The sequence below is a fragment of the Halobacillus litoralis genome (genome assembly GCF_009856355.1).
Classification (GTDB): Bacteria; Bacillota; Bacilli; order Bacillales; family Halobacillaceae; genus Halobacillus; species Halobacillus litoralis_B.
Genome location: NZ_WMEW01000001.1, coordinates 749,731 through 807,401 on the forward strand (window position 1 = coordinate 749,731; position 57,671 = coordinate 807,401).

Annotated in this window: 52 protein-coding genes and 1 riboswitch (2 of these 53 only partly in view); of the genes, 19 read left to right on the forward strand and 33 right to left on the reverse strand. The window is 48.1% G+C overall.

Going from position 1 to position 57,671, the window contains the following annotated elements; translation table 11 throughout:
- From GLV97_RS03435 to GLV97_RS03465, 7 genes are all read right to left on the reverse strand, one after another.
- On the reverse strand, window positions 1–307 hold the start of the coding sequence (locus tag GLV97_RS03435; RefSeq protein ID WP_160889001.1) for an SGNH hydrolase domain-containing protein. Its footprint begins 1,679 nt before the window's first position; 307 of the gene's 1,986 nt are visible here — the first part of the coding sequence; the start codon lies at window positions 305–307; its stop codon lies beyond the left edge, outside the window.
- 472 nt (window positions 308–779) lie between these two features.
- Window positions 780–2,108, reverse strand: coding sequence for a glycoside hydrolase family 68 protein (locus tag GLV97_RS03440; protein ID WP_160837358.1), 1,329 nt, complete (start codon window positions 2,106–2,108; stop codon window positions 780–782).
- A gap of 62 nt (window positions 2,109–2,170) precedes the next feature.
- Window positions 2,171–3,448 (reverse strand): glycoside hydrolase family 68 protein, encoded by a 1,278-nt coding sequence (locus tag GLV97_RS03445; protein ID WP_160837360.1) that lies wholly within the window; start codon window positions 3,446–3,448, stop codon window positions 2,171–2,173.
- 486 nt (window positions 3,449–3,934) lie between these two features.
- Window positions 3,935–5,386: a glycoside hydrolase family 32 protein gene (locus GLV97_RS03450; RefSeq protein WP_423784954.1), complete on the reverse strand. Its 1,452-nt coding sequence runs from the start codon at window positions 5,384–5,386 to the stop codon at window positions 3,935–3,937.
- A gap of 3 nt (window positions 5,387–5,389) precedes the next feature.
- The gene (locus GLV97_RS03455; protein ID WP_160841032.1) at window positions 5,390–6,343 is read right to left on the reverse strand and encodes an aminoimidazole riboside kinase; all 954 of its coding nucleotides are present in this window, start codon (window positions 6,341–6,343) and stop codon (window positions 5,390–5,392) included.
- 84 nt (window positions 6,344–6,427) lie between these two features.
- Window positions 6,428–7,810 (reverse strand): sucrose-specific PTS transporter subunit IIBC, encoded by a 1,383-nt coding sequence (locus tag GLV97_RS03460; protein ID WP_160889003.1) that lies wholly within the window; start codon window positions 7,808–7,810, stop codon window positions 6,428–6,430.
- 208 nt (window positions 7,811–8,018) lie between these two features.
- The gene (locus tag GLV97_RS03465) at window positions 8,019–8,843 is read right to left on the reverse strand and encodes a PRD domain-containing protein (protein ID WP_160837368.1); all 825 of its coding nucleotides are present in this window, start codon (window positions 8,841–8,843) and stop codon (window positions 8,019–8,021) included.
- A 203-nt stretch (window positions 8,844–9,046) separates the two neighbouring features.
- On the opposite strand from GLV97_RS03465, the gene GLV97_RS03470 reads away from it, so the two are divergent.
- The 3 genes from GLV97_RS03470 to GLV97_RS03480 are packed head-to-tail and all read left to right on the forward strand — an operon-like array spanning window position 9,047 to window position 12,668.
- Window positions 9,047–9,775 carry a GntR family transcriptional regulator gene (locus GLV97_RS03470; protein WP_160837370.1) on the forward strand — a complete coding sequence of 243 codons (729 nt, stop codon included), beginning with the start codon at window positions 9,047–9,049 and terminating at the stop codon, window positions 9,773–9,775.
- A complete protein-coding gene (gntK, locus tag GLV97_RS03475; RefSeq protein ID WP_160889004.1) occupies window positions 9,768–11,303 on the forward strand; it encodes a gluconokinase in 1,536 nt (511 codons plus the stop codon). The genes GLV97_RS03470 and gntK overlap by 8 nt, the downstream gene beginning before the upstream one ends.
- Window positions 11,304–11,321: 18 nt before the next feature.
- Window positions 11,322–12,668: a GntP family permease gene (locus GLV97_RS03480; RefSeq protein ID WP_160837374.1), complete on the forward strand. Its 1,347-nt coding sequence runs from the start codon at window positions 11,322–11,324 to the stop codon at window positions 12,666–12,668.
- A 44-nt stretch (window positions 12,669–12,712) separates the two neighbouring features.
- Here GLV97_RS03480 and GLV97_RS03485 read toward each other — a convergent pair whose 3' ends face one another.
- Both GLV97_RS03485 and GLV97_RS03490 read right to left on the reverse strand, forming a co-directional pair.
- Entirely contained in the window at window positions 12,713–13,825 is a 1,113-nt protein-coding gene (locus tag GLV97_RS03485; protein WP_160889005.1) for a copper resistance D family protein, read from the reverse strand.
- Window positions 13,826–13,835: 10 nt separating this feature from the next.
- Window positions 13,836–14,414 (reverse strand): copper resistance CopC family protein, encoded by a 579-nt coding sequence (locus GLV97_RS03490; RefSeq protein ID WP_160837377.1) that lies wholly within the window; start codon window positions 14,412–14,414, stop codon window positions 13,836–13,838.
- A 424-nt stretch (window positions 14,415–14,838) separates the two neighbouring features.
- Here GLV97_RS03490 and ahpC point away from each other — a divergent pair, with 424 nt between their 5' ends.
- Entirely contained in the window at window positions 14,839–15,402 is a 564-nt protein-coding gene (ahpC, locus tag GLV97_RS03495) for an alkyl hydroperoxide reductase subunit C (RefSeq protein ID WP_160837379.1), read from the forward strand.
- A gap of 15 nt (window positions 15,403–15,417) precedes the next feature.
- The gene (gene ahpF, locus GLV97_RS03500; protein WP_160837381.1) at window positions 15,418–16,953 is read left to right on the forward strand and encodes an alkyl hydroperoxide reductase subunit F; all 1,536 of its coding nucleotides are present in this window, start codon (window positions 15,418–15,420) and stop codon (window positions 16,951–16,953) included.
- Window positions 16,954–16,999: 46 nt separating this feature from the next.
- Here ahpF and GLV97_RS03505 read toward each other — a convergent pair whose 3' ends face one another.
- The 3 genes from GLV97_RS03505 to GLV97_RS03515 all read right to left on the reverse strand — a co-directional run bounded on the left by GLV97_RS03505 (window position 17,000) and on the right by GLV97_RS03515 (window position 21,274).
- Window positions 17,000–19,207: an alpha/beta fold hydrolase gene (locus tag GLV97_RS03505; protein WP_160889006.1), complete on the reverse strand. Its 2,208-nt coding sequence runs from the start codon at window positions 19,205–19,207 to the stop codon at window positions 17,000–17,002.
- A 124-nt stretch (window positions 19,208–19,331) separates the two neighbouring features.
- Entirely contained in the window at window positions 19,332–20,468 is a 1,137-nt protein-coding gene (locus tag GLV97_RS03510; protein ID WP_237418550.1) for a 5-methyltetrahydropteroyltriglutamate--homocysteine S-methyltransferase, read from the reverse strand.
- A 54-nt stretch (window positions 20,469–20,522) separates the two neighbouring features.
- A riboswitch (SAM riboswitch) is annotated at window positions 20,523–20,627 on the reverse strand.
- Window positions 20,628–20,695: 68 nt separating this feature from the next.
- On the reverse strand, window positions 20,696–21,274 hold the full coding sequence (locus tag GLV97_RS03515; RefSeq protein WP_160837385.1) for a LysE family translocator: 579 nt from the start codon (window positions 21,272–21,274) through the stop codon (window positions 20,696–20,698).
- 117 nt (window positions 21,275–21,391) lie between these two features.
- On the opposite strand from GLV97_RS03515, the gene GLV97_RS03520 reads away from it, so the two are divergent.
- Window positions 21,392–22,273: a LysR family transcriptional regulator gene (locus GLV97_RS03520; protein WP_160889007.1), complete on the forward strand. Its 882-nt coding sequence runs from the start codon at window positions 21,392–21,394 to the stop codon at window positions 22,271–22,273.
- A gap of 60 nt (window positions 22,274–22,333) precedes the next feature.
- Entirely contained in the window at window positions 22,334–22,816 is a 483-nt protein-coding gene (locus GLV97_RS03525) for a hypothetical protein (protein WP_160889008.1), read from the forward strand.
- A gap of 128 nt (window positions 22,817–22,944) precedes the next feature.
- On the opposite strand, the gene GLV97_RS03530 is transcribed toward GLV97_RS03525, so the two are convergent.
- The 3 genes from GLV97_RS03530 to GLV97_RS03540 all read right to left on the reverse strand — a co-directional run bounded on the left by GLV97_RS03530 (window position 22,945) and on the right by GLV97_RS03540 (window position 27,152).
- A complete protein-coding gene (locus GLV97_RS03530) occupies window positions 22,945–23,931 on the reverse strand; it encodes an aldo/keto reductase (RefSeq protein ID WP_160837391.1) in 987 nt (328 codons plus the stop codon).
- A 257-nt stretch (window positions 23,932–24,188) separates the two neighbouring features.
- On the reverse strand, window positions 24,189–25,484 hold the full coding sequence (locus tag GLV97_RS03535; protein WP_160889009.1) for an acetamidase/formamidase family protein: 1,296 nt from the start codon (window positions 25,482–25,484) through the stop codon (window positions 24,189–24,191).
- Between the two features lie 144 nt (window positions 25,485–25,628).
- The gene (locus tag GLV97_RS03540; protein ID WP_337194075.1) at window positions 25,629–27,152 is read right to left on the reverse strand and encodes a malate:quinone oxidoreductase; all 1,524 of its coding nucleotides are present in this window, start codon (window positions 27,150–27,152) and stop codon (window positions 25,629–25,631) included.
- A gap of 463 nt (window positions 27,153–27,615) precedes the next feature.
- Here GLV97_RS03540 and GLV97_RS03545 point away from each other — a divergent pair, with 463 nt between their 5' ends.
- The 3 genes from GLV97_RS03545 to GLV97_RS03555 all read left to right on the forward strand — a co-directional run bounded on the left by GLV97_RS03545 (window position 27,616) and on the right by GLV97_RS03555 (window position 30,092).
- Entirely contained in the window at window positions 27,616–28,158 is a 543-nt protein-coding gene (locus GLV97_RS03545) for a hypothetical protein (RefSeq protein WP_160889010.1), read from the forward strand.
- A gap of 417 nt (window positions 28,159–28,575) precedes the next feature.
- Window positions 28,576–29,478 carry an NAD(P)/FAD-dependent oxidoreductase gene (locus GLV97_RS03550; RefSeq protein ID WP_160889011.1) on the forward strand — a complete coding sequence of 301 codons (903 nt, stop codon included), beginning with the start codon at window positions 28,576–28,578 and terminating at the stop codon, window positions 29,476–29,478.
- Between the two features lie 167 nt (window positions 29,479–29,645).
- Window positions 29,646–30,092 carry an Rrf2 family transcriptional regulator gene (locus GLV97_RS03555; RefSeq protein ID WP_160837399.1) on the forward strand — a complete coding sequence of 149 codons (447 nt, stop codon included), beginning with the start codon at window positions 29,646–29,648 and terminating at the stop codon, window positions 30,090–30,092.
- A gap of 185 nt (window positions 30,093–30,277) precedes the next feature.
- Here the strand turns inward: GLV97_RS03555 and GLV97_RS03560 are convergent, their stop codons facing one another.
- The 9 genes from GLV97_RS03560 to GLV97_RS03600 all read right to left on the reverse strand — a co-directional run bounded on the left by GLV97_RS03560 (window position 30,278) and on the right by GLV97_RS03600 (window position 37,942).
- Window positions 30,278–30,958: an LrgB family protein gene (locus GLV97_RS03560; protein ID WP_160837401.1), complete on the reverse strand. Its 681-nt coding sequence runs from the start codon at window positions 30,956–30,958 to the stop codon at window positions 30,278–30,280.
- Window positions 30,955–31,320, reverse strand: coding sequence for a CidA/LrgA family protein (locus GLV97_RS03565; RefSeq protein ID WP_237416868.1), 366 nt, complete (start codon window positions 31,318–31,320; stop codon window positions 30,955–30,957). The genes GLV97_RS03560 and GLV97_RS03565 overlap by 4 nt, the downstream gene beginning before the upstream one ends.
- Before the next feature lie 89 nt (window positions 31,321–31,409).
- Window positions 31,410–31,595: a hypothetical protein gene (locus GLV97_RS03570; RefSeq protein ID WP_160889012.1), complete on the reverse strand. Its 186-nt coding sequence runs from the start codon at window positions 31,593–31,595 to the stop codon at window positions 31,410–31,412.
- A gap of 376 nt (window positions 31,596–31,971) precedes the next feature.
- The gene (locus tag GLV97_RS03575) at window positions 31,972–32,841 is read right to left on the reverse strand and encodes an alpha/beta fold hydrolase (protein WP_160889013.1); all 870 of its coding nucleotides are present in this window, start codon (window positions 32,839–32,841) and stop codon (window positions 31,972–31,974) included.
- Window positions 32,842–32,978: 137 nt separating this feature from the next.
- A complete protein-coding gene (locus tag GLV97_RS03580; RefSeq protein WP_160889014.1) occupies window positions 32,979–33,980 on the reverse strand; it encodes a FecCD family ABC transporter permease in 1,002 nt (333 codons plus the stop codon).
- Window positions 33,981–33,995: 15 nt separating this feature from the next.
- Complete coding sequence (locus GLV97_RS03585) at window positions 33,996–34,985, reverse strand: FecCD family ABC transporter permease (RefSeq protein WP_160889015.1); 990 nt, start codon at window positions 34,983–34,985, stop codon at window positions 33,996–33,998.
- Window positions 34,986–35,018: 33 nt separating this feature from the next.
- Window positions 35,019–35,957: an ABC transporter substrate-binding protein gene (locus GLV97_RS03590; protein WP_160889016.1), complete on the reverse strand. Its 939-nt coding sequence runs from the start codon at window positions 35,955–35,957 to the stop codon at window positions 35,019–35,021.
- A 96-nt stretch (window positions 35,958–36,053) separates the two neighbouring features.
- Window positions 36,054–37,163, reverse strand: a complete 1,110-nt coding sequence (locus tag GLV97_RS03595; protein WP_160841049.1) for a GGDEF domain-containing protein — start codon at window positions 37,161–37,163, stop codon at window positions 36,054–36,056.
- 149 nt (window positions 37,164–37,312) lie between these two features.
- Window positions 37,313–37,942: a 2OG-Fe(II) oxygenase gene (locus tag GLV97_RS03600; protein WP_160889071.1), complete on the reverse strand. Its 630-nt coding sequence runs from the start codon at window positions 37,940–37,942 to the stop codon at window positions 37,313–37,315.
- A gap of 261 nt (window positions 37,943–38,203) precedes the next feature.
- Between GLV97_RS03600 and GLV97_RS03605 the strand changes: the two genes are divergently transcribed.
- Window positions 38,204–38,989 (forward strand): SDR family NAD(P)-dependent oxidoreductase, encoded by a 786-nt coding sequence (locus GLV97_RS03605; protein WP_202410553.1) that lies wholly within the window; start codon window positions 38,204–38,206, stop codon window positions 38,987–38,989.
- A gap of 90 nt (window positions 38,990–39,079) precedes the next feature.
- Here GLV97_RS03605 and GLV97_RS03610 read toward each other — a convergent pair whose 3' ends face one another.
- Both GLV97_RS03610 and GLV97_RS03615 read right to left on the reverse strand, forming a co-directional pair.
- A complete protein-coding gene (locus GLV97_RS03610) occupies window positions 39,080–40,228 on the reverse strand; it encodes a M20 metallopeptidase family protein (protein ID WP_160889017.1) in 1,149 nt (382 codons plus the stop codon).
- A 28-nt stretch (window positions 40,229–40,256) separates the two neighbouring features.
- Window positions 40,257–41,678 (reverse strand): YfcC family protein, encoded by a 1,422-nt coding sequence (locus GLV97_RS03615; protein WP_160841051.1) that lies wholly within the window; start codon window positions 41,676–41,678, stop codon window positions 40,257–40,259.
- Between the two features lie 315 nt (window positions 41,679–41,993).
- Here GLV97_RS03615 and GLV97_RS03620 point away from each other — a divergent pair, with 315 nt between their 5' ends.
- The 6 genes from GLV97_RS03620 (at window position 41,994) to adhP (ending at window position 49,603) form a co-directional block, all read left to right on the forward strand.
- Window positions 41,994–42,671, forward strand: coding sequence for a response regulator transcription factor (locus tag GLV97_RS03620; RefSeq protein WP_160837421.1), 678 nt, complete (start codon window positions 41,994–41,996; stop codon window positions 42,669–42,671).
- Window positions 42,668–44,011 (forward strand): sensor histidine kinase, encoded by a 1,344-nt coding sequence (locus GLV97_RS03625; RefSeq protein WP_160889018.1) that lies wholly within the window; start codon window positions 42,668–42,670, stop codon window positions 44,009–44,011. The genes GLV97_RS03620 and GLV97_RS03625 overlap by 4 nt, the downstream gene beginning before the upstream one ends.
- Window positions 44,012–44,090: 79 nt before the next feature.
- Window positions 44,091–47,195 carry an efflux RND transporter permease subunit gene (locus tag GLV97_RS03630; RefSeq protein WP_160889019.1) on the forward strand — a complete coding sequence of 1,035 codons (3,105 nt, stop codon included), beginning with the start codon at window positions 44,091–44,093 and terminating at the stop codon, window positions 47,193–47,195.
- 256 nt (window positions 47,196–47,451) lie between these two features.
- Entirely contained in the window at window positions 47,452–47,586 is a 135-nt protein-coding gene (locus tag GLV97_RS20115; protein WP_272917318.1) for a hypothetical protein, read from the forward strand.
- 522 nt (window positions 47,587–48,108) lie between these two features.
- Complete coding sequence (locus tag GLV97_RS03635; RefSeq protein WP_160889020.1) at window positions 48,109–48,396, forward strand: hypothetical protein; 288 nt, start codon at window positions 48,109–48,111, stop codon at window positions 48,394–48,396.
- 184 nt (window positions 48,397–48,580) lie between these two features.
- A complete protein-coding gene (adhP, locus tag GLV97_RS03640) occupies window positions 48,581–49,603 on the forward strand; it encodes an alcohol dehydrogenase AdhP (RefSeq protein WP_160837437.1) in 1,023 nt (340 codons plus the stop codon).
- A gap of 44 nt (window positions 49,604–49,647) precedes the next feature.
- Here the strand turns inward: adhP and GLV97_RS03645 are convergent, their stop codons facing one another.
- The 3 genes from GLV97_RS03645 to GLV97_RS03655 all read right to left on the reverse strand — a co-directional run bounded on the left by GLV97_RS03645 (window position 49,648) and on the right by GLV97_RS03655 (window position 52,374).
- A complete protein-coding gene (locus GLV97_RS03645; RefSeq protein WP_160889021.1) occupies window positions 49,648–50,406 on the reverse strand; it encodes an HAAS domain-containing protein in 759 nt (252 codons plus the stop codon).
- Window positions 50,403–50,735, reverse strand: a complete 333-nt coding sequence (locus tag GLV97_RS03650) for a PadR family transcriptional regulator (RefSeq protein ID WP_160889022.1) — start codon at window positions 50,733–50,735, stop codon at window positions 50,403–50,405. The genes GLV97_RS03645 and GLV97_RS03650 overlap by 4 nt, the downstream gene beginning before the upstream one ends.
- Window positions 50,736–51,345: 610 nt before the next feature.
- Window positions 51,346–52,374, reverse strand: coding sequence for a restriction endonuclease (locus GLV97_RS03655; protein ID WP_160889023.1), 1,029 nt, complete (start codon window positions 52,372–52,374; stop codon window positions 51,346–51,348).
- A 227-nt stretch (window positions 52,375–52,601) separates the two neighbouring features.
- Here GLV97_RS03655 and GLV97_RS03660 point away from each other — a divergent pair, with 227 nt between their 5' ends.
- Window positions 52,602–53,600 carry a tRNA dihydrouridine synthase gene (locus GLV97_RS03660; protein ID WP_160889024.1) on the forward strand — a complete coding sequence of 333 codons (999 nt, stop codon included), beginning with the start codon at window positions 52,602–52,604 and terminating at the stop codon, window positions 53,598–53,600.
- Between the two features lie 1,000 nt (window positions 53,601–54,600).
- On the opposite strand, the gene GLV97_RS03665 is transcribed toward GLV97_RS03660, so the two are convergent.
- A complete protein-coding gene (locus GLV97_RS03665; RefSeq protein ID WP_160889025.1) occupies window positions 54,601–54,789 on the reverse strand; it encodes a hypothetical protein in 189 nt (62 codons plus the stop codon).
- 557 nt (window positions 54,790–55,346) lie between these two features.
- Between GLV97_RS03665 and GLV97_RS03670 the strand changes: the two genes are divergently transcribed.
- Window positions 55,347–56,105 carry a hypothetical protein gene (locus GLV97_RS03670; RefSeq protein WP_160889026.1) on the forward strand — a complete coding sequence of 253 codons (759 nt, stop codon included), beginning with the start codon at window positions 55,347–55,349 and terminating at the stop codon, window positions 56,103–56,105.
- Window positions 56,106–56,844: 739 nt separating this feature from the next.
- On the opposite strand, the gene GLV97_RS03675 is transcribed toward GLV97_RS03670, so the two are convergent.
- The 3 genes from GLV97_RS03675 to GLV97_RS03685 form a co-directional block, all read right to left on the reverse strand.
- Window positions 56,845–57,066 (reverse strand): hypothetical protein, encoded by a 222-nt coding sequence (locus GLV97_RS03675; RefSeq protein ID WP_160889027.1) that lies wholly within the window; start codon window positions 57,064–57,066, stop codon window positions 56,845–56,847.
- 147 nt (window positions 57,067–57,213) lie between these two features.
- Entirely contained in the window at window positions 57,214–57,378 is a 165-nt protein-coding gene (locus GLV97_RS03680; protein ID WP_160841066.1) for a DUF4177 domain-containing protein, read from the reverse strand.
- 81 nt (window positions 57,379–57,459) lie between these two features.
- Window positions 57,460–57,671 carry the 3' portion of a hypothetical protein gene (locus tag GLV97_RS03685; RefSeq protein ID WP_160889028.1) on the reverse strand. Its footprint extends 145 nt past the window's final position, so 212 of the gene's 357 nt are visible here — the last part of the coding sequence; its start codon lies off the right edge, out of view; its stop codon occupies window positions 57,460–57,462.

The following is a 57,671-nucleotide window of genomic DNA, read 5'->3' on the forward strand; positions in this document are numbered from 1 at the left end:
TCCACTGGGCCTGCGGAAGAATCCAGATCGAACCGACAAGGGTGAAAAACACGGCAAGAAACGCAACCGGAAACAGCCGGCGGCCGAGGCCGAGCAGGTATTCTCCTAAATGGATATTTCCCTGCTTGAGCATTTTGGAAAGCAGGGATGTCGTTATCAAATAACCGGATACGATAAAGAAAACATCGACACCGCCGGAAACCGACCCAAGCCATATGTGATACACCGCCACAAGGAAGGCGGCGACCGCACGCACGCCTTCGATTTCCGGACGGAACCTTTTCTCAGGGGTCCTTAAATCATTCACTCATCACCATCTCCATTTCTCTCTACTTCCTATGTATCCCTTCAGCTTATCGGACCCCTCCAGGACTGTGAACCTATCAGGAGAGATTTTTACTGGATTTGCAGAGTTTTTACAAAAGGAATCAGAGGTTAATCGCCTGCCCTATTGGCAGTTTTTCGTTCAAGGTTCTTTGACATCCACGACAATCCCCCGCCAAGAAGGAAATAATCGCGGACCCTACGCTTTCGGACCGCCTCCTCAGGGAGCCTTGGGAATCTGATCTTTTCTTACGAGCAGAAGCGGGACAGCTTTCCCGTCGGCTCAGTCTTTTCCTACACCCCTCCGGTCTCCCTAATCATCTATAACTCTACCATTTATAATAATAATTGGAATACTTGTGAGAAAATCTTCCAAATGATCTTTCACAATTGTACTTTTACATCAAATCCAAAAAACCACCGGCTCTTCATAAGAGCCGGTGGTTCAATCGAAGTTATTTAATTTTCCCCGGATGGCCGTCCTTGATGACTTTGGTTTTGTCATTCTGGATCGCAAGCTTGATGGTCGGCGCCAGTGTACCACCGAAGTGGGACATCTGATACTCCGGAGTCGTTCCTCCAAGATCTGAGATGTTCTTTCCATCAAGATCATGGAAGTTATAGAAGCTGATCACTTTTCCGTTTGGAAGAACCATCCAGGAGTAGGATTGGTACGCGTGTTCTTCCGGATTGGCCAGAACTAACCCACTGTCGTTCAGCGGCTCATAGCCGGACGTCAGCTCATCGGATGAAAAGCCGTACAGGCCGTCCGGTGCATCGAGGTCCGGTCCGAATTTATGTTCATGCGTATTCGTGAACAGGTAGTATTGATTACCCTTGGTTACGATATGCGGACGCTCAAGCTCCTGGTTGACGTAATTTGCTTCCAGAATTGGTGGTAGAGCTTCATATTCGGTGTAGGAATCGTTCGTTGCTTCAGCAATTCCGATCGCCCCGTTGAATAACTTCGCAAATCCTTCATCTGTAAAGCTGAAATCCTTTTGGAAAGAGCGGCTTCCGATATAGTTCGTATCCAGCGTACGCTCCGCTGGTGTTCCGGCAGAGTTGCCTTCGAACAGGATATAGTCTTTCCCTGTTTTCGGATCTTCAAAGAACCATGGGTCACGGAAGGTGTAGCCGATGTCTCCCTGTGCCGCCTGCTCCTCGGTCTGGTAGTGCTCGCCTTCAGGCTCAAGAATGATCGAGTGATCGAAGTTTTCGAAGGAAATGCCTTCAGAAGATGCGTTCACTTCCCCTTTAGCAAGAGCAAGACGCTGTTCATAGGTGACGCCTTCTTCCCCTTTACGACCTGTAGCTGTATAGAACAGGTTCAATTCCCCGTCTTCAATCATCGCAGAGCCGGCCCACTGCCTTGAACCGTAGGCGCCCGTTGGATCAAAGGCCTCTCCGCCAAGCTTCCAGCTCTTGCCGTCTTTGGAATAGAAGTAGCGGATCGTCGCTACATCATGTCGTTTACCTGGAAGCAGGTCGGACGGAGCCGTCAGGGAGAAAATCACGTAGTAGCCGTTCACTTTGGCGACCGAGCCGTCTTTGTTACGAAGCGGCCATGTATCCCAAACATGAAGTTCTGGAGCCATTTTTTCAAAATCCGGCTCGATATAAGGGGCGGTTGTATCTTTCGTGCGCTCAATCTGTGAGGCATCTTCAATCGTCCAGTTGGAAGTCTGACTGGTTTCTGCAGAAACAGAACTGCCAAATGCCAACGTGGAAACAAGAGCGGTCGTCACTAAAAAGGAACGTTTCATCCATGTATTTGTTTTCATCGTTCTCCTCCTTGTTTATAAACAGGGAGCCGGCAGGTCGTGCCGGCTTTGTTCATTAAAACTTACCCGTGGATTTCACCTTCACCCATCTCACGCTTAATTTCAGAAGTATCACCTTTCAACTTCAGTTTAAGCGTTGGGGCAAAGGATCCACCCTGCTGGAAGTTTCCATTTTCATCATGGTATTCGTTCACAAAGCTGATCACCTGACCGTGCGGAAGTACGGCCCAGGAGTAAGCCTGGAATGGATCTTCAGCCGGGTTGGCTATAACAAGACCCGTATCGTTCATCGGCTCGTAATCACCGAAAAGGGAGTTGGCGTGGAAGCCGTAAAGACCATCCGGACCTTCAAGTCCTGGAGCGAACGTAAATTGGTGGGAGATGGTGAACAAGTAATAGTCATCACCCTTCTGGACAACGTGTGGACGTTCCAGCTGCTGGTTCACACCATTCGCTTCAAGAAGAGGCGGCATTAATTCAAATTCTGTCAGGTCTTCGTTTTCTGCTTTAGCAATCCCGACATTTCCGTTATAGTCTTCAGCGCCGGCAGGAACGTCTTCGTCTACATCACCAATGTGTTTCTCTTCGAGTGTCTTTTCATCGCCACCGGTATTTCCTTCGAAGATGATGTATTCTTCACCGGTTTCAGGGTGTTGGAAGAACCAAGGATCACGGAAAGAATAGATAATGCTTCCGGTCTTTTGTTCCTGTGTCTCATAGTACTCGCCATCTGCTTCAGCAAGAATCTGGTGGTCGCCATTGTTCGTTACCTGGAAACCTTCTTTGTTATCGTAATCCATTTCAAATGTGGTCTTAGCCAGACGCTGCTCGAATGTCGGACCTTCATCCTTACGTCCAGCAGCCGTGTAGAACAAGTGGATCGTGCCGTCTTTCTCCATCATTGCTGAGCCGGCCCACTGGCGGTAACCAAGCGCCTTGTCCGTGTCATAAGGGACCGTACCCATTTCCCAATCTTTACCGTTCTTAGAATAGAAGTAGCGGATTTCCGCATGATCGTGGCGGCCGCCCCATGTGTATTCTTTGCTCGCTGTCAGCGCGAATTGTACATAGTACCCGTTGATCTTGGCGATGGAACCATCACGGTTACGAAGCGGCCATGTGTCCCAGATCCAGTAGTCCGGGGCAACATCTGTAAAGGAATCAATGTTTGGGGCTGTGTTTTCATCTGTTAACGTGAAGTTCTGCGCGTCTTCACGGGACCACACAGGTGTGTCATCTGTGGATGCTGCGTGAGAAGTTGTTGGGAGCTGGGCAAACGTGCCGGTCAGGATAAAAGCAGAAAGCGCCAGTTTAGATAAGATCGAATGATTTCGTTTCATGTTTTCTTTCCCCTCCAGAATTGTTAAGTATATGAAGTGTGCTCCGGAACACGTCTTAACTTTACGTGGTAAAACAGGGGCGGTCAACGCCGGAAATCCTGCCATTCACGCTTATGCCAAAAGTCATGAAAAGGCATCTTTCACAAGGATGACAGCGATTTCCCCACTACTATGCAAAGGATTGCACAAAATGTAAAAATAGGGGAGAAGAGGGATATGGAGTGTAATAAATTTACATTTAAACCATTCTAAAATCCAGTTTCATACGTCCTTTATACTCCCTTTTGAATGGTCGTTAAATGAATAAAAAGAACTAATACTCCAACGAATGTTTGTTCTTTTCCGAGAATAGTAAAATTACGATTAAATCCTTTCACATCAGTATTTTTAAGTCGTTAATAACCATTACAATGTGAAGCGCTTGATAGGAAATAAGACATAAAAAAAGACAGACGGGTCCCGTCTGTCTTTTTCACATCTATATACCTAGAAAACTTTTGCAAGGTTCCATTTGCGAAGATAGAAGCTTACAGCTGCTGAACTGCTGAAACGAATGCTCGTGTCCTGAACAGATGGATAGAATCGGGCGGTCATCACGCAGGCACCATCATTAGCAAAAACTTCGATGGAGGACGTATCTACATATATCCTCAGACTATCAAGCTGCGGTACTTCCACCTGCCGCTTTTCGACGGTTCCATCCACATAGCTCTGACGTTCCAGAGTGAGCACCTGTTGACCCCTGGAATATAGAATCCTTGCATTTCCACCGATGGCCACACTCATCCAGCCCTCTGCAACGTCGATATCACTCAACATCAGTTCAACGGCCTTCCCATCAACACCGTCCAAGCTCCGGCTTTCTTTGCTGAGGGTGACTTGATGTTCAACCGCTTCTCCCTGACGGAGCGCTTCCAATTCCTGAACCGGCTGTTGGTACAGCTGACCGTCCTGCCATGTCAATACCCGTGGAAGCGTCATGTTGTGCAGCCACTTGTAAGCGATCGTCGGGTGATCCTGCTCATTCTGATCCGGTACACTCATCCAGCCGAACATCAGCCGGCGTCCCTTTTCATCCAGGGCCGTCTGAGGGGCATAAAAGTCAAAACCATGATCCAGTTCTGTAAATGCTCCATGTTCGTACGTCCCCTGCCTGGGATCGAAGGTACCTGTCACATAACCGGCCTGATAGACGTTTTGATAGCTCATTCCTTCTGCTTCCAGTCCCTGCGGTGAGAAGACAAGCACATCACGTCCATCCAGGTCAAATAAGTCCGGGCACTCAAACATATACCCGAACTCCCCAAGGGGTTCCTGACCGGCGCCGGCAAGAATACCGGCATGGGTCCAGTCCATCAGGTTGTCTGAGGTGAATAGAGCGACAGCCCCTTTCTCATCTTCCGTCTGAGCGCCGATGACCATAAACCAGCGGCCATCCTGCTTCCATACTTTCGGATCGCGGAAGTGGGCAGTATAGCCGTCAGGCAGATGGGCGACGGGCCCTTTTTTATCAAAATGAATGCCGTCTTCCGATACTGCAAGACACTGGTACGATTCCCGGTTTCCCTTTTCATCTTTGACGTTTCCTGTGTAAAAGGCGTAGAGCTTTCCGTCATGCTCGATGGCACTGCCGGAATAGCAGCCGTTTTTTTCAAACCACTCGGATGGTGTCAGAGCGATCTCTTCATGCGTCCAGTGGACAAGGTCCTCAGACGAATAATGCCCCCACAGTTTAGCACCGTGGTCGGTTTTATACGGCATCCACTGATAAAACAGATGGTACGTGCCCTGGAACTGAATGAAGCCGTTCGGATCATTCAACAAACCGACCGGAGGCATGATGTGGTAATGGAGACGATACGGATCGCTCTCTACTAGAGACTGATGCTTTTCGATTTCTTCATAAGCGCTCTTTCGCAGTTCTTGATCTTTAGACATCAATTACTCTCCTGACTGAAGGCGTGTTTGAACTTCTTCAATGGTCGGAAGGGCCGTCATCGCTCCCTTTGTCGATGCAGCCAGTGCTCCGGAAACGGCTGCGAATTCTGCCATTTTCACAGCTTCCGCAAGCGTCAGCTCCTCCATGTTCCCCTCATAGCGGTTCAGCTGATAAAGCATACCGGAGACAAACGCATCTCCAGCCCCTGTCGTATCGACCGCTTTTACTTTCATCGCCGGTACGTGCTCGACGCCTTCTTTCGTAGAAACATAGCTCCCATCCCCGCCCATGGTAATGAGAACGAGAGGGATCTCATACTTCTCGAGGGCTTTCAGGCCGGGCGTGATTTCTTTTTCTCCTGTGATGAATTCCAGCTCTTCTTCAGAAAGCTTAAGCATATCCGCTTCCCCAAGCATGGAAATGATCGTTTCCCGTGCCTGTTCCTCAGAAGGCCACAGCATCATGCGGAGGTTGGGGTCATAGGAAATCACCATTCCCTTTTCCCTGGCAAGCTCCACAGCCCGCTTCGTTGTATCTTTCACCGTATCTCCAATCATGGAGATGGAACCGAAGTGAAGCACTTTATGTGTGTCAAAATCGGATTCCTGAAGGTCCGAACGCTCTAAAAACTGATCGGCACTTGGATGGATATAAAAATCAAAGCTGCGCTCTCCGTCTTCCGCGTTCGTTACAAACACGACACCTGTACGTACATCAGCCGTCAAAGGCATCGCATGGGTCTGCACCCCGAAATCTTCAAGGGTTGTCTTCAGGAAACGTCCGAGAACATCATCGCCGACCTTCCCTAAGAACGTAGATGGAACCCCTAGTCTTGCGAGACCGACCGACACGTTGGCCGGAGCGCCTCCGGGACTTTTCTGGTAGTTCACATTGTTTTTATCCAAAGGGATAAAATCGATTAACGCTTCACCGAGCGAGATGACACCATTTTTCATCACTAATTCCTCCTTTGAACCTTTGTATGAATCATACGAAACAAATCCCTACCAGACAAGCTGGTAAGGACTTGAAAAAAGGATTTACTTCGCTTCTTCCTTCCATCCAAGAAGAAGAGTGGCAATGACCGCACCGCCGACCGCGATCAGACAGCCGATCCCGTAGTTGATCGGGTCCTGCGCGATCGCAAACATCGGAATACCAGTCAGGCCGATACCGTTCGCCATAACTTTCGTGAAGACGACGTAGGCTCCACCGAGGGCGCCACCAATGGCTGCCCCGATAAATGGACGGCGGTGCTTCAAGTTCACACCGAAGATCGCCGGCTCTGTAATTCCAAGGAATGCGGAAATAGCAGCTGGAAGAGCGATTTCTTTCGTTTTCTTGTTGCGTGTTTTGAAGAAGACGGCAAGTGTCGCTCCCCCTTGAGCAATGTTGGCCATCGCCCAGATTGGAAGCAGGTAGTTTCCGCCGACATTATTCAAGAGCTCCGCCTCTATGGCGTGGAAGCTGTGGTGCACCCCTGTTAATACGATGGTGGAGTACAAGCCCCCGAAGATCAGTCCGGCAATCGGACCGGCTGTTTCATAGACCACATCAAGAGCGGTAGTCAGTCCATTACCAAGCATACGGCCGAGCGGTCCTACAACAAGAAGCGCTACGAAACCGGTGAAAATAACAGTCAGGAACGGTGTAAGCAGAAGATCGACCGCGTTCGGAACGATCTTACGGAAATTCTTTTCAAGCCAGGACATGACGTAAACCGTCAATAGCACAGGGATAACGGTTCCCTGATAACCGAGCATTTCAACGCCGAAGCCGAAGAAATCAAGGGTTTCCGGCTGGGCATCAGCAAGTCCCCACGGGTTTAAGAGGGCCGGGTGGGTCATAATTCCCCCGATAACCGCACCGAGGTACATGTTTCCTCCGAATTCCCTTGCTGCACTGAAACCGATCAGGATCGGCAGAATGATAAAGGACGCTGAAGAGAACATATCCAGCATGACAAACAATCCACTTGCTGGATCCATCCATTCGTACGTACGCATTAAGCCGAGCAGCCCCATCAGCATACCGGCAGCTACGATCGCCGGGATGATCGGAACGAAGATGTTGGAAAGCGTCCGCGCGAAGCGGGCGAACGGGTTCATTTTACTTTTCGCTGCATCTTTATGGGAAACCGAGGCGTCTTTCTTTTCTTCCTCATCTCCCATGGACGCACCTACAAGCGGGCCGAAATGGGCGAACACTTTGTTGACGGTCCCTGTTCCGAAGATGATTTGATACTGTCCGGAGCTTGAAAACGCTCCTTTGACCCCATCAAGTTCTTCAACGGCAGATTTATCTATTTTGCTCTCATCATCCATTACAAGGCGGAGACGAGTGGCACAGTGAGTGGCGCTGACAATGTTTTCTTTTCCACCAAGCAGAGGGACAAGCTGTTCAGCAACTTCTTTGTGATTCATGAAGATTCCTCCTTTATTTTTCCAATAAAAAAGACCTAAAACGCATAAAGAATGGAGATAGGTCCCAAAAAAGGATACACCTATGCTTCTTTACACATTTTAGGTCTTGCCTGCTTCTGCAGTAACAATCCTGCGTTATTTAACTTTGAATCGCTTTTTATTCTATATGATGAAAACGCTGTCGTCAACCATTTTCAATTAAAAACAATCACTTCATTAAACGCTGAATATGGAGGGCGATATAGGCGATTTCCGACTCTGGAAAATCGATATTGTACTCCGCTTTCAAGAAGTCCGCCACTTCTTCAGACGTCCGGAATGCGTCGCTGTATTTCATTTTTATCAATTCGAGCATGTCTTCGTCAATCGGTTCGAACTGGCTGCCTTCCTCCACACGGCTGAGTGCAAAGCGCAGATGGGTGACCAGGCGCTGATAATTGATGCTGGTCTCTTCAATCGTAATCTCCGCACATTCTTCCACTTTCTCAACAATATCTCTGAGGACCGTCGCTGTCTGAAGCGATTCCCCCATCGACGGGGAGTCCATTTTTGCAGTATGGATATGCAGCGCGATATGCGCGACTTCATCAGGTGGAATCTCAACACCCATCACTTTCCTGATTTCTTCTTTTGCCCACATCCCCGCCTCAAATTCCTTCTTATAAAGAAACTTGATTTCGTGTGTAAGCTTATTGTGAATCGGAAACCCCTGCTCCAGACGTTCAAGTGCAAACGAAAGGTGATCGGTGAGTGCAATATGAATGTGGTCATTCAAAGGCGCTTCCAAATGGCCTTCTGCATAGCTGATGATCCGTTCAGCGAGATCTATGTGAGCTTCAGGGAGAGTCGAAAGCAGTTGCTGGAACTTCTCTGATGACTGATCCCGCAGCAGGAAGATCTTTTCGATTTTATTTTTCGGGACGATATCGTTGCGCCTCTTTTGAAAGGCAAGCCCCTTCCCCATCACAATCTTTTCCTGTCCTCCGTCGTACACGACAACAGCGTTGTTGTTCAAAATTTTAAAAATGCGCATAAAGCCCCTCCGGTCCATAATATCTTTCACCAGTTTACCACGAATCCACACCCATATGACACACTCAGGCCCCGTCATACAAGCACTGAAAGAAAGCGTTTCAAAAAAGTTTGTTAAAAGCGTTTTCAATATCCGCATTCTATGTCATAATACTTGTATACAAGTTAAACAAGTATACGAAATTGAACAAAGAAGGTGAATCGATGACAGATTCCATCCCTTATTTATATCCAGATAAATGGCTGAATAAAGCATCGGCCGGTGAACGCGTCGCATCTGAGCTTCGCATCCGGATGATTGCTGGATTGATTGAAAGCGGTTCAAAGCTGTCCGAAAACCAGCTGGCATCCGAATTCTCTGTCAGCCGCTCCCCGGTACGTGAGGCACTTAAGCTGCTTGCAGCTGAAAATCTGATTCGTCTTGAACGGATGGGTGCGGTTGTTCTTGGACTATCCGAAAAGGAAATCCAGGAAATCTATGATGTCCGTCTATTAATCGAAACATTCGTATTTGAACGGCTCGTCAAAATGGACACGACAGATCTTGTGAAAGAACTGAGCAAAACACTGGAAATGATGAAGATCGCCATCAAGTACAAAGATGCCGACGATTTCTCCTTTGAAGATGTCCTGTTTCACGAAACGATTATCCGTTCCATTGACCATTCCCACATTTTTATGATTTGGAAGAACCTGAAGCCGACCCTGGAAAGTCTGATTCTCATTTCCATGCGCATGCGCTTCAAGGAAAAGTACGATGATTTTGACCGGATCGTTCATAACCATGAATTGTACATTGAAGCGATCCGCCGGAAGGACCGTGACCTTATGATTGAATCCCTTCATAAAAATTTCGATGACGTCCAGGGCAGTGTGGAAGATTTATGGAGATCCCAGCAGATCTATTCAGAAGGAGTCGAGAGCGATGACTAACTATATGATGGGTGTCGATATCGGCACCACCAGCACGAAAGCTGTTCTGTTCACGGATAAAGGAGATGTCGTGGAAAAAGCCAATGTCGGTTACCCCCTTCATACACCTGACATCTCGACAGCTGAGCAGGACCCCGATGAAATTTTCCAGGCCGTTTTGGAAGCGGTCACACAAATAAAAAAGGCTCACGAAGATAAAGCCATTTCCTTCATATCCTTCAGCAGTGCGATGCACAGTCTGATTGCCGTCGATGAACATGGCTTACCAATCACACCGTGCATTACGTGGGCGGACAACCGAAGTGAGAAATGGTCGGAAAAAATCAAGACTGAGTGGAACGGCCACGGCATTTACCGGAGAACCGGGACACCGATTCATCCGATGAGTCCGCTCAGCAAAATTACATGGCTCGTTCAGGAACACCCTGAAATCGATTCCAGAACTTATAAATATATCGGTATCAAAGAATATATCTTCCATAAGCTGTTTGGCACGTATGTGGTCGATCATTCCATCGCTTCGGCGACCGGATTGATGAATCTGGAGGAACTTGACTGGGATGAAAAAGCCTTGGAAGTCGCCGGCATCGGTCGTGATAAGCTTTCCGAGCTCGTTTCTACGACCACCATATTCACCGGGTTGAAAGAAGAATACGCCAGGGCGGCCGGTCTTGAGGCTGACACTTCCTTTGTGATTGGCGCAAGTGACGGAGTGCTTTCCAACCTTGGTGTCAATGCCATTAAAAAAGGAGAAATTGCTGTCACCATCGGTACAAGCGGAGCGATCCGGACCGTGATCGACAAGCCGCAGACCGATGAAAAAGGCCGGATCTTCTGCTACGCGCTTACAGAAGATCAATGGGTCATCGGAGGACCGGTGAACAATGGCGGGATGATTCTCCGCTGGATCCGTGATGAATTTGCTTCATCGGAAGCAGAAACAGCGAAACGTCTCGGCATCGACCCATATGAAGTGCTGACGAAGATCGCAGAAGGCGTCCGCCCTGGATCTGACGGACTGCTTTTCCACCCTTACCTGGCCGGAGAGCGGGCCCCGCTTTGGAATCCGGATGTACGCGGCTCCTTCTTCGGACTGACACTATCCCATAAAAAAGAGCACATGATCCGAGCTGCATTGGAAGGCGTCATCTACAACCTGTACACGGTTTTCCTTGCCCTGACGGAATGTATGGACGGACCAGTGACAAGGATTCAGGCGACCGGCGGGTTTGCCCGTTCGGAAGTGTGGCGCCAGATGATGGCTGATATTTTCGAGTCCGAGGTCGTCGTGCCTGAAAGCTATGAAAGTTCCTGTCTCGGAGCCTGTATTCTAGGACTCTATGCTGCAGGAAAAACCGATTCACTGGATATTGTATCTGATATGATCGGCAGCACCTTCAAGCATACACCGGAGGAAGAAGCGGTCCATGAATACCGCCAGCTGCTTCCGATGTTCATCCAGCTGTCCAGGTCTCTGGAAGAAAACTACGCCAGTATTGCCAATTACCAACGAAACTTAACCAACTAAACAAACGGAGGGTTTACGATGCCATTATTAATGGTCGCAATTGGAATCGTCGCTTTACTTATCTTGATTATGGGACTCAAACTGAATACGTTTGTTTCCCTGATTATCGTCTCCTTCGGTGTTGCCGTCCTGCTCGGCATGCCGCTTACGGATATTGTTCCAACCATTGAGGCCGGTCTCGGCGGAACGCTCGGCCACCTCGCCTTGATCTTCGGTCTTGGAGCTATGCTCGGTAAACTGATCACTGACGCCGGTGGTGCCCAGCGCATCGCCATGACTTTCGTCAATAAGTTCGGAGAAAAGAACATTCAGTGGGCTGTTGTAGCTGCTTCCTTCATTATCGGAATTGCGCTGTTCTTTGAAGTCGGACTTGTCTTGTTAATCCCGATTGTTTTTGCGATTTCAAGAGAGCTGCGCGTATCCATTTTGTATCTGGGAATCCCGATGGCAGCCGCCCTGTCCGTCACTCACGGCTTCCTGCCGCCTCACCCGGGCCCGACAGTTATCGCTGGTGAGTACGGGGCCGACCTTGGTGAAGTGCTGCTGTATGGAATCATCATTGCTGTCCCGACGGTCATTCTTGCTGGTCCGATTTTCACAAAAATGGCGAAGAAAATTGTCCCGGACTCCTTCAAAAAGCAGGGGAACATCGCTTCTTTAGGCGAACAGAAATCCTTTAAGCTTGAAGAGACACCAGGCTTCGGTATCAGTGTTTTCACAGCTATGCTGCCAGTCATTCTCATTGCTATTTCTACAATTATTACACTAATTCAGGAAACCATGGGTGTAGAATCCGGCGGCTTTCTCTCTGTTATAAACTTAATTGGAAACGCATCCACAGCGATGATCATCTCCCTACTGGTGGCGGTTTACACCATGGGGATCGCCCGTAACATCCCGGTTAAGGACGTGATGGATTCCTGTTCGACCGCTATTGCCCAAATCGGTATGATGCTGTTGATCATCGGGGGCGGCGGTGCCTTCAAGCAGGTCTTGATTGACGGCGGTGTCGGTGATTATGTGGCACAGATGTTTGAAGGCTCTTCCATGTCTCCACTGCTGCTTGCGTGGATCATCGCTGCGATTCTAAGAATCTCTCTCGGTTCAGCTACCGTAGCTGCGTTGACGACGGTTGGCCTTGTCACACCGCTTCTCGGGCAGACAGATGTGAACCTGGCACTGATGGTGCTTTCCACAGGAGCCGGAAGCTTGATTGCCTCCCACGTCAACGACGCCGGGTTCTGGATGTTCAAGGAATACTTCGGTTTAACGATGAAGGAGACCTTTGCTACGTGGACGCTTCTGGAAACGATCATTTCCGTCGCCGGCCTTGGCTTTGTCCTTCTGTTCAGTCTCTTTGTCTAACAAAAAAACCCGTACGAGGGTTCATCCTCGTACGGGTTTTCCTTTTATACAGCCGTCATGACGGCCAAATAAAACGATACAATCATCAAACTCCCGGCAGCCGTCACTATCCCAAGTGAAGGCCTCTTCACTGCGGAAGCGATAGTGATCAGGAGGAACAGCGAGCCGATCAGACCGAGCATCCAGCTCACCGGTCCGAACGATATCGTCACTTCGATGAGTTCCGAGCCGCTTTCCCCTGTAAACGACCGGTACAAAAAGGAAGCTTCTTCTCCTTTTGTCCCCTCCTGATTTGGCGTACCAGCCCTGCCCATAGCAGCCGTCAAAGCAAAAGCGCCGAGGGCAAACCCACTTTCCGCCTTCGTCCACGGAAGCGGATTGAAACGCTGGTCTCCCGCCTTTTTACGGAATAACACACCGTTCATCAAGGCAAAGAGAAGGATGCCGATAACAAACAAGTGCTTAACGAGAAGGGCCTGTCCATAGTTGGAGGGCAGGGCCTGCGCATAGCCTTCCAATGCGTTCATGTCAGGGTTCCCAAAGCTGTACAGATCCACGGACATGGTGAAGTACCCGGCGGCAAAAACGACAATCAGACTGGTGGCAGCTGTCGGCGTATACCATCGCAGAAAAGAGCCCCAGTTTGTCTTGGACACCGCGTACCAGCTCACCATCAGGAGCAGGCCGATCCATACCGATGCCCCGAGAAAATGCAGCGTATGGAACACGTGACCGGCCGATCCCCCAATTGATGCCGCATGAGCAGCCATCGAATAGGAAGCCGTCATCGCAGCGACCAGTCCCAAGGATAAATAAAGCAGGCCCGCTTTTTCCTTCACACCTTTTGACGTCCAGATAAGGAGAAGGAGCATAGAAAACAGGGCGGTCAATAAAAAGGCACGGCCGACCGCAAACTCGAATATGACCTGAATCAAGGCGCTCCCCCATCCCCTTGAAGATGACAGCAGATCAACAATCGGCAGCACCGGAAGAAAAGATCCGAACGTCACCAAAAGAGCACAGGCCTGGATCAGTTTGGGGTTCACACGGACCGGGGGCTTTAGATGATCCGGTACAAGCAGCAGGATCAATGCCCCCATTAATAAGGAAAAAGAAAGGTACAGAAGCAGCTCAGTCAGTCCAATCAGAATCCCCATTGGACATGACTCACTTCCTGCTGCTGAACAGCTTGACGGCGAGCACGATCACAACGGCCAGAAGCAGGAGAGCAACGATGATCATGAAAACAGGCAGACTGTTTTCCTCTTCAGTCTCCTGTTCGCTGTCCACGTCTGTTTCCGGCTGTTCTGCATCGGTTTCACCCTCTGCTTCTGTTTCCTCTTCAGGAACAGCTTCTTCTGTCGTTTCCGTTTCTTCTTCAGCATCTTCCCCATCAACAGTGAAGCTGAATTGTTTTTCAATGACATGACCATCCGCACCGATGATTTCCCAATGGACCGTATACGCTCCATTTTCAAGGGCTTCATCAAACACGGCGGTCATCGTCTGATCAGAGATCGTCACATCGGCCGGTGCAGGAGCCTCCCCTTCCGTTTTCGATAATTCAAGCGTGCTTCCCTCTTCAATGACTGTATTGAAATTCAGTTCGATCGTATCCAGCGGTTCTTCCACCGTCTCCCCTTCAGAGGGCGTCGAATTTTCCAATGATGTATGAGCATGGACTGCCGGTGTGAACAACCCAAGCACGACGACCAGTGCTAATAAAGCAGCTGAAATTTTATGCATAATTTTTCCATCCTTTCTCCATATTAAGACTAAGTAAATGAAAGCCTTTTGATTGGCTATTAGAGCCTGAGTATTTTACTATAGAGATAACGGGGATCATCCCTTTATGGATCACCCGCCCGATCTGACACAGACTTCCGTAATCAAGCTAAGTTTATGTGATAGAATCACTCAAAGTCAAAGTTTCTCATCCTTTGTCACAAAATCTCCATGTTCACTTCCCTGTGGGATCCATTCCCCACATGCCCTACCCGTCTGTTAAGCCGCTCTAAAAAAGGTCCTCCGGCTGAATTCCGACAAAATCCTATAAATGTTGACAAATAAAACAATGTATATAATAATAGTTACTGGATAATAATTATTATAAATAACTGCGCCCTTTTTCTGCAGTTAAATCTCTACCTACTACAGGAGGAATTTTACTATGTCCCTAATCGGAAAAGAAGTACAATCATTCCAGGCGAAAGCATTCAAACAAGGTGAATTCATCGACGTTTCCAACGAAGACTTCAAAGGTCAGTGGAGCGTTGTTTGTTTCTACCCGGCAGACTTCTCTTTCGTATGTCCTACAGAGCTTGAAGACCTGCAGAACAACTATGCAGCTCTTAAAGAACTAGGTGCAGAAGTATACTCTGTTTCTACAGATACTCACTTCGTACACAAAGGCTGGCACGACAGCTCTGAAAAAATCGGTAAAATCGAATACGCTATGATCGGGGATCCTTCCCAGCAGCTTTCCCGTCAGTTCGACGTTCTTAACGAAGAAGACGGACTGGCTGACCGCGGAACGTTCATCATCGATCCAGACGGCGTTATCCAGACGGTAGAAGTTAACGCAGGTGGAATCGGCCGCGATGCAGATAACCTGATCGGCAAAATCAAAGCCGCTCAATATGTTCGCAACAACCCGGGTGAGGTATGCCCTGCCAAATGGGAAGAAGGCGAAGAAACCCTTACACCAAGCCTTGATCTAGTAGGTAAAATCTAAGGAGTGTCCTAATCCATGGTTCTCGATGCACAAATAAAAGCACAACTGGAACAGTACCTGCAGCTTTTAGAAGGTGACATCGAACTGAAAGTCAGCGCGGGAGACGACAATGTCTCCCGTGACATGCTGGCTCTCACCGATGAACTTGCATCCATGTCACCGAAAATTACTGTCCAGAACACAACACTTAAACGTACACCAAGCTTCAGCGTCAATCGTCCCCAGGAAGAAACAGGCATTACGTTTGCCGGTGTTCCTCTCGGTCATGAATTCACCTCTCTCGTCCTCGCCCTCCTTCAAGTGAGCGGCCGTGCTCCGAAAGTGGATGACACCATGATTGAGAAAATCCAGAATATCAAGGGCGAGTTTCATTTTGAGACATTTGTCAGCCTGAGCTGTCACAACTGTCCGGATGTCGTACAGGCCTTGAATATCATGAGCGTATTGAACCCGGGCATCACCCATACAATGGTCGATGGTTCTGCCTTTAAAGATGAAGCAGAAAGCCGCAACATCATGGCTGTTCCATCTGCCTTCCTGAACGGCGAATTCTTCAATGGCGGCCGCATCAGCCTTGAAGAGATCGTTGCTAAAATCAGTGAAGGGCCTTCCGCTGAAGAATTTACAGAGCGTGAACCTTATGACGTTCTTGTTGTCGGTGGGGGACCCGCTGGTGCAAGCTCAGCGATCTACTCCGCCCGTAAGGGAATCCGTACCGGTATCGTAGCGGAACGCTTCGGCGGCCAGGTGCTGGATACGATGACGATTGAAAACTTCATCAGTGTGAAAAGCACCGAAGGACCGAAATTTGCCGCAAGCCTTGAAGAACACGTCAAAGACTATGATATCGATATCATGAACCTACAGCGTGCCAAGGATCTGCGCAAAAATGATGAAGGCATGTTTGAACTTGAACTTGATAACGGCGGCGTGCTGAAAAGTAAGACCGTCATTCTTTCCACAGGTGCCCGCTGGCGTGAAACCGGCGTTCCGGGAGAAGAAGAGTTCAAGAACAAAGGTGTCGCTTTCTGTCCACACTGTGACGGTCCTCTATTCGAAGGCAAAGACGTAGCGGTCATCGGCGGAGGAAACTCCGGCGTGGAAGCAGCCATCGACCTTGCCGGTATCGTGCAGAACGTCACCGTCCTTGAATTTGCAGACACGCTGAAAGCCGATGATGTGCTTCAAGAGCGTCTGCACAGCCTTCCGAACGTCGAAGTGAAGACAGGCGCGCAGACAACGGAAATTACCGGCGATGAGAATGTGAACGGCATCACGTACATCGACCGTGCTTCCGGCGAAGAACAGCACGTGGACCTTGAGGGCGTATTCGTCCAGATCGGTCTCGTGCCGAACACGGAATGGCTCAGCACAGATGTTGAAACGAATAAGATTGGTGAAATCATTACAGATAAACACGGATCCACAAGCATTCCTGGTTTGTTTGCTGCCGGTGACGTCACCGACAGCCCGCACAACCAGATCATCATCTCCATGGGAGACGGTGCCAACGCAGCACTTGGCGCATTCGATTATCTGATCCGCAACTGATCTTTCTATAGCAAATCCCGCATCCAATAAAGGATGCGGGATTTTTTCATGCCTGCTTTCGTTGATTCGATTCTGACTTAGATGCAGAACGTTTCCTGAAGATAACCCAGCCGCCGATGAGTGCAAAAACGATGACTGCTGCACCTGATCCCCAGAAAGCACGATACTTCTGCCATACATTCTCCTCACGAATGGTTACATCCAAGCCTAATGCCGTCAGAACTTCTTCCGCTGGTACATAAAGCTCGCCATTTTTCTCATAAGGGGCTTCTGTGAACACCGGGGAAGCGTCCAGCTGATCTTCATCACTAGGGGCTCCGCTTCTGGTCACTTTAGCGTCTTCTTTATAACGCTCCATATTCAAACGGTATGCTTCCTCTCCGGGCGTAATGTTCATGGTCTGGTTGTTCACGACAAGCGTCCAGTAATCTGCCGGCTGCTCCGAATCACTGTCATACAAGTGAATCGGATATACATCCGCGCTCGCCTTATAAAGTTCCTTGACGCTGGATAGAGCAACCATCAGCGTTCCATTTACGACTTCTGTATTCTGATCCAGCTTTACCTGCTCTCCATTTGCTGCGGCACGGGCACTTTCTTTATAAAGGACGGCCGTGTCAGCAGCTTCTGCATTCTCCTCGGTCAGCTGGTCTTCAAAGAAATCAAAAATCGGTTCTAGAACAGCGGCATACGAGTAGGAATGATCTCCGTTTTCCACTGTCATGTAACGGGCATTCTCAAGCTTTGGCATGACGGAGGAAACGATGGATCCAGGCGATTCTCCACTTCCAATCTGCACCTTGAAAGAGGTGGTCGTATCTGCGGTCCCCTGGACAATGAGCGCGGGCAGGTCCTTCACAGCACTCAAGTCATAGTCCGTTCCCTCAATGTTCACCATCGTCCCTCCTTCGGGAGCACGATCCGTAATCTTCGGAGCTGTCGCCGCCATCGCCTGGAAACGATCAGGGAAGCGGGCCGCAATTTCCAGCGTGCCGCGTCCACCCAGGGAGTTCCCGGTTATGAATAGATGATCATCCGGGACAGGGAACTGCTGCAAGGCTTCCGCCAATGACCGCTCTACGGAATAAAGCGCCTGCTTCTCGCGCCAAACCGGGTTCTGCGTCCAACCATTCGGAGACAGAAGGATATAATTGTACTCTTCAGCATAGGTCTCTACAGGAATGCCCTCTTTCATCAGACGGTAGGTCGGGGTATGCTCATTCCCTGTTCCACCATGCAGCATAAACGTCAGCCGTGTCTTTTCCGGATCATACGTAGAGGGCACGTAGAGGGAAAAAGGCACGATACGGTCAGCTTTCACATGGACAGGATCTCCATCTTCATCCTTGAAGGAAGCATCGGAAGCAACATGAAACGACTGCCACAGCCAGCCGGTTTGACGCTCCCCATCTTCAACATCTTTCATATAATCCGCCCATGTGTATGTCTCATCCTCCCCGCCCTGCCATATGTTGGACGGCTTCGGAACGACAACATCACTTACCTCGACATCCGGGCGGTCTACAGAAGCGGTTACGTCTGCCACACCTTCAGATTGGACAGTTAGATAACCTTGTTCCTCAAAGGAGGTTTTGCCCATCCATTCCATTAAAGATGCAAGAGGAACATATACCCCCTCTTCCTTCTGTTCGATTGAACCGGATGAGAGTGTGAAGGATTTTCCAGTTAAGCCAGCCTCCTCATTCAGCTCATCCGGCTTAACTGCGCCTTTGTTCCTGCCACCTTCCACCGGCTGAAACTCACGGTAATCATAGGTGCCCTCTGCTTCAGACAGATCAATCGAAAGGTCCCACACCTTTTTCGTATACTGTATCGTCGTAGAACGTTCACCAATGCCGGAGGTTAACAGCTTGTCAAAAGCGGTGTGCCGGACTCGGAGCGTATCCTCCTCCATCGTGTAATCGAAATACGGGTCGTACATTTTCTTCATATCCTCGATGTGAACCATGAGAGCGTCATCTTCCCCGAAATAATAGCGATGTTCCAATTCGTACGAAGTTAAAGGATCATAGCCTTCCACTTTTACGGTCGGATCAAACGGTGAGAAAAAATCAAAAAAGGCCGTACTCCTATCTCCCCCATCCGTACGGAAAAACCATGTAGAACGGTCACTGGAAAAATCGACGTACGAGTGTTCCGGAAGTTCTTCCGCCTGTGTTTTCGTATGTACAGCCAGATCAGCCAGTCCAAAAAGGACCATCGTCACCAGCATATGCTTCATCAAATACTTCACTGTTATCCTCCTCATAATGATTATGATAATCATTATCATCTATAAATCAAAGACTTTCAATAGGTTTCAGTCTCTTTGTCACACAAAAAAGTTCCTCTTTATAAAGAGGAACTTTTGGATTCCGTTATTTCCAGACGTCTGAAGCAATCTCGAGGACATGGTGGATTTTCGCCCACTGCTCTTCTTCTGTCAGCAGATTCCCTTCCTCTGTGGAAGCGAACCCGCACTGCGGACTGAGACAGAGCTGATTCATCGGGACGTAATCCGACGCTTCCAAAATCCTCGATTTTATATGATCCGGATGCTCAAGCTCCGGAAATTTTGAAGTGACCAGACCAAGCACAATTGTTAAGTCCGGACGGTTGACGTGACGAAGCGGTTCAAATCCTCCGGAACGCTGATCATCAAATTCCAGAAACAGACCATCAACGTCAAGGCCTCCAAAAATGGTTTCCGACACCGATTCGTAGCTTCCGGTCGACATGAATGTCGAACGGAAATTACCTCGACAGATATGCATCGTAATCAAAAGGTCATCCGGGCGCCCGGCGATGGATTCATTGATAGCACGTGCGCATAGTTCCACTGCTTTTTGAGGGTCCCGCCCCTGCTTCTTAACAGCTGCTCTTCCTTCCTCTGAGAAAAAGGAAGCCCATGAAGTATCATCGAGCTGCAGATAACGGCATCCTTCCTTATAAATCCGGGTGATAAATGCTTGATAAGCCTGAACGAGATCCGTAAGCAGCTCCTCATCACTTTCATACAGCCCCTCTGCCACCTCGGAGCGGAACAGCAGCATATTCGGACTCGGAATCGTAAGCTTCGCTGCGGCTTCTCCTGCTGCTTTTTTCAAAAAGCGGAAGTGATCGATCATATCGTGCTCACTGAAACCGACGCGCCCTGTCACTTTGATCCCGCGGGGCTTCGTTTCTACTCCATTGAACGGCAGGCCCTGTTCCTTATCATATCCCTCTACCCCATCAAGCCCCTCGAGAAAGTCAAAGTGCCACCAGCTGCGCCGGAATTCCCCGTCTGTAACGGCCGGGAGTCCGGCCTCCTGCTGCTTTTTCACTAGCTTGAGAATCTCTTCATCTTCCACCTTCTTCAAGTCCTCTGCTGACATTTCCCCTTTCGCTTTCTGCAGACGTGCGTCCTTTAAACGCTCCGGTCTTAGAAAACTTCCAACGTGGTCGCCTCTAAATGGAGCTCTTGTTTGAGATGATACCGTCATACGAATCAACCTTTCCTTATGGATCTGCATAAAAAAGCCCTTCTTCCATGACGAAGAAGGGCTGATTCACACGTGTGCATACTCTTCTCATCTGCAAGCGTCCCGCTATCTGGAATTAGCACAGTACTTTCAGGGAAGTCTGCTGCTAAGGCTTCAAAGGGCCAGTCCCTCCACCTTTCTGGATAAGAAATATAGAGTTGTTACCTTGTACTATACAAGAAAATGGAAACATCAGACAACCCTTTCCCTCCTCTATCCTAGAAAAGAATAGCTGAAGCCGCGTAGATGAGTAAAGCGGCCATCACGACCCGGAAAATCCGGTCATAGCGGTGCCAGACATTTTTTAACAAAGAGCCAAACATCGACCAAAGCAGCAGTGCTGTCCACCCCAGGACAATCGTGACGGCAGTATAGAAGATCATTATGGATACAGACTGCGCAGCCGGCATAATGAAGACACTCATCACCGTCAGGAAGAACAGAATGCTTTTCACATTAATCAATTGAAAAAGAAGTCCTGTATAGAAGGAGGACTCCAGCTCTGACGCTTGACTGCTGCCGGCTTTAGGAAATCCGATCTTCCAGGCTAAATAGACAAGATAGAGGGCGCCGGCCGCCTTGAAGTACGGCTCAATGACTGGAATCCACTGATAGAGACCAGCGGTAAACAACCCGCTGACAATCCCAAGCAGCGCAAAACCTGTTAAGATCCCACTATTAAACTTCCAGGCTCCTTTAAACCCGTATCGACGTGCCTCATTCATCATCAATAAATTACTCGGTCCGGGCGTCACCGATGTAATGATGATATAAGATAAAAAGGCAGCTATATTCATAAACTCACTCCTTGATTTACGTGCAGATGATTCTATTGTAGAGTGAGAATAGTTATAAATAAAATTGAAATAAAAAAATCCACGATCATTTTTTTCGATAACAGGAAGGAGTCTGTCATGGAAATCAGGCATCTCGTCACTTTTCAAGCGATATTGGAAACAGGCAGTTATACCGGAGCCGCCGTGAACCTCGGCTATACACAATCCACTCTTACCGCACACATCCAGGCACTCGAAAGCGAAATCGGGGGTCCGTTGTTCACGTACGTTGAACGGAAGCTTCAGCTGACTCCGCTGGGCCGGGAGCTGATCCCACTTGCCGAAGACCTGCTCTCCACCCGTGATCAAATCCGGAATATGAAGCACAGCAAAAAGATGAGCGGCACCTTGACCATAGCGGCCCCGGAATCGCTGACCATCTCCATGCTCGGTCCCATCCTTCAGGACTACTCGCTCCAGTACCCGGAGGTGAATCTCGTCGTCACCAACGGTACATGCGGCGAAAACCAGAGTGATGTTCTCAGTGGCCGCGTAGATGTTGCTTTCATGATTTACCCGGATTTCCAGCAGGAGAAATGCCTCCATTATTCTTTAGGGCTGGAGGACATTGTGCTTGTCACCCATCCCGACGGCCCCGATCAATTTGGGGAGATCAAGCAGAGGAAGCCCGTTTACCTAACTAATGAGAAAGGGTGCAGCTACCGGATGATCTTTGAGAAACACCTGATGAAACAGGATCTGGAGTTTCCCACGATGGAATTATGGAGCATTGAAGCCATCAAACAGATGGTGATGAGCGGCCTCGGCTTTGCAGCTCTTCCCAGACGGACGGTACAACAGGAAATCGAAACCGGCCGGTTGAAAAAAGTTGCCCATGAGGAATCCTTTTCTCCTTTGTATTCCCATATGCTGATTCGAAACAAGAAATGGCTGTCTCCAGTCGTCGAAGCCTTTTTGAACACTGTTCAGTCGAAGGTTCCTGAGATTGAAGAAATGTGAGGATTTTTTCTCCATATAGAAAATAAGACTTGAAGGTGGTGGAAGCGAGGTGAATATAAAATGAAGTCAGCCAGAAGGTTGGTTATGTTTGTCGGTATGGTTTTTTTACTCATAGCAATCACGAGTTACAGCAGTAATGATTCGACAGATCAATATCGAAATTATTTTTCACTCAGGGGTGAAGGTAAGCAATGGGTAGTTAAACACTATCAATTAGAATTTTCACCAGAATCCATAAAAGCTGGAAATGGAAACATAGTTATGAAAGGCCGGTCAGAATACTCTACCGACTCTTATCATTTTCACGTATATGCATTATATGGTGATGAAAAGAAGGTCATCCAAAGTCATTCAGTAAACAGCCATGAAGATTTAGATATCACTCACATACCAACTGGAACTATTGAAAGCTCGGATGGTATATCGCTTCCACCTGATCAAATCAAAAAAATATATATGACCATCGAGTGGTATGATATGGAATCAGAGCAATGGTTGGATGAAAGAATAGACTTATTTAATAAAGATACGTCGTTCAACTAGGCAGTCACTCTGACAAAACTTCCGGACGTGTCATAACTTCCTCCGGTAACGATCAACCTAAAAAAAAGGAAACCGCAGGCGCGGTTTCCTTTTTTATTTCCGAAAAGAACATCACGATTCCTTTTCGTTTATTCAGGCAGTGGTGCCTGAGGGGAAATGAAGCCGCGCTCCACGAGTTCCTGCCAGAATGCCTCTGGAATGTCGCGCTGAATCATATCAAGATCCTCTTTAATACGTTCCGGACGTGTGGACCCGGGAATGACGGATTTCACAGCCGGATGGGCGGTAGAAAACTGCAGGGCTGCCGCTTTCAAATGAACGCCATGCTTATCACCGATTTCCTTCAACTGATTCACACGGCCGATGATGTCAGCGCCCGCTTTTTCATAGTTAAAGTGATCCCCACCGAACAAGGCACCGGAGTTGTAAGGGCCGCCGACGACAATATCAATGCCTTTTTCCTCTGCTGTCTTCATCATACGCTCAAGCGCACGATCGTGCTGAAGAAGGGTATACTGGATAGCTGACAGGTTGATATCCGGACGGTTTTCCTCAAGCTCCATCGCAATTTCAATCGGCTCGGTCGTATTCACGCCAAGGCCCCAGCCTTTAATGATGCCCTTTTCACGCATCTCGGACAACACACGGAAAGCTCCTGTGCGCGCTTCTTCGAACTTGGAAATCCATTCGTCCCCGTGAAAGTCCGGTGATAAATCGTGCACGTAGACGATATCGAGGCGGTCTGTTTTCAGACGTTCCAGACTCTGTTCAATCGATTTTCTCGTTGCCTCTGCAGAATAATCTGTAATGACCTTGTTGTTACGTCCATGCGCAAACAAGCCATCTTTGTCTTCCTCCTCCTGGCTCATGTAGCGGCCGACTTTCGTACTTATGACGTATTCATCCCGGTCATACTGGGACAAGACATCTCCAAGGCGGCTTTCCGCCAGACCCGCGCCGTAAAAAGGAGCCGTATCAAAATAACGGACGCCCTGATCCCAGGCAGTCTGAATCGTTTCCCGTGCTTCTTCCTCCGGGACATCGCGGAACATGTTGCCAAGAGGTGCTGTTCCAAGACCTACTCTATGTTTTAATGCGTTTTCCAACGTTTTCATAATGAAGATTCCTCCTTTAGAAGACTATATTTCTATATCCGTTCCTATCTTATTTCAAACGAACCTTCCCGAGCAAAGGTTTCCACTTGAGAAGGGGAAGTTATAGATAGAAAAAGGATGGTGGAATGGAGGAGAACAACGGGCCCCTCTCCATGGGAAGGGGTCCGAAGAAGGAAAGCGTAAAAAAGTAACGGACGTCAACCGGCCAGATGTCCCTGCACGAAAAAAGCTAAACGGAAGATTTTGTAACCAACGGCCTAACGCTTGTAATGATCCTTTACAAGTGTGTCTATTTTTATTTTTTCCAAGTAGTGCACCGGCGCCAGGAACGTCACGGTCACTACACCCGGATGGCGGCCGACATCAATCGATCCGGTGATCGTGGAGCGGTTCATCACTTCAGGCACATCGATCCCAAAGGCTCTGGCTGCCCGCTCCAAGCCATTCTCCGTAGCCGCATTCAAATCCGTTCCAGTTCCGATGAAAGAAACAGGGTAGGAATCCTCCAGCTGTTCCACCTGCCATTTTTCAGCGAGTTTCAAGGCCTGCTGTTTTTCTTTTTCTGAAAAAGGCTTGGCAAGGTAAGGCAGATCTTCCTCCACCGGAAGGAGCACCGGACCCTCCAGATTTACACCTTTCAACACATCGACCTTCAGGGTGACGATACCGGAAACATCTGTTGTGTGGCCTGCGATTTCGCCGTTCCCCTGCATCGCATGCATATCGCCCACATACACACCTCCACCTTCCACTTTGACGGGGCAGATGATGACAGCCCCTTCGCGGACACGGTTGATGTCCATATGGCCATCCGTTCTCTCCTCTAGTTCATCAGCCGTTAAGCCGAAATCGTGCGGGGCATCAATTAAAAATTGTCCGAAGTCACCAGCGTTATGGGAATCCGGAATCGGACGGGATGGTGTGGTACCGAGCTGGCCCAGAAATGGACGCAGACGAGCCACGGCTCCGACGAGATCATGGGGAGCGAATATTACAACCGGGTTTTGGATCGATTCCTCCGGCGTCTGCATGTAATGCTTGGCATCATGGGCGACTTTTTCAGCGGCTTCCCGGGGGAGGGTGAGCCCAAGTTCTTTCTGTTCATCAAAAGCCATCGTATACGCGTTCGTAAATACAAACGGTGTAACATCTTCACCACAGATCCGGCAGCGGATCGCCTGCTGGCCGATTCCTTCGATGTACGTGTCTGGATTTTTCGTGCCGCAGTTCGGGCATTTGCCATCGACGAAAGGGTCACCGGTAAACCTTCCTTTCACCGGTTGATCGTTACCAGAGGCAGTAGCGGTAGAGGTTACTTCGATCGTCTGGATATGAATGACGACGGCATCCCCCGCCTCCGCCCCTTCGACATACACAGGCTTTGTCACTTCATGGCCGCCCTTCAAGGCCGGCGTAATCATCGGCCCCCAGCACCCAGGGGTCGTATTGGCGATAATATGTCCCCCGTCCTTCACTTTATATTCCATAGCTTTACCTGGGTCCAGCACTCCGTCCGTAAAAGTATTCACATACACGGTCTGTTTCGCTTCCACATGATCTCCTCCTTTTTTAAAATTGTAAAAGTATTCTGATATTTTTACAATAAAAGTGACTTTTCTACATACAAAAAAGCCCTCCATCCGACAAAGATGAAAGGCTTTCGATTTTCATTCAACTGCTGAGGCGGTCACCTCTTCTCAATTCATTACGAGCTTTTTTTCCGTCAGTCCGAGCGCTTCGCCTGTCTCGGCATGGATTTTCTCAACGAGAGCCGGGTCGTTCTGAAGAGATGTGCCGTAGCTCGGAATCATTTCCTTCAGCTTCGGCTCCCACTGGGCGAACTGATCCGGGAAGCAGCGCTGCAGCACGTCGATCATGACATGGACGGCCGTGGAAGCCCCCGGGGATGCCCCAAGCAGGCAGGCGACCGTTCCATCAGCAGAACTGACCACTTCCGTACCGAACTGCAGCGTTCCTCTGCCGCCTTTTTCGGTATCCTTGATCACCTGCACACGCTGGCCGGCGACGACAAGCTCCCAGTCTTCACTTTTCGCGTCAGGAACAAACTCTCTCAGCGCTTCCATCCGCTGCTCCTTGGACTGGAGCACCTGTTGGATCAAATACTTCGTCAAGGCCATTTCCTTCATACCGGCCGCCAGCATCGTCATGACGTTGTTGGCATTGACTGATGTCAGCAGGTCCATGTTGGAGCCGGTCTTCAGGAATTTCGGTGAAAATCCGGCGAACGGTCCGAACAGGAGTGTCTTTTTATCACCGATATAACGGGTATCAAGGTGCGGCACACTCATCGGCGGTGCGCCGACGGGTGCTTTGCCGTACACTTTAGCGTGGTGCTTTTCTGCGACCTCCGGTTTATTGCAGACGAGGAACTGTCCGCTTACCGGGAAGCCTCCGATGCCCCGGCCCTCAGGGATACCGGATTTCTGAAGCAAGTGAAGACTGCCTCCGCCTCCTCCGATGAAGACGAATTTCGTTAAGTAACGGGTTGTCTCCCCGTTGGCATTTTTCACCTTAACACTCCACGTGCCGCCGCTCGTCTGTTCGAGGTTTTCGACGCTGTGGTTGTAGTTCATCGTTACGTTCTGATGCTCCAGGTGGTCGAACATTTTACGTGTGAGGGCACCGAAGTTCACATCCGTTCCTGCATCGACTTTCGTTGCGGCTGCAGGCTCCTCCGACGTACGCTCCTGCATAATCAACGGCATCCATTTTTTCAGGATTTCCGGATCATCAGAAAACTTCATATCTTTGAAAAGTGGATTCTGCGTCATCGTTTTATGGCGTTTTTTCAAAAACTTGATGTTCTCGATTCCGTGTACGAGACTCATGTGTGGAAGCGGCCGGATGAATTCCTCCGGCTTTTCTATACGGCGGTTGTTCACGAGATAGGACCAGAACTGCTTGGAAACTTGAAACTGTTCATTGATTTTCACGGCTTTCGTCATATCGATCGAGCCGTCCGGCTTTTCGCTTGTGTAATTCAATTCACAAAGGGCGGCGTGTCCAGTGCCTGCGTTATTCCATTCGTTTGAGCTTTCCTCACCTGTGCGGCCGAGCTTTTCAAACACGGTCACTTTCCAGTCTGGGGCAAGCTCGTGGAGCAGCGACCCAAGTGTCGCGCTCATGATTCCAGCGCCAATCAAGATCACGTCTGTTTCGATTGCTCTGTTGCTCATGTTTACCATCCTTATAACTATGATTTTGCAGAAAAACCACCGCCGGATGCAGCCGCTTTTCTGTTAAGATATACTCGTTATCTCTATGATAACGCTTTATAGATGGAAAAGTCACGATAATCTAAAAATTCCCCACACGAATAATGTAAGAAAATCACCCTCGATCCGTGACGATTCGGACGAGCATACCCGGAAAATTTTTCATCCTTTTCTTATTCTTCTTATAACCCTTCCCGTTTATTCTAAAACGAAGGGATGGCTTTTCCATTGATGACATCCCAGTGAAACGATACCTTAATTGATTCGTATAGAAACAAGAGCGACTTCCTGCAAAATATAAAGATTAGAAAGGGTTGGAGATGTTAACGACTTATAATTACCCACTGATCATCATGATGTTGATCATACCGGCCGCCCTTATATACCCCATCAGAAATACTTCAAGAAAGTATGACAAAAACTACTGCACAGGTACGGGTGAAATGAAATGAAGAAAGTGATCTATGCGATGGTTCTCCTTGCAATAAGTTTTATCAGTTATATAGGGTATATCCATACCGCATATACCATCGAGGCTGGTGAAAAAGATGTACAGCAGAATATAAAGGAATGGCTGAATAGAAAATCTGGGGATGTGGATCCGGAGATGATCACGATTGTTCAATTGGACGATACAACATCCTACGCAGCTTTATTTGAAACACAGCAGCATGATCTTGGACATGTCCATTTGATTAAGGGGTGGAATGGAAAATATAAAATTGACCATTCCGGATATGGTTCCAACACCGTTTCCTACGAAGAAGTAAAAACGAATCAAGGGACTTACGCTATCCTGACAGGAAAGAACTCCGACTTAAAAATAGAATATGTAAAAGCTGAATCCATGAATAAGGACTACATATTCTCAGCAGATGTCTCCAGTGATGAAAGATTTGTGAGATATGAGAAGCTCCCTGCTGATGTGGACCACACTTTTCCTGCAGAAGTAACGCTTTACGATAAAAACGATGAGGTCATTAGAGAATGAACCCTGGTTATTAAGCTTTTTTCAGTTAAGCTATGAAAAGTTCAGGCATCAAATACGCCTTGACTATGCACAAGAGGCGCTCTAATCAAACTTGGAGTGCCTCTTTTCATGAGTCTCCACACTGGATAAGTGAAGATACTCATGAAACGGACAGTCCCGCCATGGCCGGTGCTGATGACAAACAGACACAGCTTCTTTTAAAGAAAGGAGGAAGCTGATCCATTGACTCCATGATTATGTAAGAGCTACTATTACAGATATACATTGTCTATAATTAAATGAACTATAAAACAGACGCTTATGTTGAATAAAGAATTACCAAACCAGCGTGCTGTGGGAGGGTACCTTTAAATTTTTTTATTTTAATTATAGATATAATGTATCCTTAATATCTATTTATATAACGAGGTGACTAAAATGATATTGGATTGTGCCATTATCGGTGGAGGGCCGGCGGGTTTAAATGCTGCCCTTGTATTAGGAAGAGCAAGGAGAAAAGTAGTTTTAATAGACAGCAGCTCCCCGAGGAATGCTGTGACCCACGAATCCCATGGATTCATCACAAGAGATGGAGTGAAGCCCGGTGATTTTAGAGACTCAGCCCATGAGGACATAAGAAAATATCCCTCTGTATTATTCAATAACACAAAAGTGTCTCATGTAGAACAAGATCATAACCATCACTTTCGATTAACAACAGAGGATGGGAATTGTTACTACAGTCGTAAGATCATTCTTGCTACCGGATTAAAAGAAGAGCTTCCAGCTGTAAATCGAATCTCCGAGTTTTATGGGAAGAGTCTATTCAGCTGCCCCTATTGCGACGGATGGGAATTAAGGGACCTGCCACTGGTGTTGATTGCGGAAAGTAAAGCAGCCTACGATAAGGCGAAAATTGTCTCCAATTGGAGCGGTCAGCTGACGGTCTGCACAAACGGCCGGGACGTATTATCCGAAGAAGAGAAAAACACATTAAACAGGAAAGGAATACAAGTGAAGGAATCCCCCCTTACAGCTCTGGAGGGAGAAGCGGGACAATTACAGAAGGTGACATTCGAAGATGGTACGGAAGCCGCTTGTAAAGGAGGCTTCGTTATTCCAAAAGTAGAACAAGCTTCGAATTTCGGGGAGAAACTCGGATTGGAACGGACGGAAAATGGAGGAATAAAGACAGACCATATGGGGAGGACCAGTGTTAAGCATGTGTATGCGGCTGGGGATACCTCTCAGGCCATAGCCCAGCTCATTGTAGCTGCTGCAGAAGGCAGTAAAGCAGCCATCGGTGTGAATCATGATCTAACCTTAGAAGATTTTGATTAAAGCTTCAAAGGTGAAAATCTTCTCTGACAAAAGTTCCGGTCCCCTTCGTGTGGGGCTGGAACTTTTTCGGTTTACTACTCATAGCTGCCTTTCCGTTTGACCGCCTGATAGAGAAAACTTATTCTATATGATAGATGACGAATATCTATAAATAAGGATGATCACTTTTGAAATATACAAAAGCAACGAACTATGCGCTTCATACCATTTATTTCCTTTCCTTGGTTCCTAAGGAGAAAGCTGTAAGTGTTAAGCCGTTAGCGGAAATTTTCAATGTCTCCCCAACATACCTTTCAAAAATCATTACGAAGTTAGTGAAAGCGGGGTATTTAGATTCAACCCCAGGGGTAAAGGGTGGTTACAAATTAGCTCAACCTGCTTCCGATATTACTTTTTTGGATATTATTCATACCATCGAAGGAAAAGCCGCTCTCTTCAAGTGTAATATTGATGGGGATTATCACGCCCCTGGCGAAGACCACTGTCTTATTCAAGAAGTGATGGATGAGGCAGAATCGAAGATGGAAGAATTACTGAACAATCGAACCATCGCTGATCTACCACCTCTGACGAATCAAAAGATTTTAAGTTATATGGAGTCTCAGACGACTTAGACTTCTCATCGTAAAACGAATGAGCTGAAGACCGCTCGAAAGAACCCTTACCACTTTCAAGCGGTGAATCATTCTAAACGCCCCGGTTAATTGTTTGAAAACCGCCAATAAGAAGAGGCACTTCCATTCCATGTGAAGTGCCTCTTCTTTCTTATTCCATGCCCTCTTCATAAGGGAGGCCTTTTTCACATAAACAACAGGGTCAGGCCGGGAGCGATGATCGACACAATCACCGCACTCAGCACCATCGCCACCGTGCTGATCGATCCCTCCATCGTATCGCGCTCCATCGAAGCGGATGTTCCGATGGCGTGGGAGGCGCTGCCCATGCCGACACCACGGCCGATCCGGTGGGTCAGCCCGCTCACTTTCAACACGAACGGGTGGATCAAAAGGCCGCCTATGCCGGCAATCATGACGAATACAGCTGTGAGCGGCATGACCCCTCCCGTCGATTCTGAAATCGACATCGCGACAGGCGTTGTCACTGATTTTGGAACGATCGAGTGGATGATCAGGTCACTGAACCCGGCCCATTTGCTGAGCAGCAGTCCGGAAACGATTCCAACCACCGCACCTATCACCGTTCCTGTCATAATCGGAACAAACATCTTTTTCAGGATATCCCGGAATTGATAGAGCGGGTACGCAAGCGCAACGACTGCGGGTCCGAGCAGACGATCAATCCATTTTCCACCGGTCATATACGTTTCATACGGCAGATGAAAGACAAGTAGAATGATGACAATCAATGCAGTGGAAACGATGACGGGTGTGGTGTACAGCCGCCTGTGCCTGCGGTAGACGAACAGGGTCGCCAGGTAAATGGCAACCGTCATCACCATCATCAAAAGAGCGGTACTCATGCCTCCTCCCTCCTTTTGACGAGCGTCTGTGTGACGCGTCCGGAGACGGCCATAACCATTGCTGTGCTGAAGAGCCCAATGGCTATGAGCAGCAGGCCCTTCCCTTTAAACACGTGGGCATAGCTGATAATACCGACGGTCGCCGGTATGAAAAAGAACGGCAGGTGGCGGATCATAAAGGCCACCCCCTGCTGAAGCAGTCGTTCCGGAACAATTTTTAAAGATAAAAGTACAAACAACAGCAGCATGCCGATCACACTGCCCGGAATGAACAATCCAAGCACCTGCTGAATCCAGGATCCGGTAAGATACAGCCCGTAAAGACCGGCGATCTGCAAGACGACAATGACAAATCTATTCAACGTACATCCTTCTTTCCCATGGTTAGAATCTTTCATTATGATAACACTATTTCAGGAAATACAGGTTACAAACCAGAGAAGGAAGCACTTCAGGATTGATTTTTATTCATCTCCGCAAATGCACGCTGGACAACGAACCGTACGATAAAACCAGCGGCCAGCCCCGTACCCATTACGACAAAAATATTTTCCGAGAAAGACATCCCGGCGATCACCCCGATACACAGCGCTGCTCCTACCGCCAGTCCGAAAATGATCTGCTGTGCTTTATTCATCTCCACCCCTCCCTCATACGTTCTACTAACGGTTTCCCTTATTTGGAAAACATACACACATATGCTCTAATGAAAAAAAGATAGATGAGTGAGGGAGGTTGAAAATGGAATGAGAAAAATCGTTTCTATCATTGTTTTTCTTTTTTATCTTTCGGTTACTTGGAAAATCACCGGTGAGATTTGGGACAGATTCGTGCCTTTAAGCTGGAAAACGAACCTGATGGCTCTTCTGCTTGTGCCTTTCCTGATTGGTCTATCAATGGTATTGTCTTCGCTCACTTTGAAATGGAGCAGAACAAGCCGTAGTTGATGACATCCTATCAAGCATAAAACATAAATGGCAAAAGGCCGCTCCTTCTCAGGAACGGCCTTTCAATTATTTCTCCGCTAAAAATTCACGCATCAACCGGTTCACTTCCTCCGGTTTTTCAAGGTGCGGCGCATGTCCGACACCTGGGAAGCGGTGGATGGTCAGATCAGACAGGTAGTCTTCCATCCCGTCGAGGTTGCTGTTTTCAAAGGCGGCGTCCGCATCGCCCCAGAACTGCAGCACCGGTTGATCAAACTGCTCATAAGGCAGCTGGACCGGCTGCTTCACATGCTCTTCAAACGGATAGAACGAAATCGCACGGTAATAGTTCAGCATCGCTTTCATAGCACCGGGCTGTTTCCACGCCTCTATGTACTTCTCGACCTCGGCTTCCGTCATCGCTCCTTTTTCCACAACCGGATCAAACAGCATCTGACGCAGCTTCTCTCCATCGTTGGCTAAAAGGCGCTCGTGGGAATCCGGGCGCTGAAAATACCCCATATAGCTCGACGCCTCCCGCTGTGCCGGGTTTTCAGCAAGCTCACGGCGGAACGTGTAAGGGTGCGGCGCGTCAAACATGATCAGTCTGCTGATGTATTCCGGACTGGAGTAGGCAAGCGTCCATGCGACCGCTCCGCCCCAGTCATGTCCGACGAGGATGCATTCCTTTTCCCCGAAGGCTTCAATCAGCTTTTTCACATCATCCACGAGGATCGACATGTCATAGGAGGAAACGCCCTCCGGTTTGTCCGACAGGTTGTATCCTCTCATATCGACAGCCACCACTTGATAATCCTTGGAAAACTCTTCGATCTGATGGTGCCAGTTATACCAGAAGTAAGGAAAGCCGTGCAGGAACAGCATGAGCTCCCCTTCCCCGGCTGTAACATAGTGCAGGTCAACGTCATTAATGGTTACGTAATCTTCTTTCCACATCGTCATCCATCCTTTCTGAACCTTCCATCATCGAGACACATTACGCCTCTTGGATGAATTTCACAAACGAGAAGGCAGCAGATTTGGAAAATTAGGAATTAAAACCCAAGTAAAAAGGACTGTGTAGCAACAGTCCTTCAGGCTTCTCTTTTTCCTTGTTTGGATTCCTGATAAAGCAGAAACAAAAAGTACGGGGCTCCGATCAATGATATGACGATGCCGGCCGGAATCTCCAGCGGCTGCAGCACACTGCGCCCGATCGTATCCGCCAACAGGAGAAGAAAGCTTCCGACAAGAGCAGCTCCGGGCAGAACATAGCGGTGCTGGAGACCGACAAGCTGCCTCGTAATGTGCGGACTGATGACACCGACGAAGCCGATCATCCCGACAGCCGACACACTCACGCCTGTCAGCAGGGTGCTCAATCCGAGCAGAAGCATTTTCATTTTTTCAACGGACACGCCGAGCCCCATGGCAATCTGCCCTCCCAGCTTCAAGGAGTCCAGGGTTTTCGTAAACAACAAGAGGACAATGAGGATTCCGATGGTTATTGGGGCAAGTGTCAGCACCTGCTCCCATGTGCGGCCGAATAAACTTCCGTTCAGCCAGAGCAGGGACGTCTGGGCATTGGCATCGAGTTTCAAAAGACTGAGCTCGACACCGGAGCCGCAGAGGGCACTGACCGACACCCCGACAAGAGCGAGCCGAACCGGGTTGGCTCCATCTTTATAAGCGAGGGCATAAACGATAAACGCTGCGGCCGCTCCTCCGATAAAGGCGGCCAGACTTACAGATGTCATCGACGTAGAGGGCAGAACACTCGCCGTAACAAGCGCTGTGACTGCCGCTCCTCCGGAAACCCCGAGCGTATCGGGAGCAGCCAGCGAGTTGTTCAAAATCGTCTGCATGATCACACCAGCCACAGCCAGCGCCCCTCCCACCAGAATAGCCAGGACAATCCGCGGTGCCCGGTAGTTGAACACAATATATCTAAGGTCCGCATCCCCCTGACCGATCAGCATCTGCATGATTTCCAGAGGAGGGATGAAAAAATCACCAATGCCGACGTTGACGATGGCGAGGATGAATACAGCCGCAGCCGTAAAGGTAAGGATGAATGTTGGATGACGTCTCAGCATAAAAGGGCTTCCTTTCTAACGTTGAGTCTTTCGGGCGAGATAAATGAAGTAAGGGGCACCAATCAAGGCTGTGACGATTCCGACAGGGGTTTCAGACGGGAAAGAAATGAACCGTGAGCCCACATCTGCCAGGACAAGAAGGGCCGCTCCGAACAAAGCACCTGCCGGAAGGACGAGCGCGTGGCTGGGTCCGACAAGGTAACGGACGATATGCGGAACAATGAGTCCGACAAATCCGATCGGTCCGGTGAAAGCCACCGACGCTCCTGCCAGAACGACGACGAGGAGAATGACAGCGAATTTCTGAAGGCGCACCCGCTGCCCAAGACCACGGGCGACGTCCTCTCCAAGGGACATCACAGACAAGGCTTTTGACATGATGACAGCCGCAATGAGGCCGAGCGCCGTCAAAGGAAGAAGAATCTCCACATCCTCCCATGTAGAACCAGCCACAGTTCCTGTGAGCCAGACGAGAATCTGGTGAATCGATTCCTCATTAAAAAGCAGGAGCGACTGCGTCCCGGAGGCAAACAACGACTGTATGACGACACCGACGAGGGCGATTTTCACAAGCATCCGTCCGCCCTGGAGAACGGCACTCATCAGGAAGATGACTCCGGCAGCAAGGGCTCCACCTAAAAAGCCGGCACCGACAAGGGAAAGCCCTGTCAGCGACGGCACGAAAAGAATACCGGCAACAACGAAAAACGAAGCACCAGCATTAATCCCAAGGACACTCGGAGAGGCCAGCGGGTTCTGAGTGAGACTCTGGACAAGCGCCCCGGCTACTGCCATGTTAGCTCCTACGAGAACCGTGATGATCAGACGAGGCAGACGCACATCGTATAAGACGAGCGCTTCATTCGTTGAACCACCTTCCCGCAGGAAGTGGACAAGTTCTTCGGTTGTAAAGGAGAAGGCGCCGACTTTCAAAGAAAACCAGGCCCCCACCAGCAATAATAAAAACGATGTTCCATATACAAGCAGCATTTTCCTGACATGCATGTACTCACCTACGATATCAAAGTTTAAATAGGATCAATTCCCGGCGGCAAAGAGTTCTTTCATTTGGTCCATCCGCTCGTTGACTGCCGGAATACTGCGCCGGCGGGACCAATCATTGTGGTTCAGCTCAAACACACGGTCTTCCTTGACCGCTGTCAGCTGGTTCCAGAGCTTATCGTCCTGCAATTGATCCTTCACAGATGGATCATCCTCGTTCTTCGTCAGAAGCAGCGTATCCGGATCGATTTTCAGAAGCTGTTCAATGGTCAGATCTTCAGATGTCTCCTCTTCGTTCTGGAGCGCATATTCCAGCCCTGCTTCTTCCAAGAAACTCGGCATGAAGAAGGAGGACGTCGGAGCTTCGAAGATATTGCTTTCTGTATACTGCGCCTGCAGGACGTTTCCCTCCACGTCCTCAAGACTCTCCTTCAAATCCTTCCGCATCTCCTGGTGCTCATCGAGAAGCTCTTCTGTTTCATCTTCACGATCGAGCGCTCTTCCAATCGTTTCTGTAGCCGTTAACACATCCTGATAATCGGCTGTATCGTTCACGACGGCCACGGTTGGGGCTATCGCACTCAGCTCTTCATAAATTGCCTCATGACGGTCCACATCCGCAATGATCACATCCGGCTGAAGCGTACGGATCAACTCCAAACTCGGCTCAGAGCGCGCGCCTACGGATTTGTAGCCCTCGATAACATCCATCGTTGATTCGGCAATCCGTTCCGGGCGATCATCATCCGCAACTCCGACAGGCTTTATACCAAGAGCGGCCACCGTTTCTGTAACGCCAAGCTCCAGAGTGACGACATCTTCAGGGTTTTCCGGTACAGTTGTTGTCCCAAGCTCATGCTGGACCTCGATTCCCTGCGCTTCCCCGGATGGTGCAGATTCTTCTTCCTGCTGCGAACAGGCGGCTGTAACGATAAGGATGAGAACGATCCCAACCCACTTCAACGACGACTTCATATAACTTCCTCCTTATGTATACTGATAATGATTATCAATGTTACACCACATCTGCGCGATCCTGCAATCGATATCTAAGAAAAAAAGCAGGAGGGCTCACACCAGGCGCCCTTCCCGCTTATCCTTGTACATCTTCTGATCCGCTGACGTATACAATTCCTCCATCGCCATGCCCTCTTGATAACAGGACCATCCATAGCTGAACTGAAGGTTTTGGATGAACGGATCCTGATCCGTTTTCAGCCGGGCAGACATTTCCTCCATATAGTCACTGACCGGCTGCTCCTCATCATGAAGCACCACCACGAACTCATCCCCACCGAGCCGTGCCGGGAGCCCACGGGTTTTGAACGTTTTCTCCAATATCCCTGCAAATGCGATAAGCACCTGATCCCCCTGCTGGTGACCGAAATGGTCGTTAATCTCCTTGAAATGATCGAGATCGATGAGAACGACCTTGAAAGGCTGCTTGGTTTCGATCAAATGGCTGAGGTAGATTTCATAGCTCTGTCTGTTATAGAGCTTTGTAAGGAAATCCTGTTCGGAAGTGGTCGACTCAAGAAACGTGTAGGCAGCAAGAATCCCGAGCACGATCGAGGTCCACGAAAAGTACAGCTTGGAATCGAGCAGCTGGACCATCATGCCGCCAATCGGAAGCGCAAAGAAAATGGTGAAAATCCAGTACGTCGACCGGCTGACTCTTGATTTGTTTTTGATCAATAACCGGAACATCGTCACGTAGATGCCGGCAAGGATGAGGTAGTGAATTTCTTTGAGCGGACCGCTGCTGAAGCTGTTCGCCTCAGGGTCCACATCAAAATAAACAGGGTGGAAGACATTGATCAGAAGAACAACGAACGTGAAAATCGTCATGTGCTGATAAAACAGCTTCTTATACACACGAGAAGGAGATTTGAAGAGGTGATAATCGACATACGAAAGCATCAGGCCGCCGAGGAGAGGGCCGATGAGAAACAAACCGAAATTTGTCCAGTATTCCAGCAGATAGGCTCCGGAAAAAAGCTTCCGGTCGAAGATCCACGTGAGCGGTTCAAGGATGACAGCCGCTGAAGTGGCCGCCATAATCATCCGGAGCAGGCGCTTGCCGAAGCTTTCCACTTTCGATTTCGTTCTCATAATGACATACAGAACAGCCAGACAAAGCAGCGCAAATACGTTCAACTGGAACTGTACAAAATCGTCCATCCATCTGCTCCTCTTTTCCGGTGCCTTTCATGGTGCTTTCCGCTTATTTTTTTATATCATACTCTGAAATCCCCCCATCGTCAAAACATTATAATGAACAAAAGGATAGAAAAAGGCACCCTCCTGACCTGAAAGGTGCCTCACTCTTGTTATTTATACTGTTTACGCCTCACCCACATCGTTGCTGCCCACTTTTCCCCTTCAATGACCGGCCATCCGCCGTGGAGGGTCCGTTCATTGAGCTCCATATCATCGTAGAAGTATTCAAAGTAGACCGCCATCCCTTTCTGCGGGGATACCGATAGATTCATATGCGGAAAGTACGTCTCTCCGCCTTTCTCGACATCGTTCAAATAAATCACGAGCGTGGAAATGCGCGGGTTGGCCGCTGCTCTTGAGTTGGCACGGAAATAATCATAGTGGGCCTTATATTCCTGGCCCGGCTTATAGTTCAACATGTGAAGTCCTTCTCCATGTTCGACGGGGACATTCATGATCTGCGCAATCCGCTTCTCGACTCGTGCTTTCACATCGTCTTCCGGAATGAAGGTGCTGCTGCTCGTCCGGATCTCACTCACATCACGGCTGGAACCGATTTTGGAACGGTTCATCCGATCCTTCGACAACTGGATGAGGCTCTCGCATTCTTCATCGCTGACCACATTTCCCAGAATGACAATTTTCGGATCCTCCATCTTCGCAATCACAGAAACCTCACGGTCGTCGGTTACAATCCGGTTTCCCGTATGGTCGAAAATAGATACTTCTTTCACTTGCATGTTCACGTATACGTCACCTTTTCCTCATAATGATGAAACGCTTTCAAAAAAAGCGTTCGTTCCTGAATGGATTTTCAGGTTGTGAAAAATATTCTACCATTTTCTTACTTAAATTTCCTCATTTTTTCAAAAGAAATGAAAATTGATTACAAATACCCTCCCTCATGTTTGATAAGCACAGGCGGTGGGAATTCATCTCTCATGCACAGATACTGATAACAACAAACGATAATTCTCTCTATATAGTAAGGAGTAGTGACGATGACAGATAAAAAATTTGTAATGATTACAGGATCTACATCAGGACTCGGCTTTGAACTGGCTAAATTATTTGCGAATGATGGCTATGATGTGGCTATGTCCGGGTCCAGTGAAACCATCTATCAATCCGCAGAAGAGATTGAACAATTAGGAGTGGAAGCTTATCCATTCCAGGCGGATGCATCGACGTATGATGGGGTGGAAGCTTTCTGGCAGTTTGTGAAAAACAAGGGAAGAAAGCTGGATGCAGCTGTTCTCAATGTCGGTATCGGTATGGGAGGTTCCTTCTTGGAAAACGATCTCCAAGAAGAGTTGAAGCTCATCGACATTAATGTTTCCGGAACCGTCCATATGGCTAAGCGCGTCGTTCAGCATATGGTTCCGAATCAGGCAGGCGACATCATGATTGTTTCTTCGGTATCGGCGACACTGCCTACGCCTTACGAAACGGTCTACGGTCCATCCAAGGCCTTCGGATTCATGTTTGCCGAAGCGTTAAGAGAAGAGCTGAAAGAAACCGGCGTCAATGTGACCGCCATGCTTCCTGGTGCCACAAACACAAGCTTCCACCACAATGCCGGTATGGATGATACTTACTTTGGAGACGAGAACAACAAAAACGATAAAGAATTAGTCGCAAGACAAGGGTATGAAGCTCTCAAAAACAAAGTGGATCAAGTCGTTGGCGGAGATGAAGCTACGAAAAAAGAAGCCGAGGAAAATAAACGTACGGCTGAAGATGTTCTGGCAGCCAAGCATGCAGAAAAAGCCAAGCCTCAGCAGTGATAGAGTAAAAAGGGATGACCCTCTGTTTAAACAGAAGGTCATCCCTTTTTTCACTCCTCACCTTCAGCTGGATTAGAGGAAGCGTATCTATTACCCTTTCAAAGCCAGCTGAATCATCAGCTCAAGCCCCGTCGGAATGGTATCTTCATCCACATCAAACTTTGGATGGTGATGGGGATACGCACTCTTCTCCCCTTCCATCCCGACATTAATGAAAGCTCCGGTTTTCTCCTTCAAATAATAGCCGAAGTCCTCCGCTCCCATCGTCGGTTCGACCTCTGTGAACACATCGTCCCCGAACGTCGACTGGATGATGTCGCGGGCCGTGTTACAGGCTTCCGGATGGTTATACACCGGCGGCGTGCCTTCGATGTAGTGGTAGTGGCCGACAGCGCCGAAGCTGTCGCTGATTTTTTCCGTCAGCTCGACCGTCCGCTTGTACATCAGCTCCTGACCTTCAAAGCTGAGTGCACGGATCGTCCCCTTCAGTGTCACCTGGTCAGGAATGACGTTGTAGGAATTCCCCGCTTCCATCCTGCCGAAGGAAATGACACCCGGGTGAAAAGGATTCAGGTTCCGGCTGATGATCGACTGAAAGCTCTGGATCACGTGTGTCGCGACATAAATTGGATCGACCGTATCCTGCGGAATGCCGCCGTGGCCGCCGTTTCCTTCGATAACGATGTCAAAATCGTCACTGGATGCCATCGAAAAGCCTTCCGCAAAGCCGACTTTCCCCAATGCTACATTGGACATGTAGTGCAGGCCGTAGATGGCATTCACGCCTTCGAGCACTCCATCTTTGACGAGCTGCTGGGCCCCACTCGGCGATTCCTCCTCGGAGCTTTGGAAAATGAGCACGATGTTGTTTTTCACAAGCTCCGGATGCTCGCTCATCCACTTCGCTGCTCCAAGCAGTGTCGCCGTATGCGCATCGTGCCCACAGGCGTGCATCACGCCGGGAACCGTGGAAGAGAACGGCTTTTCCACCTGCTCGTGCACCGGCAGAGCATCCATGTCCGCTCTTAAGGCCACCGTCCGGCTCCCTTCGGTTCCTTTGAAGAACGCTACGACGTTCGGTGCTGTGAAGCCGTCAAGCAGTGGAATGCCGAACTCCTCCAAGCGCTCCTTCACGTAGGCAGCGGTTTTATGTTCCTGTCCGGAAAGCTCCGGATGTTTATGGAAATGACGGCGCTGCTGCACCGTCCATTGAGTCAATTCAGCTGTGGTGTGTGTCATGACGTGTTCCTCCTGTTAAAAAGACTGATCAGAATGGGCCGTACTGGATGGTGTGGGCGATGAATAAAAATACAAGCGCAAGTCCCACTTCAATAAGGATGAATGGGAAGACCCACTTCGCCCACTTCGTATAAGGGATGCCCGCCATTGCAAGGCCGGCAATCAAGACGCCGGAGGTCGGGAAGATCGTATTGGAAATCCCGTCGCCAAGCTGGAAAGCGAGAACAGCCGTCTGCCTCGTCACTCCGACAAGGTCGGCGAGCGGCGCCATGATCGGCATCGTAAGCGCCGCCTGCCCGCTTCCGGATGGGATCAGGAAATTCAAGAACAGCTGGACGAAAAACATGCCGGCTGCGTTGAACACCGGAGGCAGCTGGTTCAGTACGGAAGATGCAAAATACAGGACAGAATCCATCAGCAGTCCTTCCTGGAAGACGACGAGAATCGCCTGAGCGAACCCGATGATCAAAGCCCCTGTCATCACTTTTTTCGCCCCGTCCATCAAGCTGTCCGCCATTTCGTTCGGCTTCAATTTTCCGATCGCGCCGACGATGATGCCGAACAACAGGAAGAGAGCGGCGATTTCCGTAATGTACCAGCCAAGCTGAAGCACACCGTAAATCAGCACGACGAAGTTTAGTAGAAAAATAGTCAAAATCACTTTGTGACGCGTTTCAAGCTTCGCCGGCCCGGCTGGTTTCGCCTTGTTTTCGGAAAACGTGCCCATGTAGCGGAGCTCCGGATTTTTCTTCACTTTTCTCGCATAGCGGTAAATGTAAAGCACCGCGGCAACATAAAAGGTGGCCAGCAGTACGAGACGCAGACCCATGCCGGAAAACATCGGCAGTTCCGCGACACTCTGAGCCACACCGACGTTGAACGGGTTGGTCAAGGCACTCATAAAGCCGATGTTCGCCCCCAGGGCAACCACCGCATAACCGACGATGGCATCAAATCCGAGCGACATCGCAAGCGGCACGACGATGGCAATGTAAATAATCGTCTCCTCAGCCAGCCCCATCAATGATCCCATCACCGCAAACAACAGCGTCAGCGCTGGAATCAACAGCAGCTCCTTGTCGCCAAGCTTCTTCGTCAGCGTCCGGATCAGGGCATCAAGCGCTCCTGTCGCACTTAAGATTCCGAAAGACCCTCCGACGATCAATACGAAAAAGATGATGCCCGCGCTATTGACGAGCCCTGTATGAACACTTGTAAAAATATCAAAAAATCCGACCGGTGACTGGTCAGTGAATTGGAATGAATCGGGTACGACGACAGTACGGCCGTCCTGGTCGACCCTTTCATACTCTCCTGCCGGTACGATGTACGTCAAGATGGCGGCCAGGACGATCACAGAGAAAATCAGTACAAAAGCGTTGATGTTGATGCCTTTGTTCTCCTGTTTCTGCTCTGGCTCCCGGGCGGCCTGTTTTTTATTCTGCAACATGTTGTGCTCCCCCTCTTTTTCTATCCAAACAAAAAAGCAGCGAGGACCCGCTGCTGAACCATACTCATTTCCTTTATACATGTTGAAGTCACGCTTCGTTTGTATCCTACCGCTGAGTGTCTGGCTGTCTGTTTGTCCTGATGTAAGAATCTATGAATTTTTATGCATGTTATTGTATTCTATATTCATAGATATTGCAAGCCCCTTTTCCCAATCGATGGCAGAGAAAATGAAGTTCCTTCCAAGAGAAGACGTAAGCAGATATCACGTCTGTGGTACACTACAACTAAAAAAAGGAAGCTAGGAGGGCGGCTGATGATCCATATTCTCGTCGTCGACGACGATCCACATATTCAACAGCTGATCACGATGTACATAAAAAACGAAGGGTACGAAGCGCTGACCGCTGATGATGGTGAGCAGGCGCTTGACGTGCTCGCCTCCACCGCCGTCGACCTCGCTGTCATCGACGTGATGATGCCGAACATGGACGGCTATGAGCTGTGCAGAGAAATCCGCCGTTTCTATGAAATCCCTGTGCTTATGGTGACAGCGAAGGGAGAGGTCCAGGATAAAGTGAAAGGATTTGAACTTGGCACCGACGATTACATCGTGAAGCCGTTCGAGCCTGTGGAGCTGATGATGCGCATCAAAGCGCTGCTGCGGCGCTACCACATCCGTGCCTCTCATACGATTGAAGCCGGCAATGTCACGCTCAACGAAACGAACAAAACGATTACCATCAACGGAGAGAGTGAGATGTGGCCGCTGAAGGAATTCGAGCTGCTGTATACCCTCACGTCCTATCCCGAGCAGATCTTCACCCGCAATCAGCTGATTGAGCGGATCTGGGGGTTCCAGTACGAGGGTGACGACCGCACCGTTGACGTTCATATCAAACGGATCCGCGACAAACTGAAGAAAAAAGGCGCCGGCCTATCCGTGAAGACGATCCGCGGAGTCGGCTATCGGATGGAGGAGGTCACGTCTTGAAAAGCTTGTATGCTCAAATCGTCGTCACATTCATCGCTGCCATCGTCATCGGGCTCGTCATCACGTTTTCGATTTCCGGACGGCTCCACGCCCTGCAGGTGGCCGAGAAACTGGAAACCCAGATGGTGAATATCGGGAAGGAGTTCATTGAGCTGTATAAAAAAGAGCCGGACACCGATGCCGACCTCTACCTCGACGCCATGAGCTCGGGCAGTTTTGAGGTGCTGCTGTTTAAGGACGATGCGGAGGAAAGCCTTTATTACGAGGAAGGACAGGACTGGGATATCGATCAGGCCGACGTCGAGCGCGTTCTGAACGGCGACGTCCACAATGAGTACCTTCTCCCTCCACGGATCAACATCGGGCTCCCTTTTGAAAAGGACGGTAGCTCCTACGCGTTGTTCCTGCGGCCGGATTTTGAATTCTTTTTCGAAGGCTTCCGTCAGATCGTCCTTATCCTTTTTCTGACCGTTCTATTGATTGGAAGCTTCGTGTTCATTCTTTCGACGCGCTGGATTGTCAGACCGATCAAAGCGATGACGGAAACGGCCGGAGAGCTTGCCAAAGGCAACTTCGATGTCCAAGTGGAGACGAAACGGAAGGATGAGCTCGGCAGCCTGGCCCACAGCTTCAATCAGATGGCCCACGGCCTCGGTGAACTGGACGGCATGCGCCAGCAGTTCGTCTCCAACGTGTCGCATGAAATCCAGTCTCCGCTCACATCCATCCAGGGCTTTGCCCGTGCTTTGAAGGACGGCGTCGTTACGGACGAGGAAAATAGGCAGGCCTACTACGACATCATCGAAAAGGAAAGCCGCCGTCTGTCAACTCTCAGCCAGAATTTATTGAAGCTTGCCACTCTCGACAGCGACCACCCGCCGTATGAACCATCCTCCTACAAGCTGGATGAACAGCTCCGCCGGGTGCTCGCCCACATGCAGCCGCAGTGGGCGGATAAAAAAATCAACATCGACGCAGATCTTGAAGATTGCAGCCTTTATGGAGATGCCGACCAGCTCGAGCAGGTGTGGGTGAACATCCTCAGCAACGCTATCCGCCATACACAGACGGAAGGAACGATTGCCATCCGTTTGAAGGCAGATGCGGATGGTGCGGAAGTGACCATCATAGATGACGGTGAAGGCATGAGTCTCGAGGATCAGCAGCGGATTTTCGAGCGTTTTTACAAAGCAGACAAATCAAGGACGAGAAAACAAGGCGGAAACGGCCTCGGCTTATCGATCGCCGAAAGAATCGTCCAGCTTCACGACGGAACCATCCATGTGACGAGCCGTCCCGGAGAGGGCGCAGCTTTCACTGTCCACCTCCCCCGCCGCTGAAAAAATTTCGGTTGTTCATATTCAGTTCATACAACGGTTTTATGATGAGGCTACCATCTTGAAAAAGGAGCCATGATGTATGAACTGGTTAACAAAATTCAGCTTGAAAAATACGGTCGCCATCCTGATTCTGACGGTCCTTGTGATCGCCATGGGAATCTTTGCGGCGGACAAAATCAAAGTGGAAACCTTCCCGGACGTCAGCTTTCCTGTCCTGACGGTCCAGACGGTCTATCCGAACGCCTCGACGGAAGAAGTGGAGGAGAACGTGACCACCCCTCTTGAGGAAGCCCTTCTGAACATGGAGGACTATGACGCGATTACAAGTACATCTCAGGAGAACGCGTCTTTTATTACCATCACCTATCCATTCGGTGAAGATATCGAAGAAGCTCAATCAGACATCACTAATGCAATCGCCGATGTAACGACACCGGAGGATGCGGACACCGAAGTAACCGCTCTGTCGATCAACTCGACACCGGTCTATCAGGCCGCGCTTTCCTCCGAGGACCTGCAGGCGCTTCAGGCGGATGTAGAAGATACGATCGTTCCGACGCTTGAAAACCTTGAAGGTGTAGCTGGTGTCCAGGTGACGGGAAGTGAGGAGTCGAAGCTGCAGATCGAAGTGGATGAAGAAGAAGCTTCCACGTACGGACTCACACTATCTTCCATCCTTGATGCTGTTGAGCAGTCCGAATACAAGCTTCCCGCCGGCTCCCTCCAGCAGGACGGTCTGTCCACACCGGTGGAAATCACAGGAACACTTGGTGATGTGACCGCTCTTGAAGACCTCACCATTCCGGTTACACCAGCGGGTGATCAACAGCAGCAGCCATCACAAAATGCAGGGTCTGAGCCTGCCGCAGGAGCACAGACAAATCCAGCTGTACAGGCGGAAGCCCCTCAGGAAGTGACCCTCGGGGAAATCGCCGATATAACTCAAGTGACCGAGCGCAGCGAAATCTCCCGTTTCAACGGGGAAGACAGTGTATTGATTGAAGTAACAAAAGCCCAGGACGCCAACACAGCCGATGTTGCTGATGCGGTGAAGTCCTTTTTGAATGAAGAAGTGGATAACAGCGGCTATGAGCTGTATACCGTCCTCGACCAGGGCGAAGAAGTGAACAAATCCATCTCCGCATTGTTGAAGGAAGGCGGATTCGGTGCCTTGTTCACTGTCATCGTCATCCTGCTTTTCCTAAGAAACATCCGGGCGACGATCATCGCGATTCTGTCGCTGCCGATTTCGATTCTCGGATCGATCGCCCTCCTTGAAACATTTGATTACACGTTGAACATTATGACGCTCGGCGGTATGGCCGTCGCCGTCGGACGAATCGTCGATGACAGCATCGTCGTCATCGAGAACATCTACCGCTGGAAACAGCAGTATCCGGATATGAAGCAGCGGGATGTCGTCTTCAAGGCGACGAAGGAAGTGCTCGGCGCTGTCGCCTCTTCCACGATCGCGACCCTGATCGTCTTCCTCCCACTCGCCTTTGTCGGCGGTATTCTCGGCGAATTTTTCCGACCGTTCAGTCTCGCCGTGGTGTTCTCGATCACCATCTCCCTGCTGGTCGCTCTCATGCTTATCCCTGTGCTCGGCAAGTTCTTCTTCAAGGACGTGAAGCACGAGGAAAAAACGAGCCGGCTGGCCACATGGTATGAAAAATTCCTAAGAGGATCCTTGAAGAAGAAAGGACTCGTCTTCACCCTTTCGTTCGTCCTGTTGTTCGGATCATTCTCCTTCATTCCGGCACTCGGAGTATCGTTCCTGCCGAGTGAAGGCAGTGAAACGTTCGAAGTCGAACTGACCCTTCCGGATGAGACGACGCTTGAAGAAACGACAGCGCTGGCGCAGTCGATGGAGGCCACCCTTCTGGATGACGATCAGATCGACTACACGCAGGTATCCATCGGCTTTTCCAGCCAGCGGCAGCTTCCAGGCATGAATGCATCTGTTTCTGAAAACATCGCCCGCTTCTACGTCCAGCTTCAGGAGGACGCCCAAGCCGATGCAGTAATGAACGACTATGAGGAAGATCTGCTTGCCGAGGCGCAGGAGGCCTACCCGGAGGCTGTCGTGAATGCCACAGAAGTCCAGCAGGATGGACCGCCATCCGGCAATACGATTGATGTGAATCTGTACAGTGATGAGAATGAAGATTTGAGAGAGGCCGCCAACCAGGTCGCCCAGCTCTTTGAACAAAACGATCAATTAAAGAATGTATCCAACGATATGGAGGATACGCAGACGAAATACGATATTTCCCTTAATGAGGATGGCAGAGAGCTCGGTGTGAGCCCGTATCAGCTGATGCAGCCGATCCGCGAACGGCTTCAGCCCCTTGATGGCGGCACGCTCACCCTGACTGAGGAATGGGAGATGGAGCTTGCCTTCGATGAAGCCTTCGCAACAAAGGCGGATATCGAAACGTATACCATCATGACACAGGACGGTGCCAAAGAGCTGCAGGAAATCGCTTCGATTGAAGAAGTGGAAGTGCCGAAATCCATCAAGCACCAGGACGGTGAAACGGCAAGCACGGTCTCCGCGACTATCATCGGAGACGACACCGCCGCCGTTTCCCGTGACGTGGAGGCCGATGTCGACTCCCTCACCCTGCCGGACAGCGTGGAAGTGAACCTGACCGGAGGACTGGAAATGATCAACGAAGGCTTCGCCGACCTCGGGCTAGCCATGGCCGCAGCTGTCGGACTCGTGTTCCTTGTACTCAGCATTACGTTCGGAGGCATCCTGACCCCGATTGTCATCCTGTCCTCCCTGATCTTCATCCCGATCGGCTCGCTCGCCGGCTTGTTCCTATCCGGCCAGACGCTGTCGATGAGCGCCATGATCGGAATGCTGATGCTGATCGGAATCGTCGTTACCAACGCCGTCGTACTGCTTGACCGTGTCGAAAGCAACCGCCGCGAAGGACACGAGCTCACAGAAGCGATCGTCGAAGCGTCCCGTACGCGTCTGCGTCCGATTCTCATGACCGCCCTGGCCACGATTTTCGCTCTCGTGCCGCTCGCCCTTTCGAACTCGGCTTCCGGGCTGATATCCAAAGGACTTGCAATTACGGTCATCGGTGGACTGACGACATCGACGCTGCTCACCTTGATTTTTGTACCGGTCTTCTATTATGCGGTTGGGAAGTTCCGGAGAATGGAATAGATGATGGAACCCGCAGGCCTTTGAGGTCTGGGGGTTCTTTTATCATGTGGCTTATTTTGCTTAGACTTCGATAATTTCGTTCGTTATTAAATCATAATTTTTTTACTAAAAACTTTATAAAGAGTATCTAAGTATGACAAAATGACCAAATAAATAGATACAAAGGAGATCTGGAGCTATCGGTGGAATCGCCGTTGGTGACGTGCATCACTTTGGCACCTGCTGGTGGTGGAATTCTATACAAGGTGGTTTTGTAATGAGCGATAAAAGAGACAATTCCAATGAAATCAACATGAGTAAAAAACGATTTTATGTAGTGTTCGGTGGCACGATTGCTGTCGTTATTCCCCTTTATGCCATAGTTTCTCAGGGTATCGAAAGACTGTTTTAATAAAAGAGTGCTCTTTGGTAGTACACCCCGGAAGTTAGAACGAAAAATCTAACTTCCGGGGTGTTTTCTATGGCAGGATAGAGAATTACAGTAACGAAGACAACTTAGAAGGTTTTCTTCCGGAAGCAGAAACAGGTGAAAGCATCGAAGCTCCGCCAGCAAAAAAAGCGATGTAAGGATAACCCCCGCTACCTTTTTTAATAAGGAGCGGGGGTTATCCCTTTTTGCTTATCCTAAGAACATAAATGGAATTTAATCCCACACCAAGCAACCTATGATACACTAAGATTACCGAAATCGATGATGGAACCCAGCCACTGGAGGCCCGCTTATGAAAGAAAAATACTTGATACCCATCCTGATTTTTTTCGTCTTAGGATCCGCTGCAATTAGTCGTATCCATTCGCTCAGCCAAACGGTTAAATCGTTCTTTTACGGTACCGCTTTAGTCGTTCTCCTTGTGGTAGGGATGATACGCACCTATCACTATTTCAAATCCTGATGGTAAGGAGTTGATCGTAAATGAAGCTGCTTAGGATCGGTGGAGGTGGGCTCAAAATGGCCCTTCTTTATATCGTTCTTACCCTTCTGTCCCCTTTCATCCTCCATCTGACCGGGAGGCGAAATGTCCTGTCCGAGCCTGAATGGATGGGTGGAAATCTTTGGTTCATTGAAGTGAGTGAGCATCAAATGTATGCAACAGCAACAGCGACGGGAATAATTGTTTCTTTTCTTCTTGGAGTTCTTTTGTATACCCTGCTTCACGTTGTCTCTTTCCCCGGAAAAAAGGAAGATCATCCAGCGATGTAAAAAAACTCATCTTTGTTTACTCCGTGCATGATTGCAGGGAGTCTTTTTTTGGAGACTACTAAAGTTCATAGTTTGTTCAACATTTCACAAACTTTTCCCCAATTATGGTGCTATGATGAATATGTAAGGAAGATCTTCTCAACAAACCATTTCATTATTCATTGAATATAAGGGGGAAACGCATATGAAAGCTGTTGTAGTCAATCCACATGCGAAAGCCAACGTTGAGGTTATCGAAAAGGATGTCCGTCCACTGAAATCCGGGGAAGCCCTCGTCGATGTGGAATACTGCGGGGTCTGCCATACGGATCTGCACGTTGCTGCTGGTGATTTCGGTGATGTCGAAGGCCGCGTGCTTGGGCATGAAGGGATCGGCGTTGTTTCACAAATCGCTGATGATGTCACAAGCTTGAAGGTCGGGGACCGCGTGAGCATCGCCTGGATGTTCCATGCCTGCGGACGCTGTGAATACTGCACGACTGGACGGGAAACGTTCTGCCGGAATGTCCAGAACGCCGGATACAGTGTCGACGGCGGTATGGCCGAGCAGTGCATCGTGACAGCTGATTATGCGGTAAAAGTACCCGATGGACTCGATCCGGCTCAGGCCAGCAGCATCACCTGCGCCGGCGTGACGACGTATAAAGCGATCAAAGTATCTGATGTGAAAGCCGGTCAGTGGATCGCCATCTACGGCTGCGGCGGTTTGGGCAACCTAGCCATACAGTATGCCAAGCACGTCTTCAACGCCAAAGTGATCGCGGTCGATATCAATGACGATAAGCTCGCCCTCGCCAAAGAGATCGGCGCCAACATGACGATCAATCCAACAACGGATGGAGATGCAGAGAAAATCATCCAGGAGCAGCTCGGCGGGGCGCACGCCGCTGTCGTTACGGCGGTTTCTAAACAAGCCTTCAACTCTGCTGTCGATGCCGTCCGCGCCTGCGGTAAGGTCACAGCGGTCGGACTGCCGTCTGAAACGATGGATTTGAACATTCCACGACTCGTCCTTGATGGCATTGAAGTGATCGGCTCTCTCGTCGGCACCCGTAAGGATTTAGAAGAGGCCTTCCAATTCGGAGCAGAAGGAAAAGTCGTTCCGGTCGTGCAGACACGCCACCTCCACGAAGTTCAGGACGTCTTCGAGGAAATGGAGCAGGGTAAAATCCAGGGCCGAATGGTGATCGATTTCCATCAGCACTAAACATAAAAAAACCGCCTGCGCCTGATCCGGCACGGGCGGTTTCTTTATGTCGTCTGCTTTCTTTTTTCCATAAAGGTATGAATCACGATATACAACAAGATCAGCCCTAAAGGAAGGAACGCCTCAACCATCAGGCTCGTATCGGCCTGGACGCCTGCTGCTTCCATGAGTAAAGGCGGCACATAGTAAACCAGCGCTACGAAAACCAAGAAGAAGCTCTTCCACTTCCATGCGAGCGCCACAAGGGTCAGAGCGGATAAAACGAGGATGACCCCCTCCGCTGTCGCTCCGGCCGTCCATACAGGGGGTATCGAAAGCATTTGATCCATGAAAATCAATCCCATGAACAACAGCATAAATCCGCTGCTAATGACCGCATAGAAGGTGAATTCCTTTTTCTTCGTCGGACGCTTAGAGGATACGTAGCGGAAGGATAAAATAATGGCTCCTAAGTAAAACAGGGCGATGACAGGATAGCCGATCAGTTCGAGAAGCGAATACGACAGCTCCCCTTCCAAAGCATCTCCAAGCAGTAGGAAGGCGACGATACCGAGGATAAACCCCTGGATCCACCCGGCGATCTGTTTCTTATCCAAAGGCATCTCCCCCGCCAGTTCCTTCATATACTCCTCCGGAGACTTTCCTGTGATATGCTCCGTGCTTTTTCCTTCCTGTTCAGCTTCAAGGAGATGATCCTCAAGCTCTTCTGTAATCTCCTCCACCTCGGATTCATTCCTGCCACTCGTAAGCAGATACAGCCTTAGATGATCGACGAATTCCCGGCTTTCCTCTGATAAAATCATAGACCCTCTTCCCCTTCCAGTAAATTCTCAACACCACCGGAAATGCTTTTCCATCGGTTTTTAAAGGCTTCCAGCTCGCGTCGGCCTTCTTCGGTAATGGCGTAGTATTTCCGCTGCGGGCCGCCGGACGGATGCTTTTTCTTCGTCGTGGTGACCAGCCCTTCTTTTTTCATCCGGAGAAGCAGCGGGTAAATGCTTCCCTCCTTGACCATGGAAAAGCCATAGCCGTTCAGTTTTTCGATCATTTCATAGCCGTAGGTCTCCCCTTTTCCGATAATGGCGAGCAGACAGCCTTCAAGAATTCCTTTCAACATTTGGCTCGACGACATCCAGACGTTCCCCTCTCCAACATTCTTGCATTGCAAGGTAGTTAGGCAAAAAATAAAAACGTTCTATATTGTTATGCAAGTTAGTTTAAGTTTAAAGGTTTAACCCATATATTTCAAGGATATTTGTAAATATTTCCTATAAATGCTTTTTGCAGTCTTCACAGGTCCTACTCTAATGATGGAAGGAGTTTCAGATATGCCATGGGTAACGTGATTCTTCGATTGCTTAGTGTTGGAATAGCGGAGATACCTTTTATCTTGTATTATGACTACCTGCCTGAGGAAACGATAGCCTTAAACTACTATGTTCTAGGCTTTTATGCTGTCTATATGTGCTCCGAATCCTTTGATCCCTTTGGAATAAGAACGCACTGGATCCACATCTTTCAGATCAGTGCGCTCATCATTTTGACGACCGGGACGCTCCGAAACTTCGATTTTGTGACAAACACCATGTGGAAGGGCGTATTTCTTATAACGTATAGTGCCTATATTGTATTTAAATTGATCGAGGTTATTATTTTAAGAAAAAAGATGAAGTAAAAATCATCGCGATGATCCTGTGAAACAAAGACAAATCAAGCACCTGGTCATTCAGGTGCTTGGATAATTATGTGAGTGCATTCAGTTTCTTCAAATATAATTTCGCTATGTCTTCCTGACCGATCATCCGCCACTCGATGTCCCGGCCCAGTTCCTGTTTCGTTTCCTCCATTCTCATTTTAAAACAATCTTCAAAACTCTGTGATATATCTCCCATGATGAAAAGGTAAGCATAGTTGGATTTAGAATTTCGACTGCAACGGATAAGATCTTCAATCGGCTTTTCCGTTCTCACATTCCCCTGATAGTTCTTACATTGAACCGGAATATCATCAAGTAAATCAGATCCATCAAAAGGATCAAGAATTTTTATGGTCAGATCCCATCCCTTTCCTGAATCCCCAGCTTTTTTCACCTCAACTCCAGCCATCGATTCAATCAGTTCCTTCACAAAGCTTTCAAAATGTGCGCTCGGCCATTGTTGTGAAATTCTTTCATACGTCTTCTTGATTAACTCCTCTTCCAACGCCTGTGATGCAAAAAGGGCGGCATTTCCTTCTTGATTTAACTTCTCAAATTCCTCCCCGCCCTCCCTTGAAATTTTCTCAATACGTTCAAGATTATCGAGAGCATCGGAGTTGTAGATTTCATAATACTGACCACGCTTGCTGAGGTGATGACGCAGCTGCTGGGACACCATTTGGGAAGCCACTCGAATATAATCATTGGTTAACAGGCGGCACTCAACATAATGGTTGAAATCATCCATCTCCGGGTCCGTAGAACCGTATTCCCCTGTCACTTCTGCGATGAGAAACTGCCTCAATGGCCTCTTCAGCTGAATCACCAGCCGATCTCCAACAGTTAAACGCTTCATCAAAAACTGGGTGTATCTCCAGGTCACTTTTTCGTTTGATGTCCGCTGCGATGAAGGGATTTCCTTAATTCTTCTTAAATCAGATCCAGGCCCGCTCCAACCAAATCTTGCACTGCCATCCTTCAGTTCCTGCATCATCCAATCTTCCTGCCCGGAAAACGTCGCGACAAATTTAAAGTAACGGGTGATAACCCTCCACTCCCTTTCTTTGTAATGCATCGCCACCTATATTTTACCATTAATCAACTTAATAATCAGACTATTTACAGCGTATTCCTGCATATGTATTTATACCCACTCCAACCATCTCGTTCCCTTGCACTTTTCGTAAGATACTATTAAAGTATATACTGGTTGAAATCCATTCAATATGGTAATGGATATAGATAGCGTCGCTTTTAGCTTTGGGAATCAAACTTCTCATAAAGAAAGGGTTCAGATATATTATGAAAGATAATTTTTGGCATGAGCTGCCCCGGCCGTTTTTCATTCTAGCGCCGATGGAAGCCGTGACAGATGTTGTGTTCCGTCATGTGGTGACGGAAGCGGCACGACCTGATGTGTTTTTCACTGAGTTTACAAATACAGAAAGCTACTGCCATCCGAAAGGGAAGGACAGCGTGCGCGGCCGCCTGACGTTCACAGAGGATGAACAGCCGATCGTCGCCCACATTTGGGGAGACAAACCTGAATACTTCCGCGAGATGAGTATCGGCATGGCGGAGATGGGCTACCGTGGGATTGATATCAACATGGGCTGCCCGGTTCAGAACGTAGCCGGAAATGGAAAAGGCTCCGGCCTGATCCGCCGTCCGGAAGTGGCGGCTGAACTTATTGATGCTGCGAAAGCCGGCGGACTGCCTGTCAGCGTGAAGACCCGTCTTGGCTACACGAACCTCGACGAATGGCGTCCATGGCTGAAGCACCTCTTGGAACAGGACATCGTCAACCTGTCCATCCACCTTCGTACGAAGAAGGAAATGAGTAACTTCGATGCCCACTGGGAGCTGATCCCTGATATTATGGCGCTTCGCGATGAAGTAGCCCCGAACACGCTGATCACGATCAACGGAGACATCCCTGACCGTCAAAAGGGACTGGAGCTCGTTGAAAAATACGGCGTCGACGGCATCATGATCGGACGCGGTGTGTTCCACAATCCTTTCTGCTTCGAAGTGGAAAAGAAGGAACACACAAGTGATGAACTGCTGGATCTTCTACGTCTGCAGCTGGATCTTCACGACAAGTACTCTGAAGAGCTGGAGCCGCGTCTATTCAAACCGCTCCGCCGCTTCTTCAAAATTTATGTGCGCGGATTCCGTGGAGCCGGTGAGCTGAGAAATCAGCTGATGGGCACCCATTCTACGGATGAAGTGCGTGCGCTGCTTGATGAGTTCGAGGAAAAAGGCGGCATAAAGGAAGAAGAAGGATTCACGATTTCTTAATCAGACGAAAGAGGAGAGCCTACAGGTTCTCCTCTTTTTTTTATATTTGAATGGCTTAGTAAAGCGATGGTTATTTTATAGAGTCGCTGTGTTCCAGGAGGGATATAATCCTCTTATTTTGTTCCACTTGAATGTCACTATTGATTTTTATTATGCGGACCCACCTTATTAGGAAAGCCAATACCAAAACAGGTAAAATAATCAATATAGTCTGCATACGTTATCCTCCTACATTTGTCCGTTCAATTAAGAAAAGGATAGTTATTGACCAACTATCCCCTCTATTTCAAACTTGATTCCCATATATTTTTTGAGTTAATTTTCATTAGAGAACTATTCCAAACACTCTCCATGAGTCATGAATTCCCATAGTCGTTCCGTTCAAATAAATAATGGATGAACAACACTCCTCCCAAGAATAATGGGAACCCGATTAATATGTAATATATATTCTTGGGGACTTCAAAAACACTCCCCAGATAACTGAATAAAAACATGTAAATAAAGATAAAGGTAAACGTAAGAAAAGCTTTCATAAGAACTCCTTTTGAACGGAAGTGTTCACTTAACAGGAATAACAGCTGACATTATTTCCTAGTCTTTTGCAGCTGATTTAATTTAAAAGACAAGATGAGGATATTAATGTTTGGTCTGTGATAAGTGAATGCTTAATGTTGAGTTCATCACTACTATGTTCCAAAATGATGAGCGCCGAACCTTTGAATTATTTAGTCTTTGTCAACCAGCTCTGTAACAAGCTTATTTAAAAGAAAAACACATCTAAATAAACAACCAGCAATTATACCAAATGCAATAATCCCTCCGAATTGCGGGCCAGCCATCATTATCAACCAACCTAATACTCCAGCTAAAATTATAGAAATAAATAAAAACAAACCGACTCGGTCCTTTCTGCTTCACAAACCCCCATTCACTCGTAAGAAGGCTCTCACTTTAGTGATTTGTATACTTTTCGTGAAGACTCAAATGTAAGAAATTTTTACGATTTTTCCCGACGCCCCCGCTTTTCTATAATAGGAAAAATAAAATACCAGGAAATAAAGCCTCCTATCGTTAATCCTATTACGATTGGCCACTCTATTTCCCCGTATATAAAGTACCCGAAGAGAATGGAAAAGATTGCAAAAACAAATGCAGCGAGCAAACCATCTTTTGTTCCTTTTTTCATGTCGCAACCCTCCTTCTCCTGTTTATATTTGATAATAGGGGTATCATCAACTTTTTAACACATTACTCACGGTAAGCCTTTTATTTACAAATGATTTTGTAAAATAGCGTAGATGTCGCATTCTACGCTATTTTTAGATAGACAAACATCTATCGTAGTGGAGAAGGCTTATTTAGTGGTGAAAAATAGCTTAGCGTGAGTAAAAAAGGGAAAAATCTTCGTGTTAAAACCTTGAAATAGTATTGGCAAATACTTTTTCAAGGTTTTCTATTCTTGTATACAAGTATTAATACTATAAAGGTAATTATAAATGTTTGTAGGCCTAGGCTTAGGTTCTCAAAGTTGGTTGTTGAGTTGTTTAAAGAACTATTAAACTGACTGATAATCCATTCAAACGTTATATTTAAAATAACTATTAGAGTTGCGACCAAAAAACTTGTAGCTGTAATTTGAATTTTTTTAATGGCACATCATTCCCTTTTCTGTAATAATTTGTCATTTTATGCTGTTTTTATTGCATGTTTTCAAACCAAATTATAACAAGAAAGGGAGAGTCTATGAAATTCAAAATACTCTTGGTGCTTACTCTTTTCGTTTCGTCGTTGTCAATTGCTATCCCGAACTCTGCAAATGCCGTATCTAAGGTAGAAAAATTGAATAGTGATTGTCCTACGTGTAGTGAAAATGTTGAATCGAAGGGGAGCTTAAAAGACAAGAAAGAAGCATTGAAATTAGTTAAAAAGACAACTGGTACAAAATTAAAAAAAGACGTTCAAGAATACTTAATAAGAGTAGAAAAATCTACTACACAGAAAGTAGCGCTAGTACAGGTTCAACATGAGGTTGGTCAATATAAGCAGTATTACTTAGATTTAGAAGGCGAAGAGCTGTTATTCACTCGTAAGGCGAGTGTAACCAATATCAATGATAATAAAGCCTCGTTTGTATTAGAGCAAGATGGTGAGAAAGTTATTGACGTGGTTATTAATAAGAAGAATAAAACGTTGGTAGATCAATCAACAAATGAAACTTTTAAAATCTCAGAGCTACAAAACCTTCAAAAACGGAGTACAACTAATTCATCTAAGCAATTATCTTTCAAAGGCCTTGTAACTACTCAAGATAGCAATTTGGAGAAATGTAAAGATTTGGTAACTGACTTGCTAGTATCCGGGGGCACAGCAGCATGTGCTGGGGCTTGTGCTGCAGTATTTAATGTTGCTGGAGTAATAGTATGTACTGCATTGTGCAGTTTTATTGAAACTCGTTTAGGAAAAGCTGGTTCTGACCAAATTTGCACACAGTTTTTCGGATAATTTCATAAAAGCATGTGATAAGATCCCCATAGAAAATTCTAAAGGGGATCTTATTATGTGTATCAATACACTATGCTTTCACTATTCTCCATTAAATGATAAAAGCTATACATATACCCAGAGAATTAAACTCCTAATATGTGATTACTGGCTCTCTGAGCCTTTTGAGAAGGGGTACCACCAACTTTTTAACACATTACTCACGGTAAGCCTTTTATTTACAAATGATGTTGTAAAATAGCGTAGATGTCGCATTTTACGCTATTCTTATTTAGACAAACATCTATTATAGTGGAGGAAGACTTATTTAGTGGTGAAAAATAGTTTAGCGTGAGTTTTACGGTGAAATGTTGGTACTAACCCTAATAACCCTTGGTACTTAAAGGTTTTGGGTTTATATATATGGTTCATTCATACCCTCACTGCTGGGTAGAGCAGCATTTAAAACGGCCCCCTGCCCACCCATTCCCTTTTTGTGCATCAGTCTTTCTATACTTTCCTTGTCTTGGATTGATTCACTTCTTGTCTTTCCCTCCTACTTTTTCGGAGGATTGATCTTTTTGTCCTTTAAGTCCTTATATTTAATAAATCCTATCACTGGGATAAGATTCTCCATCAACAGGCCCCCTTAAAGTCCTTAATTTCCTGCTGTTTCTATGATTTAATCCATTCATAGAAACAGAACTCAGCATCCCTCGAGAATTGTTCCCGTCGATACATAACGACTCAAAACTGAGTTTTAATTTTCAAGCCTTTTCACTTCACTTTCCAGTCTCTCGACTTTTTGTTCTAAATCTTTATTAGGTTCAGTGATTCTTCTCCCTATAATGATCAAAAAACCAATTAGAGCAGCGAGTCCACCTACAAAAGCAACGACACCAAAGATCATAAGGTCTAAGATAACTACCACTCCTAAAAATCGCTTTTTTACATATACGAATAAGTACAGATGCGGTTTCATATCTGGCTGTTACCTCGAAAAGGAGTCTTCCACAAACCTGTCCATTTCCTGAAGACTCCGGTTAAACAACAAAGAAAAAAGAAGCCATGATGAGACTTCTTTTCCACTGCTTTAATTGATTGACCGCTTTCCCCAAATCTTTCACACTCATTTTTCTTCTTTTTTAAAATAAAAGACTGTTCCATTGACTCCAGCTAGTTCCCAACCATCCTTACCCAGTGAATTTAATTTTTCCTCCATCACTTCACTGAATTTTTTATTTGCTTTCAGCTGCACTTGAATATCTTCTACTCTATACTCAAATTGCTTCATTTTTTTCCTCCTAATAAAACTACTAAACAATGTTTATTTAAATCTCTATACGATTATGTTTAACAGTGGTTTCAATAAAGTCTACTCCAGAATTAGTTTTTCTGTTTGCTGCGGACTGCCCCATTGAATTTCCACGCTGATAGGTTCGCCTGTTTCAGGCGTACAGCCTGAACATTGAGAAGATATCGTCACTGTTCTATTATCCAATTCTGCCCATGTTTGAACAGTTTCTCCCTCATTGATCGTAATTTTCAAGTCTTTCAATTCTTCCTCTTTCTTGTAATGGAACGTAA

Excerpts from the sequence above, each read along its gene's own strand:
- GLV97_RS03440 (WP_160837358.1), bottom strand. The coding sequence starts at position 2,108 with ATGAAAACAAATACATGGATGAAACGTTCCTTTTTAGTGACGACCGCT.
- GLV97_RS03445 (WP_160837360.1), bottom strand. The coding sequence starts at position 3,448 with ATGAAACGAAATCATTCGATCTTATCTAAACTGGCGCTTTCTGCTTTT.
- GLV97_RS03450 (WP_423784954.1), bottom strand. The coding sequence starts at position 5,386 with ATGTCTAAAGATCAAGAACTGCGAAAGAGCGCTTATGAAGAAATCGAA.
- GLV97_RS03455 (WP_160841032.1), bottom strand. The coding sequence starts at position 6,343 with ATGAAAAATGGTGTCATCTCGCTCGGTGAAGCGTTAATCGATTTTATC.
- GLV97_RS03460 (WP_160889003.1), bottom strand. The coding sequence starts at position 7,810 with ATGAATCACAAAGAAGTTGCTGAACAGCTTGTCCCTCTGCTTGGTGGA.
- GLV97_RS03465 (WP_160837368.1), bottom strand. The coding sequence starts at position 8,843 with ATGCGCATTTTTAAAATTTTGAACAACAACGCTGTTGTCGTGTACGAC.
- GLV97_RS03470 (WP_160837370.1), top strand. The coding sequence starts at position 9,047 with ATGACAGATTCCATCCCTTATTTATATCCAGATAAATGGCTGAATAAA.
- gntK (WP_160889004.1), top strand. The coding sequence starts at position 9,768 with ATGACTAACTATATGATGGGTGTCGATATCGGCACCACCAGCACGAAA.
- GLV97_RS03480 (WP_160837374.1), top strand. The coding sequence starts at position 11,322 with ATGCCATTATTAATGGTCGCAATTGGAATCGTCGCTTTACTTATCTTG.
- GLV97_RS03485 (WP_160889005.1), bottom strand. The coding sequence starts at position 13,825 with ATGGGGATTCTGATTGGACTGACTGAGCTGCTTCTGTACCTTTCTTTT.
- GLV97_RS03490 (WP_160837377.1), bottom strand. The coding sequence starts at position 14,414 with ATGCATAAAATTTCAGCTGCTTTATTAGCACTGGTCGTCGTGCTTGGG.
- ahpC (WP_160837379.1), top strand. The coding sequence starts at position 14,839 with ATGTCCCTAATCGGAAAAGAAGTACAATCATTCCAGGCGAAAGCATTC.
- ahpF (WP_160837381.1), top strand. The coding sequence starts at position 15,418 with ATGGTTCTCGATGCACAAATAAAAGCACAACTGGAACAGTACCTGCAG.
- GLV97_RS03510 (WP_237418550.1), bottom strand. The coding sequence starts at position 20,468 with ATGCAGATCCATAAGGAAAGGTTGATTCGTATGACGGTATCATCTCAA.
- GLV97_RS03515 (WP_160837385.1), bottom strand. The coding sequence starts at position 21,274 with ATGAATATAGCTGCCTTTTTATCTTATATCATCATTACATCGGTGACG.
- GLV97_RS03520 (WP_160889007.1), top strand. The coding sequence starts at position 21,392 with ATGGAAATCAGGCATCTCGTCACTTTTCAAGCGATATTGGAAACAGGC.
- GLV97_RS03525 (WP_160889008.1), top strand. The coding sequence starts at position 22,334 with ATGAAGTCAGCCAGAAGGTTGGTTATGTTTGTCGGTATGGTTTTTTTA.
- GLV97_RS03530 (WP_160837391.1), bottom strand. The coding sequence starts at position 23,931 with ATGAAAACGTTGGAAAACGCATTAAAACATAGAGTAGGTCTTGGAACA.
- GLV97_RS03545 (WP_160889010.1), top strand. The coding sequence starts at position 27,616 with ATGAAGAAAGTGATCTATGCGATGGTTCTCCTTGCAATAAGTTTTATC.
- GLV97_RS03550 (WP_160889011.1), top strand. The coding sequence starts at position 28,576 with ATGATATTGGATTGTGCCATTATCGGTGGAGGGCCGGCGGGTTTAAAT.
- GLV97_RS03560 (WP_160837401.1), bottom strand. The coding sequence starts at position 30,958 with ATGAGTACCGCTCTTTTGATGATGGTGATGACGGTTGCCATTTACCTG.
- GLV97_RS03570 (WP_160889012.1), bottom strand. The coding sequence starts at position 31,595 with ATGAATAAAGCACAGCAGATCATTTTCGGACTGGCGGTAGGAGCAGCG.
- GLV97_RS03575 (WP_160889013.1), bottom strand. The coding sequence starts at position 32,841 with ATGTGGAAAGAAGATTACGTAACCATTAATGACGTTGACCTGCACTAT.
- GLV97_RS03580 (WP_160889014.1), bottom strand. The coding sequence starts at position 33,980 with ATGCTGAGACGTCATCCAACATTCATCCTTACCTTTACGGCTGCGGCT.
- GLV97_RS03585 (WP_160889015.1), bottom strand. The coding sequence starts at position 34,985 with ATGCATGTCAGGAAAATGCTGCTTGTATATGGAACATCGTTTTTATTA.
- GLV97_RS03590 (WP_160889016.1), bottom strand. The coding sequence starts at position 35,957 with ATGAAGTCGTCGTTGAAGTGGGTTGGGATCGTTCTCATCCTTATCGTT.
- GLV97_RS03595 (WP_160841049.1), bottom strand. The coding sequence starts at position 37,163 with ATGGACGATTTTGTACAGTTCCAGTTGAACGTATTTGCGCTGCTTTGT.
- GLV97_RS03600 (WP_160889071.1), bottom strand. The coding sequence starts at position 37,942 with ATGCAAGTGAAAGAAGTATCTATTTTCGACCATACGGGAAACCGGATT.
- GLV97_RS03605 (WP_202410553.1), top strand. The coding sequence starts at position 38,204 with ATGACAGATAAAAAATTTGTAATGATTACAGGATCTACATCAGGACTC.
- GLV97_RS03610 (WP_160889017.1), bottom strand. The coding sequence starts at position 40,228 with ATGACACACACCACAGCTGAATTGACTCAATGGACGGTGCAGCAGCGC.
- GLV97_RS03615 (WP_160841051.1), bottom strand. The coding sequence starts at position 41,678 with ATGTTGCAGAATAAAAAACAGGCCGCCCGGGAGCCAGAGCAGAAACAG.
- GLV97_RS03620 (WP_160837421.1), top strand. The coding sequence starts at position 41,994 with ATGATCCATATTCTCGTCGTCGACGACGATCCACATATTCAACAGCTG.
- GLV97_RS03630 (WP_160889019.1), top strand. The coding sequence starts at position 44,091 with ATGAACTGGTTAACAAAATTCAGCTTGAAAAATACGGTCGCCATCCTG.
- GLV97_RS20115 (WP_272917318.1), top strand. The coding sequence starts at position 47,452 with ATGAGCGATAAAAGAGACAATTCCAATGAAATCAACATGAGTAAAAAA.
- GLV97_RS03635 (WP_160889020.1), top strand. The coding sequence starts at position 48,109 with ATGAAGCTGCTTAGGATCGGTGGAGGTGGGCTCAAAATGGCCCTTCTT.
- adhP (WP_160837437.1), top strand. The coding sequence starts at position 48,581 with ATGAAAGCTGTTGTAGTCAATCCACATGCGAAAGCCAACGTTGAGGTT.
- GLV97_RS03645 (WP_160889021.1), bottom strand. The coding sequence starts at position 50,406 with ATGATTTTATCAGAGGAAAGCCGGGAATTCGTCGATCATCTAAGGCTG.
- GLV97_RS03650 (WP_160889022.1), bottom strand. The coding sequence starts at position 50,735 with ATGTCGTCGAGCCAAATGTTGAAAGGAATTCTTGAAGGCTGTCTGCTC.
- GLV97_RS03655 (WP_160889023.1), bottom strand. The coding sequence starts at position 52,374 with ATGCATTACAAAGAAAGGGAGTGGAGGGTTATCACCCGTTACTTTAAA.
- GLV97_RS03660 (WP_160889024.1), top strand. The coding sequence starts at position 52,602 with ATGAAAGATAATTTTTGGCATGAGCTGCCCCGGCCGTTTTTCATTCTA.
- GLV97_RS03665 (WP_160889025.1), bottom strand. The coding sequence starts at position 54,789 with ATGAAAAAAGGAACAAAAGATGGTTTGCTCGCTGCATTTGTTTTTGCA.
- GLV97_RS03670 (WP_160889026.1), top strand. The coding sequence starts at position 55,347 with ATGAAATTCAAAATACTCTTGGTGCTTACTCTTTTCGTTTCGTCGTTG.
- GLV97_RS03675 (WP_160889027.1), bottom strand. The coding sequence starts at position 57,066 with ATGAAACCGCATCTGTACTTATTCGTATATGTAAAAAAGCGATTTTTA.
- GLV97_RS03680 (WP_160841066.1), bottom strand. The coding sequence starts at position 57,378 with ATGAAGCAATTTGAGTATAGAGTAGAAGATATTCAAGTGCAGCTGAAA.